This window comes from Labrenzia sp. R5_0, assembly GCF_017743835.1.
In the GTDB taxonomy this organism is placed as follows: Bacteria; Pseudomonadota; Alphaproteobacteria; order Rhizobiales; family Stappiaceae; genus Roseibium; species Roseibium algicola.
Window position 1 is genome coordinate 1 of sequence record NZ_JAGHRK010000010.1, and the last position, 57301, is coordinate 57301.

The window sequence follows — 57301 nt, forward strand, 5'->3', positions numbered from 1 at the left end:
CAGATTTGAACTGTCGGGGGTAATAGTCATTTTCGACCTCTTGCATTTTCGCTCTACAAGATAGTCTCTCTAGTAGCTAGAGCTTCAAGAGGTGTAGACGGACTTTTCTCAATCAGTCAGCTTTGTCGTAGTGCAAGCGTCAAAGTGCCAGCATTTCAACCTTCATTTTCCGTTTTCGCAATTATGGATTTCTTGAGAATTTTTCTGTACACACCTCGGATGCGTAAATGGGTGTTAACCTTCCTAATCGTGATATACGCGGCGCTTCATTCCGTTGCCGTAATTGGTGCTGCCCAGGCTGCCGGGGAGCTAGTGCTTCCAGACCAAAAAGCAATTCAAACCGCCTCGATCGTGTCCGAAACACTAACGTCGCATAACATCAGGTGCTGCAATCACACGAGCAAGCAAGCAAAGTCCCAAAAACCCGCCAAGTGTGGAGCCGATTGCGTGTCAATTGCGGGTCCGTTGGAGGCGAGATTTCTGAAGTTGGAATTGGCATTGGGAGATACTGAGTTGCTTGGCCCTTTTTCCAGAGATCCAAAGCCTGAAAACAGGCCTCCAAGAAGTTACTGACACAAGGCAGCTACTTCGCTGCAAAGCTTCCTGCAATCGTCAGTATCACTCTGGAGAAAAGAGATGATTTCCCGTCGTAATTTACTTATTGGCTCCATCGGAGCAGTTGGAGCCGTTGTCGTACCTGCTTATGCACATGACAAAAAACCGTTCAAGATTGACCCCAAATTCGAACCGCAATCCGTACGATACTTTTCCTATCCTTCTGGGACGATAGTTGTCGATACGAAAAATCATTTCCTCTACCTCGTTCAGAGTTTCGGCAGGGCGAGACGCTATGGAATTGGTGTCGGCAAAGCGGGGTTGTCGCTGAAAGGAGAGGCAATTATTAGACGTAAAGCGGAGTGGCCTAGCTGGCGTCCAACCGCAAACATGATAAGCCGTGATCCCGGTAAATATCGGAGATACGCAAATGGGGTCCCTGGTGGGCCGAACAATCCCCTTGGATCAAGGGCGCTTTATCTTTATCGAAACGGTCGGGACACCATGTACCGGATCCATGGAACCACCGAACCTTCCTCGATCGGGCGATCCGTCTCTAACGGCTGCGTTCGGATGATCAATGCTCATGTTGAAGATCTCTATGAACGCGTTCCTTTAGGCACAAGAGTGGTCGTTTTGTGAGCACCCAATAGCGGCAAACTCCGGTCAGGCACGCGGCTGCATCCGGCGCGTGCCTTCACAAATGAGGGCTGCATTGGCCCAAGAAGACAGAAACCCAAGTGCGAGCTTTGGACGATCATGTGTCGAGCGTTTCATCTGACCGTTTTGATCGGCTTTTACGTATGGATAGAAAAGCCTTATTCGGTTGATCTGAAATGTCTTGGCTATTTCCCAAAAAGGACAAGTAGTATCTGAATGACTTACCTCTCAAGAAGATCCTTTCTTTCAGGATCGGCATGCTTTGCTAGCGTCGTTGTTAGCGGATGTGCCTCTGACAGGGCACAAATAAAACCAGTGCCTTATTCTGATGACCCAGCCTACATATCGATGTATGGCGCTATGCCAACCGAGCGGTTTCCGCTACCGGCAATTAACTTGAAAAAAGTTCCAAAGCGTTTCTACCGCCAGCAAGTTGATTACAACACTCCTGAAAAAGTGGGCACACTTGTTGTCGATACGCAAAACTTTTATCTCTACCTGGTTCAGGAAAACAAAAAGGCAATGCGATATGGAGTGGGGCTAGGTCGGGCCGGATTCGAATGGTCAGGACGGGCTCGGATTGCGCGCAAAACTGAGTGGCCCAAATGGACGCCGCCGGACGAAATGATCGAGCGGGAACCGGAACTCGAGAAATGGAGTTGGCAGAATGGTGGCATGCCTCCCGGGTTGGAAAATCCTCTAGGTGCACGCGCGCTTTATATTTTTCAGGGAAACCGCGACACGCTCTATCGCCTACATGGAACTGCGGAATACTGGACAATTGGCACGGCGGTTTCCAGTGGATGCGTCAGATTGATGAACCAAGACATTATCGATCTTTATGGACGCGTACCGGTTGGCTCACCGATTGTAGTTTTGTCGTGAAATGACAACCGACAAGCAATCCAGGATACCGGGGGCAATTTATGACAAATTGTCAGATTGTCCCTGATTACTTTGGGATCCGTTGTTCAGCCGCATGGCCTTAACACCTCACTAAGCCGCGGTTGCTAAACATCGCGGCGACCCGATTTAATTGCACGATGCGTTCACTGCGGAATGTCACGTTTCTTTAAAAGATTGATCATGCCCAAACAACGGAACATCCACTTCGCACACGCCCTCGCGCTCAAACTCCAGAGTGGTATGAACGATGCCGAAGGAATCTGATAGTTTTTCTTTCAGCTCCAACTTGATTGCCTCCAATTGGTTCCACTCAACTTCTTCGACGACTACATGAGCGTCCAGAGCTGGAGCGTTCTCTTCCATCTGCCATAGGTGTACATGATGTACCTCGCGAACCCCAGATGTTGCGCGCAGTAGATCTACGACATCATGTCCTGCGATGTCCAGGGGACTACCCAACATCAACGTTCTGACCGGTCCGCCAATCTCCGCCACTGCCAGATAGAGGATGTAGCCCGCAATACCGATGGTAACAGCGGGGTCGACCCATCGCATATCGAATAGGATGATCAAGGTCCCGCCGACGATTACCGCGACGGACGCCAGAGCATCCGATAAGTTGTGCAAGAACAGGGCACGAATGTTCTGACTTCCCTTTTGCATCGACCAGGTCAGTGCTGCTGTCAAAGCATCTACGCCGAGAGCAAACCCTGCGATAATCACGACCGTCCAGCCCTGGACGTCTGGTGGTTCAATCAGGCGCATTCCTCCTTCATAAATTAGGTAAAGGCCGACGATAATAAGGGTCGTATAATTGATGAGCGCAGCTACTGTTTCTATGCGTCCGTAGCCGAATGTCATACGCTCATCCGCAGGGCGTCGCGCAATCTTGCGGGCAGCGAAGGCAATAATCAGCGCGGCCATGTCTGAAAAATTGTGCAAGGCGTCTGCAATCAGTGCAAGGCTTCCGGCAAGGAGGCCGCCCACTATTTGTGCGATCGTCAGAAGGCCATTTGCCCAAATTGCCACGCCGACTCTGCGGTCGCCGCTTTGAGGATCGAGGTGCACGTGACTATGCCCGTGGTGGTCATGCGGCATCTGCGATACCTCCGTGATCATGGATTGCAGATCTACTGGGCTTTAATCGTCCTGATCGAATGGCACGGACGCGAGTGTTCATCCAGTGACGTATGATGAACCGGTAAAGCAAGCCTCTCACTCGTCCGAATTTTTGCATGTGCTCTGAATAGAATTGATCCGGCGTTTCAAACACACCAAAGTCCTGCTCGATGCCCGTCTCTTGAATGTAGGTGTCATGCCCCTCCCAGCGAACCGGTGGCGCGTCAAGGCAATCGGTGCCCGCACCGAAGCCACACAGGCTCTTGGTTCCGGAAAAGTTTTGCTGGAGAACGCTCAAGAATTTGTCATCTAGAATGAAGCCTTCGAGATTAATCCATTTCCCGTCGAACTCGACCTCGACCCAGGAGTGAAGGATTTCTTGCGGTGCGATCGGAAAGATCAAATCCGGGACGACACCACGTTGCAGCTCCTTGTGAATCATGAACCCTCGCAGGCGGCAAGTGATACCAACACCGCGCAATAGCGCCATTAGGAGCGTTCCCTTGGTGTTGCACTGGCCGTATCCATCTCGAAGTACTTCAGACGCGGGAATGTTGTCCGCCCGATTGTAGCCGAAGGCGATTTCGTTTCGAACAAAGTCGTAGATCGCGCCTATGCGATCGTACTGAGGCAAACGACGCCAGCTCCGATCTTCAGTCAGACGGACAATGGATGGTGCCCTGTAATCGAGTAACTGCGAGGCGGCAAGAAGGGGGGCAGCATCGGGCATATGATTGTTCCTCGTATCGACTGAGGATGAATGTAATTTCTATAGTCACTATAGGTTCAAGAGGTGATCACAAAAAAATCTAGGCTCTAAGCGACGACTGTTGCTCCCTGTCGACGGACAAAATTCCGACGACGCCCATCACTCTGGCTGTTCCACCGTCTCAGCCAGCTAGGAATCCGCGCGTTGTGATGTCTTCGGAATACAGTTTGCGAACTCACCGCCCCGATATCGGTCTCGACCGACGAAAGCCGTTAGGGTGAGACATTGGACTATCATCAGAGCCAAGTAATCAAAAGGCGGGCAAGTTCGGTGAAATGACCGTCAAAGTAATACCTACGCTCCGATCTCGTCGTGATCAGTTAGGCACTCGGAGTGGTCTCGAAGCACCTCAAGTACCCGGCAGTCAGCTGTGCGGCCACCGCTGCATTCATAGACCATTCGCTTCAATTCTGTGTGAAGTGCCTGTAAACGCGCTATGCGCTGCTCCACCTGCTTAAGCTGCCGACGTGCAATGGCATCTGCCATGTCGCAGGGCCGGTTGGGATGATCGCAGAGGTCCAGGAGCTCCCGGATTGCTTCCAATGAAAAACCAAGCTGCCGCGAATGGCGAATAAATGAAAGTTTGTCGAGTTGCTCATTACTATAGCGTCTCTGTCCCCCTTCAGTACGGTCCGGTTCTGGTAGAAGCCCGATCTGTTCGTAATAGCGAATAGTCTGCACTTTCGTGCCTGTTTTCTTTGCAAGACCGCCGATCGAGAGCATGGGTTAGTTATCCAAATACCAAAGTGTACGGGCCAAAAAGGACTTTCAGCAGCGCCGAACCTAAGCCAATTGCATCCGCGCGACAATCAAGCACGTCCCCAAAAGAGAGCTTGAACCTCTAGTGGCTTTAGGAATTATACGAGTACCGAAAAAGGTAAAATCAGTAGTCAGGTTCGCTTGCCGCATTCGAACTGTTTGACCTCCAAACGTGTCCAAACTCTGAGGTTTTCAGGGCGTGCCGGATGCTGGAGGTCGTGTTTTTTGGCAACCAAAGTCTTGCTGCTCCATCGGAAGCCCACGCAATGATAGACATTCTTGCACCGGTGTTAACCAAGGTACAAACGATCAACACCTCGATCGGTTCTGACCGGAACGCGCCTTTGAAACCGGCAATTGATTTACCGCCATTTGTCAGGGATAGCATTTGGTTCAACGACATGCCCGGCGAAGAGGTCTCCACCAATCTAGAAGAGGGGATCTGACTTTATGGCCCGCTTTTCCGGAGAGATGGCCCTAGTCCTTGCCTGGATCGTTTCACTCGTCGCCACACTCGCAGTATTGTTCATCGGCGAAGTGTTGGGCCAGACGCCTTGCGTGCTCTGTTGGTTTCAGCGTGCCTTTATGTTTCCGCTGGTTGTTGTCCTTGGTTTTGGTCTTTGGTGGCATGACCGCCGAGTTGGACGCTACGGTTTAGTGTTGGCAGTTGGAGGCGGAGCCGTCGCACTCTGGCACCTAGGCCTTTATACAGGCCTAATTCCTGAGCCCATTCAACCATGCTCTGCAACCGGTCCTTCCTGCACTGACTCCGACCAATTGTTCCTCGGCGTTCCCATCCCGTTGATGGCGCTCGTTGCGTTCGCTCTCATCGGCCTGTTGTCCGCCCTGTCACTCAAGGAGACACATAAATGAAACGCCGCGCCTTGATCTTGTCTGTGCTCGCACTTGGCAGTGCCAGCTTCGTCGGTGCCGCCTGGTATGTGAAACGCCAAGCGCCTTTGGAGAGTGCCCAATCTCTCGTCTCAGAGGGCAACGAGGTCCTTGTTCGGCCCTACTCACCAGTCCTTGGGCCAGAAAACGCACCGGTCACAATTGTCGAGTTCTTCGACCCCGCCTGTGAGGCCTGTCGCGCGTTTCATCCAATTGTGAAAGACCTCTTGGCGCAGCATGAACCCGCGGTTCGTGTCGTGATGCGTTACACGCCATTTCACGGTGCGGCATCAGAAGAAGCAATCCGAATCCTCGAAGCCGCACGAATGCAAGGTGTCTTCGAGCCTGTGCTGGAGGCTGTTTTGCGCGAACAGCCCAGGTGGGCTTCGCACGGCTCCCCACAGCCAGGTTTGATACTCGGAATTGCCGTGGCCGCAGGTCTTGATGCAGAGGCCGCGCGTACACAAATGCTTGCACCCGACGTCGTTGGGATCCTCAACCAAGACCGTGCGGACGTCGAAGCTGTTGGGGTGCGGCAGACACCAACATTCTTCGTAAACGGAAAGCCGTTGGATCCATTCGGCGATGTTGAGCTGCGGCGCCTGGTTTCGGCGGAAGTTGCTGCGGTTCAAAACTGAACAGCGATCTACAAAGGAAGAACGGCAATGAGAATGGTACTGTCCCAAACGCTGGCCGCACTCGTAATAATCATAGGGTTCTCTGCCGCCTCCGTGGCAGGCTCAGACAAAGTGCTAATTGAGGATGCATGGTCTCGCGCATCCATCGGTACCAGTCGTCCCGGTGTGGCCTACATGAAAATCCGTAATACCGGCGACCTTGCAGTAACGCTGAGAAGCATTGGTACGGATATTGCGCTGAAACCTGAAATTCACCGGACATCAACGACTAACCAAGGTGTGAGCTCCATGACGCCTGTCGGCGAAATCGAAATTGCTCCGGGAAAAGCAGTGATTCTGGAACCAGGAGGACTTCATGCGATGCTGATGGGGCTGCAACGGAAAATGACCGAGGGTGAAAGTTTCCTTATGACCCTGGCTTTTTCCGATGGTGGTGAAGTAACAGTCGAGATTCCAATCCTTGGCATCGCCGCACGTGGACCCGAGAGCTGATGCGGCAACGGCGTTTGCTTGAGTATGGCGTGCTTGGCGTCGCGGCAATCAGCTTTATTCTTTTCGTCGGCTGGTGGCGTGTCGATGGTCCGGGTGCACCGGAACCTTCCGATCGGCGTCCCCTTGATTTTCCTGCGATGGAGTTTCGGCTCACTGACCACGCAGGAAACGCGGTGGGCCCTGAAGTCCTAACCGGCCGCGCGACGATGGTGTTTTTCGGTTTCACTTTCTGTCCCGACGTTTGCCCCACCACGCTCTCGGACATATCGAGTTGGCTTGAGATGATGGGCGAGGACTCGGACCAACTTAATGTGATTTTCATTACAGTTGACCCCGAACGCGATACCGTCGACGCAATGGCTGAGTATGTGGGTTACTTTGACGCGAACATCCGGGGTTGGACCGGAACGAATGAGCAAATCGCGGTAGCGGCAGATATGTTCCGGGTCACCTATGAAAAGGTACCGACAGACGGTGAAGACTACACCATGAACCATACCGCGAGCGTCTTCTTGTTCAAAGCAGACGGTCAGTTTTCTGGGGCTATCGACTACCACGAGACCCGAGAAACCGCAGTGCCCAAAATTCGCCGCGCAATGACTGAAAAAGAGGAAGTGCCTCAATGAGCAAGAGGTATCTGATGAATGTCGGTGTGGCTTCAACGGTCCACTCGCCAAACTGATCCATACTCAAGGAGCGTCTTAACGGATGCTCCCCGGGCTGCAAGCGAACAGTGCCGGCATCCCCAAACCGCATCACCGCTTCTTGGCTATAAGTGCATTCGATCCATAACGAAAAGGCTCTGCTCCATGAAAAAATGTCTCACTGCTCTCATGTTCACTCTTGCATTGTCGTCATCTACGCAGGCTTTCGCTGACCAAAGTCTAGTCGAGGTCCGCAAGACCAACGGTTGCGGCTGTTGCCTGGCTTGGATGGAGCATCTTGAGGAAAATGGTTTCAATACGACCGGCGAGGACATGTTTGCCGGACCGTTGACGCGGTTCAAGATCGACAATGGCGTGCCCCAGCGAATGGCCTCTTGCCACACGGCACTTGTTGACGGCTATGTAATCGAGGGTCATGTGCCAGCGACCGATATTGGCCGTCTGCTATCAGAACGTACAGACGCGATTGGTCTCGCCGTGCCCGAGATGCCGCTCGGCTCACCGGGCATGGACCAGAGTGACGTGCGAGAAGCCTATGATGTGTTCCTCATTCAGCGGGACGGTTCGACGGAAATCTTCGCGAGTTATGCCAGCAATTGAGTGCACCTAAAGGATAGCAAAGATGAGACCAATTCTGCTGGTCGGGTTGGCAGGCGTTGCAATTGCGTTCTTTGTGGATCAGGTATCGAAGTCGATTATCGTCGCAAACAAAGCTAGTTTGACACCCAGTGTCTCCGTCTTTCCTGGTTTCAATCTTACTTACTTGCAGAACAGCGGCGTGTCATTTGGACTGCTGGGTGAAGCGCCCTGGTTTGTTCTTGTCGGGCTGGCGATTGCCGTTTGCGTCTGGTTGTCGGTGCTTTTGATCCGTGCAGAAAGCAGGTTCGAGGCCCTGGCTTATGGAATGATCATTGGTGGTGCTCTCGGAAATGTCACGGATCGGCTGCGATATCGCGCAGTGACTGACTTCCTTGACTTCTACTTACGCGCAGCACATTGGCCGTCCTTCAATATGGCCGATGTTTTCGTGGTCGGTGGCGTGGGATTGTTACTTCTTTCTCCGTGGTTGGCCGCTCGACATGCTGGTTCCAGCTGAGACAGTGTAGCGTTCTTTCAATAGAATTTACGCGACCCGCATACATAAAATCAGCAGGCATGAGGTCCCGAATAAGATGCGCATTTGATCTGGTCGAGGTTGTTGCGGCTGCAAAGCTCTCAAAAAAGAGCATTCGCATTTCTATCGGGCTACGCATGTCGCACGCCTATTTAGCTTTGACATCATTTGTAAGCGCCAAGTTAGAATTTCACGGTCGGTCTATTCAGGATGTCACACTTCCCGCTTTGTTGAGCGTTGGGAGTTTGGGCATGGATGGGTTTTGATGAGTGAGCGAGATTTGAATCGGGTCGAGATCCTGGCGCAGGTTGATGACGGCCATATCAACGTCACGACTGCGGCCAATCTAATGAACATGTCCAGGCGGCACGTTTATCGTCTGTTGGCCCGGTTCCGCTCCGAAGGTCCTGGCGGGATCCGTCATCGTGCCAGAGGCCGCCGCCCAAACATCGCCATCCATCCCGTCAAGCGTGAGTATGCGATGACATTGGTGCGCGAGCGCGACGAAGACTTTGGCCCGACGCTGGCGGCCGAGATGCTTTTGGAACATCACGGTTTCAAGGTCGGCCGGGAGACGCTGCGCCAGTGGATGATCGAGCATGGTCTGTGGCTGTCCCGCAAGCAGCGCCGGCGGTTCCATCAGCCACGGCTGCGCCGGGAATGCTTTGGCGAGCTGGTGCAGATCGACGGCAGCGAGCACCGCTGGTTCGAGGAGCGTGGCGACCCGTGCACGTTGCTGGTGTTCATCGACGATGCCACCAGCACCTTGATGGAACTGCGGTTTGTCCGCTCGGAAAGCGCCTTCAGCTATTTCGAGGCACTGGAATCCTATCTGACCCATCACGGCCGACCTGTTGCATTCTACTCCGACAAGCATTCCGTTTTCCGGGTCAACAAGGCAGATTCCAAAGGCGGCCAGGGCATGACCCAGTTCGGCCGGGCCTTGTCGGAGCTCAACATTGAGATTCTGTGTGCAAACTCAAGCCAGGCCAAGGGCCGTGTCGAGCGCGCCAACCGTACCCTTCAGGACAGGCTCGTGAAGGCCCTGAGACTGGCTGACATCGGAACGATCGAAGACGCCAACCGATCCTGCCAACATACATCGAACGCTACAACGCGCAGTTTTCCAAGGTTCCTGCCCGGCCTGACAATCTTCATCGGGGGCTCAAGGTGGAGCCGGACCGTCTTCAGGACATCCTGTGCTGGAAGGAGAAGCGGTATGTGACAGCACAGCTGGCTGTTTCCTACGAGCGCAAGCGGCTGATCCTGGAAGAGAACGAGGTGACAACAGCCCTGCCCGGCAAATATGTCGAGACACGTCAGTTTGCCGACGGCCGTCTTGATGTTCTCTGGAACGGGGTTTGCCTGCCGTTCAAGGTGTTCGACACGGGCCAGCGGGTTTCGCATGCGGCAATTACCGAGAATAAGCGTCTCGGTGATGTCCTATCCTGGATGAAGGAACAACAGGAAGCCAACCTGCGACCGCCGAAGGTCAAGTCGTCGAGCGAGAAAGGCGGATACCCGCAAGGTTCTGTCCTGGCGCATCTCCAACACGCTGGAGGCGGACTTTTGCGTTGAAGCGTTGAACGAAGCAATCCACCGGTTCGGCACCCAGATCTCGATGGACGGTAAGGGCCGTTGCCTCGACAACATCTTCATCAAGCGCTTGTGACGGTCCTTGAAGTATGAATGTGTCAATCTGCACGCTTGGGAGACAGGATCGCAGGCCAAAGCCGGCGTGGCAAAATGGATCTCCTTTTACTATCACCAGCGGCCTCACGCCGCCCATGGCGCACAGCCGCCCGCCGTGGTCTACTTCACTCAAACCGAAACCGACCAGCAGGGACAGAGAGTAGCTTAATCTATCCCGGAAACTGTCCAAGGGTTGGGACGTACCTCACTTATGGCCGAGCCCAACCAGTCCCGGAAACTTTTGGCCATCGAACGGTCGCCTTCTCACATTCCAGAATTTTCAGCCATATTTTCCCGGAAAGATGATGTCCTGATCGACCAAGATGTTGAAATTATGCCCCGGCCGGATTTGTAGTGTCGGCTGGACATCCAGGTTCTTGTTTATGGTCCGTTCGACTACCCGGCCGAACACTTCCGCGAAGTTCCGGCGGGCGGCATCGGACGCCGTATCCTGAGTGGCAAGCGTAGAGCTTTCCGGAACTGCCATATCGATCCCGGTCCCTATTACTGCTAGAAGTGCCGCAGATCCGAATGTCCGAAAATAGTGATTATTCACCTTGTCTTTGAAGCCACCATAGCCTTCGCCATCGACGCCCCCCATGGAGCCGATCTGCAAGGTGGCGCCGTTCGGGAAAACAATATCCGTCCAGACGACCAGAACCCGGTTTTGACCAAACGACACATCGGAGTCGTACCGGCCGAACAGCTTGGTTCCTTGAGGGATCAGAAGCATATGGCCTGTTGCGCTGTCATAGACGTTCTGTCTGACCTGGCCAGTGATCCGGCCGGGAAGATCTGAATTGATACCGGTGATCAGCGTTGCCGGAATCACGGATCCACGCTTCAATTCATAGGGCGACTGCTGAGGAACCACGCGGTTCGCTAGATATCCAGCTTCGGAAATGTCCTGGTTGAAAAAGGCTTGTTTGCCGTATTGCCCGTTGGGATCGGCATTGGCAGTCCCGCCTTGAGCCGCCTGCAGGGCAGCTGACAGGAGATCAGGAGACGTTGGACCTCGCGTAAAGGTGCCGTTACCCGTTTGATTGCCCTGGGTGGTTTGAACCCCCTCCCCCTGGCCTTGCAGGTCGCTCAGATTCACGGTGGTGGGGCTGTCATGGGCGGCATCGATTGATTGAAGCCGCTTCATCCGTTGCCGATGCATCTCCTGCAGTTGTTGTTCCTCAAACCGCTGGTCCAGTTGAGCACGCCAATCCGGTTCGGATTGCTGAGGGGGAATGGTCTCGTCGGGGTTGCCTGGTTCCGGTTGAAACGGGTTCCCGAATGGCCTCTGAACTTGAACTGTCTCGGGGACCGCGGCTCTGACCGGGTCTGGTTGAACCGCTGCAATAAGCTGACTGGGAGGATCAATGACGCCGTTGCTGATGCCGGCTTTGAGCTGATCCGCAAAGCCACTCGCCGGCGCGCCGCCTTCGTCTCCGGCGACATTGTCGCCTGAGTTGATGCCACGGTTGGCAAGGCCGATGATGATCACGACGCCGAACACGACGACAAGCCCGACGAACAAGAAAATGGGAAGTTTGTTCAGGCGCCGGATCTTGGGGGCGTCATCGGGCCGGATATCGCCACCCGCCAGATGCACGTTCGAATCCGAATTGTTCATGAGTGCACGCCTCTAGACAGTTCTGGTCAAAACGGAAACCGGGCTCGTCGGTGATGCTCCGCTTGGCGTTGCCTGATAGGTCCGTGCCAATTCGACAGTTGGCGTGGTGAGACGAGCGAAGATCTGCCCTGCATCGGAATCGATCGTGTAGGCCAGGGGAATGATGTTATCGCCTGATGGCTGTTGATCCGCTTCGGCGACCGCGTACCCCCATCCGCGCAAGGAATTTTCCAAGGCCAGGGCGAACTCTGAATTGTCAGCCTTGAGGGCAATGGTTCCCGTTCCTGCCCCGACATGCTCGGAGAGTTTCGCAACCATATCGCCGGCGACGATGCTCGCAGCGGAAGGAGACAGATTGGCGGCATCAATGCTTGTTGTTGGGTTGAACCAACCACTTTCCGACGTCATACAGCCAGCCATCGGCGTTGCCAGAACAGAAATGCCAATGGCCTTTAGAATTGAGCGGCGCGTGTGCGACATGGTCACCCTCCTCTGTTGATACGAATTTTTTGCTGGCTGTAGCCAACACCAGAAACGAGCACCGCCTGGTCGATCATGTAGTCCACGATCATGAGGCTGCCCTTCAGGCGATAATTGACGATCTGGTTCTGTCCGCCGGCGGTGACATAAAGAACCGGGGCATCACCGGACGCCATTCCACTCGGAAATTGGATGTAGGTCTTGAGACCGTCCGAATAGACGCGCGTCGGCCGCCAGCGGGCTTGACCATGAACATGGAATTTGAAGTCCAGGTTTTCGGCCGGGACGCCTGCACCCGGAATGGTGTTGGCTTCGAGCTGTCGATTAGCCGCCTCGAACTTGGCCTGGATATCTTCCGGGTAATCGAAGCCTACCCGGGCCATGTAACGGTGACTGTCGCTTTGAAGTTTGATCTGATAGGTGCGCCTCGACGTCGTCACCACCATCGATGTGACAAGTCCGGGTTCTGTCGGCTTGATGATCAGGTGAACCGAGTTTCCGGTCGGGCCTCCAGATGTTGCAGGATCCACCTTCCAGCGAACCGTATCCCCGACCATGACGTTGCGAACAGCTTCCCCGGGCTGCAATTCGATGTCGCAGACCTGCAGGGGAGCACAGACAACGGTCGGCTGAACCTGACCATAGAGATAGATCACCTTGCCGTCCGGACCTTTGGTGATGACGCCGCGACCATTGCGCCAGTCGCTCGACAGACCAAGGGCCCGCAGTTCCTTAGCTGTGTAGTCTGCAGCCAAGGCTTGAACAGGTAAGGCGGTGATGGCTGTCGCAGCCGCGAGCATACTCATGCCGGCGCGCAGCCAGTTTTTCTGAAACATATTTCTTACTCTTTGAGTGTGCGAATTGCTTACAGCTGGGCGGTCCAGTCGAAGTCCTTGAGATAAAGACCGATCGGGTTGAGCCGGATGATCGCTTCGTCCTGCGGAGGCGAGAGCGTGACATTTGCTACCCCGCGCCAGCGCTTCGTTTGAAGCTCCTTGCCCTTCCGGTCCCGTTCGATTTCTGTCCAGTCGATCTGATAGGATTGATTGGAGAGCGGCACGATGCTCGTCACCTCGACGGAGACAGTGCGGGATTGCGCCCGGTCGAAAGGAGAGTTCGTCCGGTAGAAATTGTTGACCTTCTGGGTGGCCACATCTGTCTGCCGCAGCATCGCATAGACCCGGTCGATGTAGCCCTTCGCAACGACCGTATCTGGCGTGACAGAGCGGAAAGTCGCAATCCAGGCTCCGAGCATGGAGCGGACGACACGCTCATCGGCATATTCGATCTGAGCCGGGAAGCCGCCGATCGCAGGCGTGCCGAGTTTGTCCACCTCGACGATATACGGGACCAGTTTGACCTGAGTGCTCTGGTAGAGCGCAAAGCCGAAGCCGATTGTCGCCATCGCCAAGGAAATAAGACCGACACCCTGCCATACGCGGGCGGTACGGATGTACGATCCGTATCGCTCGTTCCATTCCATCCGCGCGGCAAGATAGGGATTATCAATTGAAGTATGTTTTGCCATCTATTTGCCTATTGCTCAGGAGGATTTGGGCGAAGACCCGCCGCCAGTTGGCTTGTTCGGCAGGGATTGCCGCAGTTTGTGATTGGCGAGACCTAGCGCCGAGGCGTTTCCTGCATGAGGCGCGCCAGAGAGCTTGTCTGCGGCAGCTGATGAAAGGGCTGCAAAGGGAGCCATAGCGGCCTGCGCCGCAGCTTGCCCTCTCGAAGATCCATCGTTCCTGGCGGTTTCGTATGCTGCCTTCGCACCGGCGGCCATTTGAGCGCTGCCGATAGCGGTTCCGGCAGCGAAAGTGCTGGTCTGTGTTCCGTGACGAATGACTTCCATACCATTGCTGACGGAAACGCCTTGGACGACACCCTGAATGATCTGTGGGACGTAGATAGCGATCATGAAAATCACGACCGATATGCCGGCGATTGTTAGAGCTGCAATGAACTCGTCATCTGGAGATACGTTTTGTGCTAATCCGATAAGGGTGTCAGATCCAATTTTTGCGATCATCACGAGAGCCATAAGCTTCATGCCGACCGAGAACGAATAGACCAGGTATCTGATAGCGAAATCTTTGGTATGCGAGGAACCTCCCAAGCCGAGCATGATAATGCCCGCCAGTATTCCAATATACATTTCGGCCATCACTGCGACGAAAATTGCAGCGACAAGGGAAAAGCAGATGACCACCACGACCATTGCTATGACCGAAGCAATCGCGAGGCCGTTATCTGCCAATAGACCGAACTGTACATTGTTGGACATGATGCCGGCGACGGTAATCCCAGCGTTGAAAATGTTAGCAGGTGAAGCAGATCCACCTCCGGCACCGATCTGAAAAAGACTGTCTACAATCGCCTGAGCGAAACTCGGCCCATTGGTGAGCACGAAGGCAAAAAAGCCGACGAACATGACACGGCGAATGAGCTCTGAGACCCAGGTTTCCAAAGAGGCGGCCTGAACGGCCAGCCAGACGGCCGCTATGCCAAATTCAATTCCAGCAAGGATCCAAAATAGCGAACGAGCGGCATCGGCTATCGTCGTTTGCCATCCTTGTGCCGCCGCTTGTATCTGATTTTGGACAGTCGACAATATTGTGCCGTCTTGTGCCAGTGCCATGCTTGATCCGAAAAACAGGCTCAAAATGGCTGTAAACAGAACAATCCGTTTTTTGGTGGTCATCAGTTCCCACCTTTCGAATTGCCGAAATCAGGTTTCATTTCTTGCCCACCCGTCATGGGGTATTTGGTGGGATCAAAGGCGGTTGACCTATTTTCGTATTTCTCCTGCTTGGTTTCAGATTTGCCTTGAAATACAAAGATAAAGGTCGCGATCGCTGTAGCACTCAAAATCAGTAGAGCGACTATGAAGATATAAGATTTGTTCATTTTCAGAACTCTACTTTCATTTCTTGCCCGCCCGTCATGGGTGGAAGTGTGGAATTGAAGAATTTTTCCCTTTTCGTCTGAGCGAGATCGCTCTTCGTCTGCTCGGACTGGTACCAGGTGCCCATCATGGTCATCTGCTGGGAGACAAGACCGCGAAGCTTCTGCATCTGTTCGACTTGCTGGGCTGCAATCTCATGACCCACTTGCAGGGCCTGCTTTTGGCCTTCGGCGGACTGAGAATGCTGCCGGAGCTGGCGCATGGTGTCCTCTTCGGTCGCGAACTGGTCTGAGGTGTATCCGGCCGCTTTCAAGGTCGAGGAGATCGTGTCCCGATTGGTATCGGACCAGCCTTGGTACATGGCCGAAAACGACTGTCCGTCCGGCAGGCCGTTCTTCGCGAAGTCGGCGTAGCTCTGGAACCGCTGCTTCAGCGTGTCGTCGAGGTTGCCCATTGAGAACGCCATGGCCTGACCCTTCTGAACCAGGCTCTGCAGTTGACCGAGGTTCTGTTCAACCTCACCCCAAACCTGCATCGGCAGGGAGAGCGTGTTCTGCAGCATGTTCTCGTAGATGGAGATCTGGTTTTCGATCATCTGGATCTGGTTGCCGATTTGCTGCACCTGATTGGCAATCTGCTCGGCGTTCTGACCGCCGAGGGCAATAAGCTCGCTGTTGTTGAGGATCTGGGTGAACTCGGTCGCACCGGTGACCGCGCCACCAGCCTGGACCGGTCCTGCAATTCCGATCACACAAAGAACGCTGGCGAGCGATCTAGCCAAGAAGCTGTTCGGCATTGGCAATTCCTCTTTGTTTGAGCCACTCAGTGGGCCATTTGTCGCCGTAGTGGAAGTGAAGGTCTTCGATGCGCTTGAGATCGTCCTTGGCGGACGCGCCAACGAAGGACAGCGTGATCGGGCCGAGCGCCATGTCGAAGAGCCGGCGCCCGTCCGGAGACGTGACGTAGTACTCCCGCTTCGGGATCGCGGAGGCGATGATTTCAATTTGTTGGTCGTTGAAGCCGAGCTTTTCGTAAAACGCGCGGGTCCCGGAAATCCTCGCCTCGCCATTGGGCAGGCAAACCTTTGTCGGGCAGCTTTCTTTCAGAACGTCGATGATGCCGGATCTGTCGGCATCCGAGATCGATTGCGTTGCCAGGACCACCGCGCAATTGGCCTTGCGCAGAACCTTCAGCCATTCCCGGATCTTGTCGCGGAACACCGGATGACCGAGCATCAGCCAGGCCTCGTCCAGGATAAGCAGGCTTGGTGTCCCAATCAGGCGCTTCTCAATACGGCGGAACAGATAGAGCAGGACCGGGATCAGGTTCCGGTCACCCATATTCATCAGCTCCTCAATCTCGAAGGTCTGGAACCTGGAGAGCGAGAGGCCGTCTTCTTCGGCGTCGAGGAGCGAGCCCATCGGGCCGTCCACCGTGTAATATTGCAGCGCGTCCTTGATCTCCCGGTTCTGGACGCCCGACACGAAATCGGTGAGCGACCGGCGCTGAGACTTCGACATCAGGTTAATCTGCGTGGTGATGGCGTTCCGGTGCTCCGGCAGGACCTTCACGCCCTGCATTTCGATCAGGGTTTCCAGCCACTCGGCAGCGAACGCCTTGTCGGTGTCGTCCTCGAGTGATGAGAGCGGTGCAAAGGAAAGGGTGTCCGACCTGCCGACGTCATAGTGATCCGCGCCGACGGCAAGCGTCAGCGGATACATCGACTTGCCCTTGTCGAAGACAAACACTTGGGCGTTCTCATAGCGCCGGAACTGAGCTGCGATCAGCGCCAGAAGCGTCGATTTACCCGAACCTGTCGGCCCGAAGATCAGCGTATGCCCCAGATCCCCGACATGGAGATTGAACCGGAACGGCGAGGAGCCGGACGCCACCTGCATGAGGGGCGGCGATCCAACTGGGTAAAAGGGGCATGGCGCTTCCGGCGATCCGGCCCAGACGGAATTGAGCGGAGCCAGATCCGCGAGATTGCGTGTGCTCACCAGCGGCTCGCGAACGTTGGCATAGGAAACGCCCGGCAGACTTCCCAGGAATGCCTCGGTGGTGTTCAGGGTTTCTATGCGGCCGCCAAAGCCTTCGTTCTGCACGAGCCGGCGCACCGCCTCGCACTTCTCCTGAAGCCGCGCCTGGTTCGTGTCGAAGAGCACAATGACAGGCGTGTAGTGGCCGAAGGCGACGAGTTGCGAGTTCGCCTCGGCAATCGCGTCCTCGGTTTCCCCGACCATCACCATGGCGTCTTGATCGAGCGATCCGGAATTGGTCTTGAAGAGCTGGTCCATCAGCGGCCGCACCTTCTGCAGCCACTTCTTGCGTGTCTTTTCCAACACCGAGCGCGCCTCGATCGGATCGAGAAATATGAACCGGCTCGACCAGCGATAGGTGATCGGCATCAGATCGAGCGCGTTGAGGATCCCCGGCCAGCTTTCGGCCGGGAACCCGTCGATCGCCACGACACCGACATAGGTGCCGTCGATGATGGGGTTGAGACCGTGATGGAATTCCGCCGTCACCAGATAGTCGAGATACATCGCAATGTCAGGCAAGCGGATCGGATGGTTTTCTCCGATCAGCGCGAAGCGTGCGAACTGCAGGAGATCATCGTAACGGCCACGCCTCTCCCCTGCCCTCCCCGCTTCTATTTCCGGCACTTCATGGGTTTCCATGCGCCGGATCGAGACGACATTCGCCATATACTGCTCAAATTCCCGGATCGTCGTCTTGAAGTGCTCAAGCGTCCGGGAGGCAATAGACGTGTTGCGGCTGGCGTCGTCCGAATAGATGTACTTCACCAGCTTGGACTTGTTTTTCTCCGGCGGCCGGTAGGTCAGGATGATGGCGTGCTGGCTCTCAAAATGCCCCTCCCCGGCTTCGAACCGCTGGCGGCGCTCGTCATCGATCAAAGCCGTGACGGGGTCCGGAAAATGCGAGCTTTCCCTGTCCGGATATCCGGTTGAGGGAATGCGAACCGCTTCCATCTGGATCATCCAGCCGTTGCCGAGGCGGGCGAGAACCGAGTTGATCTGTCTGGAAACTTCGTTCCGCTCAGACGCGGTCGAACTCTCGCTGTCCGGCCCGGCAAAATACCAGCCGGCCATCAGGCCCCCGTCCTTCAGGAGCACAATGCCGTTGTCGACCAGCGCCGCGTAAGGGAGCAGGTCGGAAAAGGACGGCGCAACGTGCCGGAATTTTTTGAGGGCAACCATGTTCAGTATTTCCGCCAGGGCGTGGATGTCGGCCGGTAATAGGCGCGGTATTTGACGTGCCGCAGATAGACAGCGCGCATCAGAGGGTCCGCCTTGGCCATCATCCGCAGCACGCCAACCACCACGATCCAGATCGCGATGCCGAGCACGGCGGCATAGGGCTTCAGGATCACGAAAATCAGAATGACCGAGGCAAGACCGGTCACGAGCACCAGCTCGCGGTCTGCCCCGAACAGCAATGTCGGGCGAGAAAGAGCGCGGTGGATCCGCGCTCTGTTGAGGCCCGGCGCGTCAGTCACGAGCCGGGTCCACGGTTGCCGCGTTCCCTTCCGGAGCAATGCCGATGGAGGCACCGGAGGAACCAAACAGGCCGACGATAGTGGACGCGCCGAGCAGGACCCCGAGAACCAGAACCACGTAGGCCAGGCGGCGGGCAAAGTCGTTGAGTTCACCGCCGAAGATCAGCATCGCGCCGGCGATCGCCACCGCGATCAGGCCAACGGCGCCAGCGACAGGACCGTTGATGGAGGCCTGGATTTGCTGAAGCGGGCCTTCCCAGGGAAGCGAGCCGCCGCCGGAGGCGAAGGCTGGTTCAATTAGGTACAGTCCTGCACCGGCGAGAAAGAGAAGAAATACAAAATTACGCGACATGAAGAGTCCCTTGTCTGTCGTTGGAATTTTTGTTGAGGAACTGAGATGCAACTGCTGAGCGGATGTCATAGGTGCCGTCCCGAAAGCCGGACACAGTCACGATGTCCCGAACGATGCGCCCGTGTTCGGGGGAGCGCTCGATCGAGACGATGAGGTCAACCGCTTCCGCTATGACTTGGGGCATCGGCTGCTGAGACACTTCGGCGATCAACTGTTCAAGGCGCGTCAGTGCGGTGAAGGCATTGTCGGAGTGAACCGTGGCGATGCCGCCCGGGTGGCCCGTGTTCCATGCCTTGAGCAGTGTCAGAGCCGCACCGTCGCGCACTTCGCCGACAATGATCCGGTCTGGTCGCAAGCGCATGGTCGATTTCAGGAGCCGTTGCATGTCCACGGTGTCGGACGTGTGCAGGATCACGGCGTTCCTGGCCGCACACTGGATTTCCGCTGTGTCTTCCAGAATGACAAGGCGGTGATCCGGAGCAACGGACACCATTTCGCCAATGATCGCGTTCGTCAGGGTCGTTTTGCCGGTGCCAGTGCCGCCCGAAACCAGAATGTTTTTCCGGCCGGCAACCGCATCACGGATCACGGTGGCTTGGCCGTCCGTCATCACGCCATCCTCGACGTACCTGGAAAGCGGGATGAGCAGCGATGCCTTCTTGCGGATCGTGAAGGACGGCTTGGAAACGACCGGTGGCAGAAGACCCTCAAAACGATGACCGCCTATCGGCAGCTCGCCGGAAATGATCGGCTTGTCAGAGGTGATTTCCGTGCCGAGCGCATGGGCGACCTTGCCCATGATGATCTGGGCGTCATGGGGCGTCATCTCGCCGGAGGGCTCCATTCCCTTCCCGACGCGTTCGATGAACAACTGTCCGTCCGGGTTGAGCATGATCTCAACGACAGTGTCGTCCGACAGCGCCGACAGGATCGTAGACCCCAGCGAGTCTCCCAGCCCGGCGATAAGCCTGCGACGGCTTTCACCGTTCCTCAATGTCCCCTCCCCTACCGGTGAAAGCTGAGATGTTCAGGGGATCGTGCGGCCTCGCCGAGACAGCATTTATCGGACCGGGCATGAGGGTATGCCCAGGCTCTCCGGAGGTCATTCGGAGTGTCCTTTTATATTTGAGATCAATAAGATACGACTACAGCAATCAGTGGTTGATTACCTTGCGAGAGGGCGCAACCCAACACGGAACGAAGTGTCATCGCAAGGTTGAGAAAAAGTTTTCCACACCTAAGGAGAGTTATTTGAATTGGGAAATATAACACTCAAATTGGGCTACGTTGCCGTCCGTTCATCTAGGTCTTAGCTAAAGAGATATTCGACGTTACGAAGCTTCGTGATCACAGATCCTTATGGCCGGGGCCAAACGTGGACCTATCAGCCGTGTCAAAAAAACAGGCGCATCTCTGCGCCTGTAGAAAGGTTCAATGCACGGGCTTGAACGACCACGAAGTGCCGCCTCCTGAAAAACTCTGCAATTGTGCGAATGGATTTTTTTATTGAACGCGGATAAAAGGGAAAAGTGACCCAGCGTCACGTGCGCACCTTTCCAGGCGCGTCCAAGTGTCTTCCTCCCAAGGCTCAACACGTGCGCGCTATTTTTTTGAAGCAGCTGCTCTTTGGTTTTTCGTTGGCGTTCCACACCAAGGACAAGGCGGTTCGGAAGGTTCTCCGAGATTGTGTTCCTTGTTTACCCCACAAAATAATTTCTGTGGGATAGAAAATCTGCTAGTCTTACCCCACGAGAAAAAATATGTGGGGTACATATGACCATCGACTATCACAGTGCAATCGGCACAGCCGCCTGGACGGACTTGCGGCGGTCCCTGCGTGACAGCGAGGTGTCGGAGCTGCGCGGCGCGCCACGGTCGAAGGTGGTCGCCTCCAAGACCTATTGGTACGATCACTTTCGCGTCGGGCAGAAAACCATCGACCGGTATATCGGCGAAGACACGCCAGAACTGCGGAACCGCCTGGAGCGGCAATCGGAGATCGCCAGGGCGGCGAAACTTGCCGAACGGGAACGGGCGAGACTGATGCGGGTGCTGCGGGCCGAAGGCTATCTGTTCGCCGATGTCGGTTCCGGCCAGGTGGTTTCGGCCATGGCCAAAGCCGGCGTCTTTCGGCTCGGTGGAACGATCGTCGGTACGCAGGCCTTCCGCTGTTATGAAGGCGAACTCGGCATCCGGATCGGGTTCGACCAGTCGGCCACGACAGATGACATCGACATTGCAAGTTTCGAGCGGTTGTCACTGGCTCTCGCGGACACGGTCGACCCTCCCCTTGCAGAGGTTTTTTCCGAGCTTCAGTTCGATCCCGTGCCTGCGATCGAAGACGGCAAGACCTGGCGCTGGCGGCAAACACATCGCCAGACCCTGGTCGAGTTTCTGACGCCGTCCTTCGAAGAGGATGAGGCCATCCGCGATCTTGCCGCCCTTGGCGTCAGTGCGCAAAGTCTGCATTTTCTCAATTACCTGATTGCCGATCCGATCAGTGTCCCCTTTTTGTATCGCTCGGGCGTGCTGGTGCAGATCCCGCGCCCGGAACGCTATGCGGTGCACAAGCTCATCGTCGCGGACCGGAGGCAAGGAGGGGCAGATGCACTCAAGGCGCACAAGGATCGGGCCCAGGCGGCATTTCTGTTCGAGGCGTTGACCGAGACCAGGCCGGGCGACCTTGCCGAAGCCTACCAGAGCGCATTGGAAACCGGTCCGGAATGGCGCAAGCGCATTGCGGCAAGCCTGAAACGCATGCCGGCAACTTCGGCCTTGCTCGATCAGCTTTCTTGACAGGCGGACTTGCCGGCAGGGAACCGGTCGCTGCAGGCACCTGCTTCAGAGTGATCGAATTGTGCCCCGCGCGCCGGAACTTCAGCTCCGGCGGGGTCTTGTCCAGGCGGGAAGAAGACTAGCTCTTGTTCGCCAGTTTGCTTCTGCGACCCTGTTTCTGACCCAGTCCCATTTTCCTGGCGAGATCCGACCGCGCCGCGGCGTAGTTCGGGGCAACCATCGGATAATCCGCAGGCAGGTTCCACTTGGCCCGGTAGTCTTCCGGCGTCATATCGAAATGCGTTCGCAGGTGACGCTTCAGCGATTTGAATCTTTTGCCGTCCTCGAGACAGATGATGTAGTCGCCCAAGACGGACTTCTTGACCGGTACAGCCGGGACAAGTTCTTCAGCGGCTGGTTCCTGTGCCGTTTGTGCGGCCGAAACGAGAGCCGAATGAACCGTCGCTATCAAGGCTGCCAGATCACCCGAAGCAATCGTGTTGTTGCTCACATATGCGGAGACGATGTCGGCAGTCAGATCAACATATACGGGCTCAATAGTTGTGTTGTTTTCGGGTGTCTCAGACATTGGGTTCCTTGCCGGGCGATACTGGGATCTGGGTGCGCGCTGGTTCTAAACTTGTTCCCCTGTGAAGTAAAATCATCGCTTCGGACAGCCAGTGGTCGCTTTACGTTCACCATTGCTCTTGAGCACACCGCGATCGAGCTTTTCGGCCATCCGAACCTGATGTTCACTTCTTTAGGTTGGAGGCCCCTGCCCTCGTAATGAATATCTCTTACGGTCGGCATCTTCCGGCTGGTCACTTCCTACCTTAGTGCTCGACGGTTGCCATTTAGCATCAGTTGTCTGGGCGGTTCAAAATCGCCGTCGCAATCATTCGCTAGCGTTTACGGTCCTGTTGTATTTTTTGATGGGATTGCCCTGTGGGACCTCAATACTTCTTTGGTAGGAAAAGGGAGACGATGTTTTCACCGCGGGATTCAATTGTTCTCGTGGCCGCAAATCGGGGGAGGGGAGTTCAAGAATTGTTCGCATTCGATTGGAAGGAATGACGTCTCGGAAAAAAAACATCGAAAAAACAATTTCTTGACCCGGTGTCATCTGACACCCCACTCGGAACTAGGTGTTCAGAAACGTATCAAGTCAACAGGTTTGCGGATTCCACTACATCGCAGACGGAACTTCATCTGCGGTGTTTGAGTTGATTGCGTTCTGTGTTGCCGATAATGCAGAGTCTGGTCTCGTAGACGGAACCGAGCTCTTGGTCGCCAAGCTGCGTCCAAATGCCGATTTGGCGTGGGTTGGAAATCAATTTCTGGTCATCCAACATAGGAACTTCAAATCGTTGATCCGGGGCTGGAGGTTGGATATTGCCCAGCGGAGAGGAGGGGGCTTGGAAATCCAATTGGTCGAATTGTCTCACAACAATTTGGCACGACGCAGTGCTGGTAAATTCATACGATGAACGATGTCAGTACGAACCTTTTGGAAAGAAGGGTTGTTAAAATCTCGTGGCGCCACCTTCTGGAATTGCTTTGCCCGGCCTGTCCTAAAAGAAATGCATTTCGACCTAACACAATTGTTTGACGAATGGGTCTACAGGTAGCCGTGAGCGCGGCTCATGTCTGAATAGAACTTGTCATTCAGGGTTGTCGTCGATGTTGGTCTTCTTCGTTCACGCCGCAATTCGTAGGCAACAAGCTTTAAGATGGCGAAAGCTTTTCTGAGGTCTCCTAGCGCAATAACATTGCACCGAGAGACCTCACTCGAGAACTTGAGTGTCAGTTCGGCAAGAAGACATTTTAGAATTAGACCCCGAATGCGGCGATCCAATAAAAGACCTCTACTTTTTATGGAGTTTCAAAGTGGACATTTGTCATGAAAACGGTGGTGGATACACTGGGCGTCAATCTGACTGCCGTGCGTGAGTGGGCGAAAGGGAATACGAAACCGAGTCATAGCTATCAAAAAACACAGGAAGCAACGCGGTCTCCGCGCATCAAAACTTAGACGCCGAACGCCTGATCTCAGGATACATTCGGGTCTTCGCTGATCTGAATCGAATATTATGAGGCGTACATCATTGTTTAGCTCGCTCTGCACTTCTGAACAAATGCACCATGAGCAGAGTCTGCCTGCAAGTACTAGTGTGGTCCATTTTCTCTAGGCACACGATATCGTGTCGACGGTGGAAAAGTTAACGGGCGTTAACTAAAAAGCCATTGACAGGAATCACTAATTCGCTCTTAGTTCGCTCTGACGCTTATTTCCGTGTTTTTCAAATTTTTGCGTCGGAGTGGATAATGACAGAAGAAGCCGCAATTTCTGACAAGGAATTGGACCCCAACTCAACAAGGGGAAAAATTGCGCGTTTTTCGTCACTATTGAGCCAGCAAATCAAAAACAACTGGCAACAGAATTATCCTCCGGAGTCGCGTAAGCACTTGCGATCGTTTTCCTCATCTGAAGTTTCGGACCTGATTGGCATCGCGCCCGCAACCTTGCGGCAAATGTCGCTCGACAATGAAGGTCCGCAACCGGCGCGGTCTGATGGGAACCGGCGCATGTACACACTCGATCAGATCAATGAACTTCGATCGTTCCTGGCCGAAAAACGTCCCGGACAGTCCCTACAGTTTGATCCGCGTCGTCGTAAAGATGACGGAATGCAAATTGTCGCGATCGCCAATTTCAAAGGTGGCTGCGCGAAAACGACGACTGCTTTGCACTTGGCTCAGTTTCTCGCGTTGCAAGGCCTCCGCGTTCTCGCAATCGACCTTGATACACAAGCAAGTCTGACGGAGATGCTGGGTGTTCAGCCGGTCTTGGAAGTAGGCGACAACGAAACGGTGTTTGGCGTTCTGCGTTACGATGATGAACGTCGGCCACTTCCGGAGGTAATTCGACCGACCTACTTTGCGGGCCTGGATCTTGTTCCAGGCCAGAGCGAGCTGCAGTATTTCGATTACGAAACGCCAGCCGCCATCATCAGCAACAAATACGTGGGAGACGAATACTTTATTCGCCGGTTGGCGACTGCACTGAGAAGCGTGGAGGATCGTTACGATGTAGTCGTAATCGATGCGCCACCGCAATTGTCGTATCTGACATTAAACGCTGTATTTGCCGCTACCGGGCTAATTATCCCTGTACAGTCCGCGATGATCGACGTCGCAAGTATGAACCAGTTTTTGTACATGATGGACGAAATGCTGGAACAAATGGCTCACTTTGGTGCGCCTGTCGATCATGAGTTCATGCGGTTTCTTTTGACCAGACATATTCCCCACGATGTTCCACAGGTGAATATTGCAGCGATGCTTCGGTCTCTCTTTGGAGAAAGCGTCTTGACTGCTGCAGTTGTAGAGACCACTGCGATCACAAATGCCGGTCTGGAAAACAAAACGTTGTACGAACTCGAAAAAGGGTCTGTCGGACGCGACACGTACAATCGCGCCATAGAATCCGTAAATGCTGCCAACACTGAGATCTTCCAAGAGATCCTGAAAGTCTGGGGACGCTCATGAACAAAGCATCCAACCGGGCGAAACGCCTTGCCGGCATGTTTGGTGCCGTAGACCCGAACGAACTTGCCAAACAAGCTGAAGCCGAGAAATCGGACAAGACTACGAGTCGGCCCATGACGACTGCTCCGACGAAAGCACTGCAGGCGAGTTTTGCAAGCATCGAAGAAGAAAACCTGCGGCTGAAAGCCGAGCTTGAAAAATCCCAAACCGTTGAACTCGACCCCATCACCGTGCGGGCTTCCATCATTCAAGACCGTCTTGAATGGACCGACGATGACCCGGATTTTCGAAGCCTGGTGACTTCCATTAAGGAAGAAGGCCAACGACTCCCCATCCTTGTCCGTCCACATCCGGCAGAAAATGGTCAGTACCAACTGGCGTATGGAGCGCGGCGCAATCGTGCTTGCATGGTTCTTGGGCAAAAGGTGAAAGCTTACGTTCAAGAACTTTCTGACGAAGAGCTTGTCATTGCTCAAGGTCTTGAAAATAATGAACGAAAGAACCTGTCCTTCATTGAGCAGGCGGTATACGCAGTCGCCCTTTTGGAAGCCGGTTTCACGCGTAAGCTTGTAGCCAAGTCTGTTGGAGTTGCCTCTGACACAACGATTTCGAAAATGTCTGCAATCGTCGCTTTGGTGCCAGCTGATATCTTTCGTTTGATTGGACCTGCCCCCAAGATCGGCCGAAATCGTTGGGAGGCTTTTGCGAGCCTCGCTGATCGAGGTGCAAAGAAGTCTTCGATTCTCGAAGCGGTGCGTGCTCTACCCGAAAGCGCAGTGTGGAAAGGGGCTGACTCCAACAAGCGTTTCGAACTGGCTTATCGGACAGCTGAAAAAGCAGACAAGTTCAGGACGACGAAATCCAGAGCTGAAAAGTCTCGATTGGAGAACGAAGGTCGCTCGTTCGGAACGATGGAGCAGTCCAGCAACGCTGTCAAAATCTTCCTAGATGCGAAGAAAGAGCCGGCTTTTGCTCAGTTTGTCGCAGACAAGATGACGGCGTTGATTGAAGAGTTCAAAAAAGGCGAAGGGAAACAAGCGAGCAAATAAAAGCATGAAACAAAGAACCCGCCACGTGGGCGGGTCCTCGTTGAGATAAGCACGAGTGCCTATGATCTCGGTCTAGCAGCTCTGATTCTAGAATCACTCGCAGCGCAACGCAAGTTCTGTCTCGCAGCAGAGCACGATTTCTTGCGTCTTCCAGCTTGTCTCGCATCTGAAAATTCAGTGCTCGGTCGCGTTTATGCGCTTCCGGCAAAGGAGGACTTATGTCTTCGACCCAGCAGATTGCGAGTTTTCGCAAGGTGTCTGCCGGGATTCTTGCGAGCGCGCATCTGGCGTCCCAGGAAGACCGGCCGAAGGTCACCAAAAAGGAAATCTCCCTGGTTCTGAAACGCGTTGCGCCGGCGCTTGGTATCGATGGCACGGCTTATCATGTCCTGGATATTCTCCTGGGTCTTGTGCAGCCCGACGATTTCCAGGCCGGAAAGCGGCCGGTAGTGGCGATCTCAAATCAGCGTCTTGCCGAATACACTCGGCGCACCACGCGCACTGTCACGCGCTGCCTGAAGAAACTCGTCGAAGCCGGAGTGCTTGCCTATCGGGACAGTCCGACCGGGCGACGCTATGTCTATCGCGGTTCAGAAGGGGCTCTGGAGCAGGCCTACGGTCTGGACTTTAGCCCTGCGTGCTTCAATCTGGAGGCCTTCAAGGTTCAGGCGGATGCATTCCAGCGCCGTATCAAGGCCGAGCAGGAAGCCAGGCGGGCTGTTACACGGTTTTCACGGGCGATCGCCGACATGGCCGAACTGGAGCCTGCAGAATTTCACGGGTTTGCTGCCCGAGCCCAGGCGATTGTGATCCGGGACGAATTGAATGTGGTGGAGAAGGCGGCACTTCTGGAATCGCTCTATGCGCAGGTCCTGGCTCTCCATGAAGCACATTCGTTGAAAAATAAGGATAAAATGTCATGCGCGGGTGACATTGATGTCAGCCCTTTATTTATTACAACCCCAACCGACTCCCTTGAAAGTAATCCTCAACGGACTTGCTCTAACGAGCAAGACATTGAATTTACTTCTGACAACGGCTTCGCCGTTGAAATGGCTCTTGAAAAAGAGCCTTGCGGCGGGCGCACGGAAACACAACAGCCGAAATCACAAGTGGGAAGGGGAGGCGCAGGCAAGTTTCCCGAAACCAACCTGGATGGTGTTTCCATAGGGCTCATTCAGTCGGCATGTTCATCGGTACAGGCAGAATTGGGGGTCGGTCTGAGCAGTTGGCCGGCTCTTTGTGGAGCTGCCGAGCAGTTGCGCATGCTGATCGGCCTCAGTCCGTCCGGATATCAGCTCGCTGTCGAGCGGCAAGGCAGATATCTGGCCGCGGCCTGCCTTGCGGTTGTCGCCGAAAAGGCGCTGCGGGATCCGGAGCACATTGCCTCGCCCGGCGGATATTTCCGCGCCATGATCGACAGGGCTGGGGAGGGCAAACTCCACCTCCACAAATCCCTGCATGGGCTGGTGTGAGACCATGGTGAGGTCTGAACGGAGATCAGTGCCGGCGCCAGTTTTCCGACCGGTTGAAATCAAACGCACGGAGACTTCGTCCGCAGGGTCTGGGCGGGCAATTTGCGCCGGAGTTCCGATCTGGGACTCAAACTGCTTCGAGCAAACCAGTCCGCTTTGCCCGGTCGATGAGGTTCTTGACGGAAGAAGGCGACCATTTTGTCCCACCGCGGGGTGTACGCTCGTGCAGGCGTTCGAGCTGACCGGCGATTTCGCGCAATGTCAGCTCCGGATTGGACGAATGAATGCCGGCGACCAGCGTCATCAGCCGGTCTTCCGGCGGGCGCGGAGGCGACTTGCTGAGCAGGGCCTTGTCCGCCATTCCCTCTGTGACCATCCACTTCACCGCGCGCCGAAGCCGTTCGGGCGTCCAGTCAAATCCACGGTTTTTGAGAAACCGTGAGATATCGTCCCAGGTGTGATAGGGACGCATGCGCCGGACAATTGGAAGCCACTGACTTGCACTTGCCTGGATGCGTGCACCATAGGCCGCCTTTTGAGCGGCCGTCATCTTGGCAAGCGCTTCAGGTCTGCGCTCTCGAATTCCTGGATTGCCGGGTAACTTCCCCTTCGCCTTTGCGGCCTTGATGCCGGCCTTGGTGCGCTCGGAGATCAAGGCGCGCTCGAGCTGCGCGACAGCACCCAGAACCTGCAGCGAGAACATGCCCTGAGGTGTCGTCGTGTCGATCGGGTCGCTCAGTGAGCGAAAATGCGCTCCCTTTGCATTCAGATCGTCGATCACTTCTAAAAGATGGTTCACTGAGCGGGCGAGACGGTCAAGCCGGACGACGACCAGCGTCTCGCCGGCATCGATCTCCCGAACGAGCCTGGCGAGGGCAGGACGAGCGCGTGAGGCGCCGGAACCGTATTCCTCCACGATTATCTCGCAGCCCGCCGAACGCAATTCCAGTTCCTGCGCCTCTGTCGCCTGTTCCTCCGTGGAGACGCGCGCGTAGCCAATAAGCCGTCCCTCAGGTCGATGAGAAGACTGTTTGAGCGCTGATTTGGCCATTTGGGACGCCTGAGAGCCGATAAGAGAGGAAGTTTCCAATTAAAGAAGATACGGATAACCGATCATTTGTAAACGTCTCTTGACGGCCTTTCTGACAGCCGAAAGCGCCAAAAACCCCGGAAAAATGGGCTCTCTCGTCGATCTGAGCACCGATTGCCGGGTCTCTGTTCAATCCCGGAGACCGCAGCGCTCATCATATATAGAGGGGCTTGAGAATTACCGGTGTGACGGAAGCGAGAAGCGTGTTAGCTTCTGTATTAGAATCGAAGCGTCGTTTTATCAATGGTTTATGAAATCGGAAAATTGAACCACGAGACCCTTCTGGGGCCGATCGCGGCCGCGGAGGATGCGCTTGCGCGGCTCGATGAGCGCGTCGCCCGATCAGAGGTCGGGTCAGGCTTTGCCGCGCGGGCCGATTTCTTCGAGTCCGTCTCCAGTATGTGGGTCGCCGGCGAACTCGTCCATCTCGAGGATCTGGTTCTCCACGACGCACAGATGGACATACGCGCGCCCAGCCATGAGCTCGTCATTGCGCACCGCATTGTGCGGGCGCGGCGCCGGGTGTCGCGCAACAATCCAGGATGGGCGGTTTCGCGGTCGGGGATTATGGCGCTGGCTGGCGTCGCGGAAGAGATCTCTGTCGAAGCAGAACCCGTCGACAGGGGAGGGGAGGGGGTCGAACTCGAATTGGTTGGTGACGCAGCCCTGTCTCCGGAGCTGGCCGAGATCGATGAGGTGCTCGCTCGCACCCAATGGCTGGTCGATGGCGATGCGGCTGTCGAACAAAGGAAACGAGAACCCGAGATCAATGTCGGCGAGCTGCTCATTCGCGATCCGGATTGGGATGAAGGTGAGCGGATCGGCGAGTGGCTTGAGCTGGCCAAGCAGCTCGAACGGCTTCCGGCCACGCTGGCCGCATCGGTTCTCTGGGATGCATGGGAACATCTCGAACCCCTCCAGCGTCAACACTGGCTTGGCCAGGTGCTCGTTTCGGATTTCCTGCGAGCTCGCGGAAAGGTTCGATCTCATTTGCTGGCATATGCAGTCGGCCTGCGGGAGATACCACGGGAGCGGAGGCGCGCGCGCGATCGGACCACAAGGCTTGTCGCATATCTCGATGCGATGAGCGCGGCGGCCGGCATGGGGATCAAGGACATTGACCGGCTGACGCTCGCGAAGCGGCAGCTTGAGCGGAAGGCGTCAGGCCGGCGTACGACGAGCAGCCTTCCTGTCGCCGTTGATCTGCTGATGTCTCGGCCGATCGTGTCGGCTCATATGGTTGCAAAAGCCGCGAAGATCTCGCCACGCGGAGCCTTGAACCTGGTCAGTGATCTCGGCGTTCGCGAGTTGACGGGCAGGGGACGTTATAGAGCATGGGGGGTTCTATGACAGCGTTCCACCCACTTTTTGCTCTTTCTTGCGCTCGGCTCAATGTCCAGACAACTGCCGGTCCGAACAAAGAAGATGGGATCCCTCTTGGGCGCCTTCTTCACTTTGTGGAAAAAGGCTTCGATGATTGCCAGGAGGAGATACTTCCCCACCCGCTCGCCGACGCTCTCAGATAGCTCTGGATACACCAGTCATTCCAAGCCCCACTTTCTCGCTCCAGCTCTGGTTTGTTGATTGCATTTCTCGGCAAGCACCCGAGAATAGTCCTTCGGTGAAACAATGGCACAGGTGAACTCACCTGGCCCGTCCCGTTCAAAAAGAACAATTGCCGGTCGCGGCACGTCACGCAGTGGCCGTAATCTGACGCGATGCGTATTGTTCTCGAAATGGGTGAGATGGACGCGAAAATCCTCCGCTGCAAAATGAAAGAGGACTTCTTTAGTTTGTGCAGGGCCGACACCAAAATAGGCCGACAGCGTCGCCACCGGTAACTGGATTTGATACCCCATTACGCTCGCATCTGGCGCGCCGGTTTCCCCGGCCAATATCTGAAGGTAAAGCCTCCGGGGCGGCTTGCTAAGCGGGTCAAGCTTACGCAAAACCGAATCCCTCTTTCGGGCATTTTCAATGTCGAGAACCTTTGCGAATAGCGGCTTCGAGGCGACCTTTGCCCCGACTGAGAATGATGGCTTCGCTGGCTCACCAGATTCCGATTTTGCGCCGCCGTCTGCGTCGGCTTCCTCATCCAGTCGGCTTTGTGCCTTCATCGCGCGAACGAACGAAATATCGACGTCGACAGCAGTTCCTTTCACATAGTTCCAAGCCCCCTCAAGGTCGTTTGCGATTCTGGAGGCACGAGGCACCTCGATTCGTGTGCCGAGTTCTATGTTTCGGCTTAATCCCGCGCCGGTCAGGTTAGCCGATCCGACGATAGCCTTGAGATAGTCGTCGCCTTCAAACAGCATAAGTTTGGGGTGAAATACGGCGTTTCGATACTTGTCTTCAAAAGCCCCGCAGTACACTTTCCCCGGAAAGAGTTCTTTGAGATACAGCCCATATAGAAAGCTGTCAGGGGACGTGACATCGTTATCGAAGCCGTATGCAGTCTCCAAAATGCCGCCGGCCCGCAGAAACTCTTCGAGATTTTCGGAGATGAGGCCCAGTCCGTCCCACCGCGCATAAGCAACTGCGAAGCGTACTTTTTTCAGTCCGCCTGTCGCTAGGATTTCGTTGATTTGCGAATAGAACCGGGCCTTTCCTTCATAGGTCTGGCTTACAACCCGGAGTTTTCCGCCCTTCTTTTCCATCGAGTCTCACGCAACCATATCGGTTTCGGTGCTGCCGGCCGCAAGCGCGCTCAAATATGCAAGGCATAGATCGCAGGAGCGGTACTGACCGCCGTACATTTCCCTTTCCTGCCGCTCAACAATCGGAAAGGTAGAATAGACATAACGAACATCATCCCGATCCGTGATGCCGTAAAGGTGAAAGAAGATGGCATCTAGCTTCGCGCGCAATCTAAGTCGCCGTTCTTCGTCCCATCCGAATGGCGGAAAAACATTTCCAGCATCGTCGGTGTAGCCCATGTCCCGCGCGAACGGTGTCATGTCCTGAGAGGTGTATGTAAGCTCCAGGACAATATCGCGCAGGACGTCCGTGGCTGAACTCGATCCAAACTTCGTATCGTAGAAGCGCTCAGGCACAATCACCGGAAGCTGCTCGACGATGAATAGATTCAACGTCTGACCCTGCACCTTTTGCCGGGTAACATAATCGAAGGGTATCGAGTTCAAGTTCGCGGCCAGCAGCCACTCGTCACTGGTCTCGCCTTCGCGCAAAAGCAACGGCACCTTGTTACCAAAGGCGACGGTCGGCAACAGAGCTGCGATGAACGTTCGCACATTGGTAGGCGCAGTTATTTCCTTGAAGCCGAGAACCCAGCCCGGCCCCGCGGACCATTTGCATTTCTCTTCCAGTACCCAAAACTGCGGCGCTGGAAGCCATGACGGATCGCAATGTTGCTCGAATGTTGCGGGTTCCGGTTGCGCGGGGCGGTGTTGGTTCTCCGGATTGACGACTACGCTTGCCGCACGGTGGTCAAAGGCCTGAATCATCTTGCCCTCATAAAGGGGAACCCAATCCCCCTTCAGGCTGCCATAGCGATTTCCCCCTTTGTGCCAGCCTCCTTCCTGTTCTTCCAATTCCCGTCGAGTCCGGAAAAGTCCGGAGTCATTGGTCATGTGAAACATGGTGGAATATTTCAGCGGCCACGCTTTGATCTCTTCGCCACCTGACCGGTCAGACAGAATCCTCCCACTGGAATAGATTGCTGTTGTAAGCTCAGCGTCGCGGCGCGAGCGGAATATCGGCGCAGTACCGGTATTTGGATTCACCCGCGAGAAATCTTCAGCCGTGAGCGCGAAGCGCTGTTCAGGATCGTTAAGTTCGCTGACACTTTGCAGGAAGAAGGCGCACATGGCCGCTTCGGCAGTCGGGGTTGGGCTTGCCACAAAGACGCAGAATTTGAAGCGGCTATCGACATCGGGGAAGAACGGGGCGGCATTGTAGCGCGTGCGCCGGTTCTCGAAATCATAGAGCGCCTTCAGCCGACCTTGTGTCGAAACGCCCTTGAAGAAAGTCGACGACGTTTTGTCCGATGCGATGCCGGACGGCGTGAGCAGGCCCACCATGCCGTCCCGCTTCACGAGCGCCATGGCGCGCTCGACGAAAAGCGAATAGATATTTACGTCGCCGCCTGAGAGCAGCGGATAATCGCCGCCTGACCGGGCCATTCGCGTCGCCGCTTCGGCCCGCTCGTTCGCCTTCTTGAAGTCGCCGGAAAGCGGATCATCATTCCGTTCCAGCTCGTCGATCATCCGCTTGCGATCGGCCGCTTTCTGCGCCAGCGCAATCTCCCGTTTGCGTGCAGCAAACCACTCGACTTGCTGGAGTTTCATGCGGTCCCACGGCGGATTGCCGATGATGGCATCGAAACCGCCGGACAGGCCTTCGTTCTCCCAGTCCGTCCAGACGCCTGGAAACGCAACCTGCCAGTTCAGGAAGCGCTCTTCGGCCACTAACTCCCGTGCGACGTTCAGGATTTCGAGGAAACGGCGGCCGTGGTCGTCGCGCACCTGCGGCTCGCGCTTGCCGAGTGCAATCTCGAAAGGATCTCCGAACGCACCGTCGAAGTAGCCCTGAATGGCCTTGGCGTTGTCTTTCCCTTTCAGGTCTTGCCATTCGATCGCGTGCAGCAGCGAGAGGAACGCATTGAGCGGCGCGGTCATAACCTGCACGCCTTCGAAGATTTCCTGCGAGCGGTGCGCTTCCGCGATTTCCGCATCCGGCAGGCCTTCGATGGTCTGCATCGAGGCGGCCGAACCGAGCGCGGTCTTTACCGGCTCGTGCAGAAGAAGCGGACTGCCATAGGCCGTCGCCTTCTCGATACCTGTCTTCACCCAGGAGCCGAACAGGCTGTCGCCGCAGCGCAGATGGTGGTCGAGGAACGAGAGCGGCGCGCCGACCGTGAAGCTATGAAGCCAGAGAGCGACCTTGGCCAGTTCGACCGCCATCTGGTTCTTGTCGACGCCGTAGACGCAGCGCTTCAAGACCATGCGGCGGATAATGTGGCGGTCATCGAGCTGCTCGGGATCGACTGTCCAGCTTCGTTCTTCGGCATTGCCGAGAATGGTGTTGCGGATGCCTTCAATGCGATCGGCAAGCGGCGAGATGTAGTCCGCCCACTCGACCATGGTTTCGGTTTCCGCCATGGCGGTTATCACCTGGTCGGCCATGTAATCGACAAGGCTGACAAGGAAGTGTCCCGAACCCATGGCCGGATCGCAGATTTTGAGATCGAGCAGCCTTTCGGCCGGATCGAGACGCCTCAGAATCCCGAGCTTGCGCCCTTCGTCCTGATCGGAAGAAGCGAGTTCTTCGGCCTTGTTCCTGAACGCGGCCAGACGCGCTTCGATCAGCGGTTCAAGCGTTTCGCGGATGATTAGATTTACGATGTCGTCGGGGGTGTAATAGCTGCCTGAACCCTTGCGCGCGAAGATGTTCGGGCGAATGTCGACAACCGCGCCTTCCCTGACGACTTCGTGTTCGAGAAGCCTTTCGTAGATCGAGCCGAGCTGCTGCACACTCAGGTCGCGGTAATTGATGTATTTGCGCGTATCGTCGGCGCGCTCGAACGAGAGCTTGTCGATCACTTCCGCCATGACGGCGTCGGAAAGGCGCACTTGCCGCAGAAGCGGTGTCCGTTCAGGGTCGAACAGCCCACCATTGTATGGCGGCAAGCCGATCGAGGTGTCGCCTTCGTCGATGGCGCGGCACAAATCGTCAAGGACGGACCAGTACCGCGCAGCGGTGGTCGAGAATGTATCGCCCTTGTCCTTGCGGTCGCCGACATCGAGCCGGACGCGGTCACGCAGGCCGTAATCGTCGTAGCGGCGGTCATTGACAGGAAGGAGATCGCGGTCTTCGGCGTAGAGGATGAAGAGCAGCCGGTAGAGAAGGATCAGTGCGGCTTCACGCACATCCTGGAGCGCTGCTTCCGGCGCCTTATCCGCAATCGAGCGCGCAAGCAGAGCGTAGAGCTTGTCAAACACGAGGTCCGACAGATCGGAGGCAACACGTTCTTCATAGAACTTGCCTTCTTCAAGGGCGCGGACATGGAAGGTGCGCGGGTCGGTCGTAGAAGGGAGAAACGCTTCCCTGCGAAACACCAGAGCGAAGACGCGCAAGGCATGGCGCCGCTGATCGTCATTGAGTTTGAACAGGCCATCGCCATGTCCGGCGATTCCGAGAACGGCCGCGAGGTCGAGTTCGAAGAACTGTTCGGACACAGAGCGCGCGCCCGAATAATAAAGCCGCCATCTGCCGCCATTCGTGAGGATGCCCCAACGCAAATTGCCGGTGGTCAGGTCATCGACCCGCCGCAGATAGCGGAGCATCTGCGTTGACGGCGCCAGCTCCTCGCCGCGCTTGCCGGATTGCCGATCAAGCGGCCGGCGCCAGCGTTTGGACTCCACAATGGCGAGGCCGAACTGGTAGCGCTTGTATTCTTCAGGAAAGCGGTCGGCCTGCGTCTTGGTATCGGCATCGGCGAACAGCAGGCCGTCCGGCACGTCGTCCCGTCCCTTCACGGTCAGGTTTTGCTGGCGCATCGCCTGGTCCCAACCTAGCCGCCGCAAAACAGGCCAGATCAGGTCGTCTTCGGTACGGGTTTCATTGGGCGACTGGCCGACCGGGAAGGCAGCGAACACAGCGGCCAAATCGGCTGCCAGCGCGTCGATGTCATCGTCGCTGATGCTTTTCCAGTCAGCGTTACTGACAATCGACTGTGTCAGAAAATCACTGGTAAAAAGACTGCCCTGAAATACGTTCTCTATCATACGCTTATTCTACCCAAGCGAATCTGCTGCCCAAATGTTAATAGCGCCGCCGCAGAACTTATACCCACCGAAATCCCCCCGCTTACGAGGCCGCCCGCGCCGTGCGCGGCAAGCTAAGGCAGGAGGCGGCGTTCGATGCGCCGATCAGCCCGACGACTTTTTCAATATGCTCGGGCGGAACCCGCATACGTGCGCCTTGCAAGGCAGCAATGATCGCTTCGATCTGTCTTTGGCGTCCGAGCGCCGCTTCAGTGAAGCCGTCGGTCAGCAGCTCTGCCGTGGAAACGACCGGCAAAGACCCGAAGCGCGAGGCGCAGATTTTCCGCGCCTTCCGCTCGTCGATCATCGCTATTCCGTTCATCTGGACGGCACAGGCGATCGTCGCCGCCTCTCCGTCATCAAGCGTCATCGCCGCGGAGCCGCTGATCAGGGTCTCGTAAATCGCAAGCCCCGCCGCGTCGAGGGCAGCGCCGCCAACCGCTCCGGCATCTACAAGCGCCTTCAACCGTTCTTCGTCATTGTGGCCGTTTCGCGAGCCGAACCGCAGTTCGGCTCGAACATTGTCCGTGACGGCAAAAGGGGACGGAACGGCGCCCAGTATCTCGGCGGCACAATCCGTCGCGTTGAGATTTATGACAACGCTTGCATCAATCACGATCGTTCGCGGGGCCTTAGTAAGGAAGCTTGACAAGCTCATTGGCCTCGCTTTCCTCGTTTTCGGCTCCGTCCAGCAGCTCCCGCACCTCATGGCGATCAAGCTTGAGAAGGCGCGCTAGCTGCCCTTCGCTATAGAAGCCGCGCTTCCACGCCTCGCGCGCGAGCAGTGCGAGGCGCGGCGGCACCGCTCCTTGTGCTTCGAGGAGACTGCTGCCACGGACAGGCAGTTCACCCAGCACCTGACGCGCCTGCTCGTCGGTGATCCCGCCATTGGCCTGAAACCAGTCCCACGTGCCGCGCTTGGTAAGCCCCAGCTCTTCGAGCCTGCGAACAATAGCCTCGCGGGCGACCCCGAAGGCGCTTGCCAGCAGAATTATGTGCCGGCGCGTGAGATGGCTTTGTCCCGCAGTGATTTCGGCAAAGCGCTGTCTCACCGCCCGTGCGGGAGTGACGAAGCAGCGTCCGAAATGGTCGGCATAGCGCTCTTCGCGGGAGTGCGGGACTTCGCCTTCCGTGAGGACTTCCGGTTGCCGTCTTGCCGAGTTGAAATGACCGAGTTCGTGAGCGCCGGTCTGTATGATGCGGCCGACCGGATGAGCGGCATTGAGCAGCATGCATGCGCCCACCGCTTCGTCATAGGCGAACAGCCCCGAAATCTTCCCGTCCAGAGGCCGGACATAGACCCTTATGCCGAGCTGTAGATCGAGCAGCGATACAATATCGAGAACCGGCCCCGCCCCGAGCCCCATCCAGTCGCGAAGGTCCTGGGCGTCCTGCTCCGCCTGCTGCCGGACATCGCCCGGCAAGATCGGCCGTTCGGGAGGGTAGTTTCGCGTACGCTGGATACCGAGCGCGTTTTCCAGTTCGACTTCGGCGCTTACCAGATCGTTGAGAAGGCAGGCGGCCTGCTCGGCAGCGTCGTCCGCGCTTTGGGCAAGCTTGCGGAACCTTGGCACCATGTCCAGATGGACGGCTTCCTGCCGGAGGATCGCGTTCGCGGAAGTTCCGTAAAGCGAACAGAGCCCTTGCAGCTCGTTCGTCTTGATGCGGCGCTGTCCCCGTTCAATGGCAACGATCGTCGTGCGCGCAACATCGATTTTTTCGGCAGCGGCAGCCTGCGTTAGCCCGGCGGCCTCCCGCGCGATGCGCAGCCGCTCGCCGATTTCACTGACCGGCAGGCTTTCAATGATTGCGCTCATAGGCCTGCCCGTACCCACTGCCTGATAAAAGAATTACTTCCCATCGAACGAACGAACTCCTTCCATTCACCGGCATGTTCCGACAGCATCCGCGTCAGAGATTCTTCAGTTTGCTCTTTGCCCAGCCCGAGTGCCGGCCCGAGCAAGGCGGCATGGCGGCGAACGACGGGGAGGCCGTCTTTGGACGCCAGGTCGGCCAGATGATCCATGTGCAGGACACCCGCAATCGCATACTGACGGTAGGCGGGAGTCATCCTCGTGAAGTCGGGGTCGACGGCCTCCTCCAGACTGACAGCCGTCAAATCAGTGCAGACATAGGCGTCATCTGCTTCGGTGAGACCGGCCGCGTGGACGCTTAGCCGCCGCAGCATACAGGCCGCGCAAACCCCGCATTGACGCCTCTTGCCGTTGACCGAACTCCAGCGGTTGCTTCTCCAGCACGACCGCGTCGCATGCCAGTCGCTTCCCTCGGGAAGGGCCGCGAACGACCGCAAGGTTTCCCCTTTCGTGTTCCAAAGCCGCGGGAACACGTAGCGTATTTCCTTCCCGAAAAGCGCCTTGAGCAGCCGCTCCATCCTTTGCGTAAACCGCGGATGGTTCCGGTAGTCCGGATAGGCATGAACGACGGGAGCGATGGCAGGGCCGATGGCGCCCTGCCCGCTTTCGGGGATGACGATTTCGCCCGCGCCGGACAGATACGCCGCGATGCCGCTTATCAGAGCAAACTTGAACCCGCGGCTTCTCGCGCTGGCTTCCCTGTTCGGCATATTGCAGGGAACGTCATAGGGAACCATGGTGAAGGGCTCGCGCCGGTTCTTCTTGTCCGGCCGTCCGATTTTGTTGCTGCCCACGCGGACGCGCACGAGCTTTGGCCCCAGCCCCGAACCGATCAGCCCCGCTACGGCGCGCGAATCCATGCCGTCGCTAAATGCCAGAACCGCCTCGGTCGGCACGGGCAGATTCAGGTAGTCACTGTGCGGGGACGGCGCCGCCTTGGCGCGCGCGACGAACTCGACCGACCAGTAATCGCCCGTCAGGAAGCCCGCAGCATCAAGCAAGGCCGCCGAAAGCTCGCTGTCATTCCACCGATCGGGGTCATGGACAGGAATACGCAGCGCAATCCGGCGCGCCCATCCGCGCGGGGGCCGCTTCAATATCCTGTCGCCATACTCGATCGCGGCCGCGACGACCATGGCGTCATAGATAACGGGCTCCCAGCTTGCGAAAGCATAGGTCTCAAGGGCTTCGGTAGAAAACTCGAAATCACGCCCGAGATCGAAGGGAACCCAGCCGCGGGGCGTCGCGCCACCGTTTTCGACGACTTCGATAGACCTTTCAGGAATCCTGATTTGAGCGGTACCGGAACTCATAGGGGCGGCCCCTCGTCAATTCCGGTATGCCGGGGCAGCCGCGAGGCGGATTTGCGCCCTGCACCGGGCGAGGCCAGATCGCCCGCGAGCGCACTGAAAGTGAACCCGCTCCGGGTCGCATCAAGGCGGTCACGAACAAAGCGCGCGCTTCGCGCGCTGGCTTCGCGCAGGTAGTGTTCTTCCACGCCGCGGAAGTGATCGCGGGTATGCTGCTCAAGCGCGTTCGCCAATGCCGTCCGGCAGGCTGCATCACCGAATAGTCCGTCGCCAGCGGCCTCGATCGCGCAGTCGATAAAGGCGTTCCCCAAAGCGGAACCGCGGCAGCCCGATCTGAGCGCTTCGATTTCCGCCAGCCGGTCTTCGGCGAAAAGATAGCCCTGACTTCCAGCGCCCAGCACCTCGCGAACTGCTTCTACCGGAAGTCCTCTTGCGTCCTTGCGCAAAGCATGGGTGACGGCCTCGCATACGTCGTCGGCCGAAAAAACCGACTTAGCGGCCCTTTCGGCAACGTCCCTCCAGCGCCGCAGCATCGGCAGGCTTCTATGCGGTCCATCACTCATGGCGAATCTCCATGTCAGAATACTATCGCAAAAGTGCTGACAATGTCAAATTTGAGTCGTGGGCCGCAGATTTCCAAGCGTTACGGCCGTGCCTGCCCTTGCGGGACATCCATCGTTGATTCCCGCGCAGGATCGGCTATTATTAGCTTCATATTATATTATATCGAGTGCGGGTTCCGCCCATTTTGCCGGGCCGGCCCCGCAGCGTGAAAAGCGCGGCAAGGCGGCCCGAAGGCCGCCGTTTTGCGCCGCACCAACACACCATATTCGAGAGCGAGAATTAGAAATGGCCGAAGCGGCAGAGCAGGCACAGGAGGAGGTCGAGGAAACGAGCAGCGAGGCTGAAGCCCTCGCCGATATTCTCGCGTGGTCGGCGGAATGCCCGGAATGGCAGCGTGACGCCCTACGCCGCCTTTGCACCAAGAACGCGCTGGAAGAGGCCGATTTCAAGGAATTGACGACACTCTGCAAAAGCGCGGGTGAGGGCGCCGTTCCGCTGGCGGCCGCGCACATTCCCGATCCGCAGGCAGCGAGCGCGGCTGTCACATTGCGCGACGTTCACGATGTCGAGAATGTCAACGCCCTGAAAGCCGGGGAACGGTTGAGCTTCGACAAGGCCGGTCTCACCGTGGTCTATGGCGACAACGGCGCAGGCAAGTCCGGTTATGCCCGCATCTTGAAGAAAGTGTGCCGCGCGCGCACGCCGCCGAAGGGCGACCGCATCCTGCCGAACATCTACGCGGCCAGGCCTGGCACGCCGAAGGCCGTCATCGACTTCGTCGCCAACGGCCAGAACAAGAGCGAGAACTGGTCTGGCGACAATCCGGCAGACCCTCTGCTTTCTTCGGTGAGCGTCTTTGATAGCCGCACCGCGAATGTGCATGTCGATGAAGTCAACGATGTCGCCTACACGCCCTTTCCGATGCGCGTGCTAGAACGGCTTGCCGAGGCCTGTCAGGAAGTCAAGAAGCGGATTGGTGCCGACATCACAGCGCTGGAACAGCAAACGCCGGAAGCGGTCAAGCAGCCCAAGACCCATGAGGGAACGGCCACGGCGAAACTGATTGCAGGGCTGAACGGGAACACCAAAGAGCAGGACGTTCGCGATCTCGCGACGCTGAACGACAAGGAAAAAGCACGGCTTGAAACTCTGAAGGCCGACCTTGGCAACGACCCGCTGAAGGCAGCGCGCAGGATCGAGGGGCAACGCGACAAGCTCGCCGAAACCGGAAAGGCGTTTGCGACACTTCAAAGCGCCGGCACCGATGATGAGGCCGCACGCCTGTCCGGCCTCTACAGAGAGTATCAGGCGGCACGCCGCGCGGCGATCGCCGCGGCGGGCGACCTCTTCGCAGCCGAGCCGCTACCGGACGTAGGTTCCGAAGTGTGGCGCGCCCTTTGGGAGGCCGCTCGCGATTACTCGACACAGAAGGCCTATCCAGAACTCGCCTTTCCGGTCGTTTCGGACGCGGCGCGTTGCGTCCTTTGCCAGCAGGAACTGGACGCCGAGGCTGCGGACCGCATGACGCGGTTCGAAAAGTTCGTGAAGGACGAGACCAGACGCAAGGAAGAGCTGGCGAAGGACGCCTACGAGGAGTGCCTGAGCGCCGTCTTCGGCGCAGACATCGCGGCCCGCGAAATCACCGCCGCCGCCGCCTTCATCCGGGACGAGCTGAACGATGCCGGTCTGGCCGCTGCCGTCAGGCGCGCGCTTGTCAGCGCCAAATGGAGGCTGCGCGCGATCCTGCGTCATCACGCGGAAGACGAGGCCGCGCCGCTTCCTGCCCAGGAGGCATGGCCGGGCGAGTCGGTCGCCGCCCATGACATTGCGCTCTCCGAACGGATCTCCGCCCTGCGGGCAGAAGACGAATCCGGCGAGCGCGCCAAACTGACGGCCGAGCTTCAAGCGCTGTCCGACCGGGAATGGCTGGCCGCGGTGCAGGAAGACGTGATCGCAGAGATCGGGCGCCGGAAGAAGATCGCCACGCTTAAGGCCCGCGCAAAGGACACTGCGACCAACAAGATCACGACCAAGAGCGGCGAGATTGCCGAACAGCTCGTGACCAACACGCTGCGGGCCGAGTTCGCCCGCGAGATCGACAAGCTCGGCGTTGCCGGCCTTGCCATCGAACTTCGCAAGGAGAAATCGAGCTATGGCGTTCCGCATTTCCGCGTCAGCCTGATCCGCAAACCCGAAGCCAAAGTCGGCGAAGTCCTCAGTGAGGGCGAACACCGCTGCGTGGCGCTCGCCGCTTTTATGGCGGAGCTGGCGACGACCGAGAGCCGTTCGGCCATCGTTTTCGATGATCCCGTTTCCTCGCTCGACCATATGCACCGGGAGGCCGTAGCTAAACGGCTTGCGGCCGAAGGCGAACACCGGCAGATCATCGTGCTGACGCACGACATCGCGTTCCTGTTCCTTCTGGATCAGGAGTGCCGCGAGAAAGGCACGCATATCGCGTTCCGTTCCGTCACGCGCACGGACGACCATGCGGGATTTATCCAGCCCGATCCGCCTGCCCGCGCCCAGCCGATCGAGAAGGTCATCGAGGGTATGCAGAAGCAGCTCGATAACCAGAAAGTCCTGTATGAAAGGGGCGACCATGAAGGCTGGGAAAGGGCGGTCGATGCGCTTCAAAAGCGGCTTCGATCGACCTGGGAGCGCGCGGTAGAAGAAGCAGTCGGGCCTGTCCTCAAACGTCTTTCCAACAAGGTCGAAACCAAGGGGCTGGCCAAGCTGACCGCGCTTACCATCGAAGACTGCGCATCGATGAGAAAGGCCTATGGCCGGTGTTCGGTACTGCTGCACAGCTCGGCGGACGCCCTAAATTCCCCGTTGCCGAAGCCCGACGCCGTCCAGCAGGAGATCACCGCGCTCAAGGATTGGGTTGCGGACATCAAGGCGCGTCAGGCCAAGATCGAGTACCTGCAATGAACGCGATCGCATGGCTTGAGAAAAAGGCACCGGGCTTTGCCAATCTTTCGGGCGAAGAGCGCGAGGCGATCATGCAGTTCTCCCTGCTCTGGAGCCTGTTCGAGTCCGGCGCTCTCAAAACCAACGGAAACGCGAAGGCCATTGTCGATCTCACGGCACACTGGGGCAATCAGGGCGGGCTTGCCAATGACAGCTTTGCGCAGGCGCTCGCATATTTTCAGAACCGTTATGTCGAGAACGGCGGGTTCACCTATCATTTCGGCCATCTGCATTTCCGCAACGGCGACAGGCAGGAACTTGTGGAGCGCGTGCTTAGGGGCGAAACCGATGCCCCTGCCGACATCGCTGCCGCCGTGCTGATTATCGTCTTCCGCTACCGCAACAATTATCTGCACGGTATGAAATGGGCTTACGAGCTGAAGGGCCAGCTTGGCAATTTCACAACAGCCAACGCTGCCTTGATGAAGGCGCTGGAATTCTATGACGCCCACGGCTCCGCCCCGTGAGCCGCACACGGATTTCTTGACATTATTAGGTTGATCTTATATTATTAGGTTAGTATTATAATTTGATGGGCTGGAATGTCGAATATACCGACGAGTTCGGAGAATGGTGGAACGGGCTGAACGAAGGCCAGCAGGACGACACGGCCGCCGTGGTCGGATTGCTGGAGGCGCGCGGCCCCTCGCTTCCCTTCCCGCACTCTTCGGGGATCGAGGGCTCAAGGCACGACCATATGCGCGAGCTGCGCATCCAGAGCGGCGGGAAACCGCTGCGCGTGTTCTACGCTTTCGACCCGCGCCGGTCGGCGATCCTGCTGATCGGCGGCGACAAGACCGGAGACGACCGCTTCTATGAGACATTCGTCCCGCTCGCCGACAGACTGTACGACACCCATCTCGAAGAGCTGAGAAAGGAGGGCCTGATAAAATGACAGGACACAGGCCATTCAAGGAACTGACCAAAGGCTGGAGCGCCGAAAGGCGCCTCAAGGCCGAAGATCGCACCACCGCCATGCTGGCCGAAATCCAGGAGGCGGAGATTGCCGAGCTGCGCAAGGCGCTTCGAGTATCACAGCAGGAGCTGGCGGCGCTGCTCGGCAAGTCGCAGGGCGCGGTGGCACAGCTTGAGCAGCGTTCGGACATGAAGATCAGCACGCTGCGCGAGACGATCGAAGCGCTCGGCGGCCACCTGCAACTCATCGCCGAGTTTCCGGCAGGACAAGTGCGTCTTTCCAATCTCGGGCAGGCCGCCGATGAAAAGGCCGAAAGCCCTGCCGTCTGAGAAATGGACGCCCCTAACCATCCCCCGCTTTGTCGCCCGTCCGGCCCGTTTATTCTCGGCGGCCAAGGTCAGGCCGTGCAGTATAGCCGAGCCGGACAATTTCTTGCCTGAGCGATCCGACCGGACATTGATCGCCTTGCCGATATTTTTAAAGTTCTTCGCCAAAAGGGGGGATCATGGAACAAGAAAGCGTATTGCTGGCGCTACCGACGCCGACCCACTCCCGCTACACCAACCTACTCAGTGACATCGAAACGGGCGAAATCAAGATTCCCCAGTTCCAGAGGGACTTCGTCTGGACGATCCAGAAATCGGCCGCGCTGATCGACAGTATCATCAAGGCGTACCCGATCGGCACGTTCATATTCTGGGAAACACAGGAACGATTGCGGAGCATCCGCAATCTCGGGAACATCAAACTCCCCGACCCGAAAGACGGCAAGGCGGTTTCGTTCGTCCTCGACGGCCAGCAGCGCCTGACCAGCCTGTTCGCAACCCTCAAGGGGCTGAAGGTCGAACGGCTCAACGGCAAGACGGAAGATTTCTCGGAAGTCTATGTCGATCTCGACGCCAAACCGGACGGCCAGATCGTCACAACGGATCTAACCGGAAAAGACCCGGCCAAATGCATCAAGCTCTCAGATTTGCTCTATGGCGGGCTCAAGAAGCTGACCGCCTATCCCGAGGAATATCACGCCAAACTCGACGAATATAAGCAGCGCATACAGTCGTATGATTATTCGATCATCAAGGTGCGTGACGTGCCGATCGACGTGGCGACCGAGATATTCACGAGGATCAATGTCGGCGGGAAACCGCTGACGCTATTCGAGATCATGGTCGCCAAGACCTATGACGAAAAGCAGAAGTTCGACCTTTCGGAAAAGTTCGACACGCTCATATCGACGCTGGAGCCGCTGAACTACGAAACCATTTCAGACGCCACCATCCTTCAGCTCATTTCGCTCATCCTGGCGAGCGACTGCAAAAAGCAGACGATCCTCAAACTCGGCAAGGCCGACTTCATCAAGACGTGGGACAAGGCAATCGACGGGTTCGAGCGCGCCGTCGAGTATATCCGCGGCACATACCGCATACCGGTCTCGCACCTGCTCCCCTACAACACCATACTCGTGCCGTTCGGCTATTTCTTCTACCATCATCCGGACAAGCCGGACGCGGTGCAGAAGCCGCTGCTCGAAGATTTCTTCTGGCGCTGTTCGCTCGGTGGCCGGTACTCGTCTTCGGTCGAAAGCAAGCTCGCCCAGGACATGAAGCGGATCGACCTCATCCTTGAGGGCAAGTCGCCGGACTATGACTGGGCCGTCAACGTCTCGCCCGAGTTCCTGTCCGACAACGGCTGGTTCAACGCAGGCCGCAGTTTCGTCAAGGCCATATTGTGCCTCTACGCCTATCAGGGGCCGAAATCCTTCAACGACAATGCTCTGGTGAACATTCAGAACAACTGGCTCAAGCAGTCGAACAGCAAGAACTACCACCACTTTTTTCCGCGCGCCTATCTCGGGAAAAAGGGCGTCGAAGAAGCCCGCATCAACAATGTCCTGAACATCACAATCGTCGACGACTATCTCAACAAGCGCAAGATCAGGGCGCGCGCACCTTCCGACTACATGGCCGAGTTCAAGGCAGAGAACGGCTCGCTTGCCGGCGCCGCCGCCAGCCACCTGATTTCCGATCTCGATACCTTCGGGGTATGGAACGACGACTATGATTCCTTCCTGCGCAAGCGGGCCGAGGCAGTCAGCGCCGAGCTGCGCAGCCGCGTGATCGAGCGCGAGGTCGATACTATGGGGCAGGTCCCTCGTGACGATGACTTCGAGGAAGAAATGGCCGCCTTCGAGTAGATATTCGGGACAATGCCCATATTCGATACGCAGTGAATAACGCGGGTTCTCACCAACCGCAGCTCGATCCGGGGCCCCAGCCGCCTTTCAGATTCGGCCACAACCGGACAGGCGGCCTGCGGCCCCGGCAGACGGGAAGCGGTCAAGCAATTAGGCGATCTCATGAATTTTCGTTTGTGGCACGGCCTGTGCGGCAATCTCGCACAAGTGCCTATGGTGCGTCAGATAGATCACCTGACCGACCTGAGCCATCTGCCCGAACAGCCGAAAGACTTCCTCCGATCGCGGTTCGTCGAACGTTTCCATAATATCATCAGCGACGAACGGTACAGAAGGCCTTGCTGCCGCGAATTCCTCGTATCCGGCCAATCGAAGCGCCAGATACAGCTGAAACTGTGTGCCCTTTGACATTTCGACCGCGAGTTTGGAACCTCCTTGCCGCGACAGTCCGATCAACGCCTCACGATCCTTGTCCGGCCGTGTGGCAAGTCCGGAGTATTCATCACGCGTAATCAACCGGAAGGCTTCGGATGCCCGGTTCATCATCGCACTACGGTGCTTCTCCCGATATGCGCGGATACCGTATTCAGCAACCAGGCTTCCAGTCTTCAGGCGTAGATATCGCAACGCCAGATCCTCGATTTCCAGAAGTAATGTGCGGCGGCTCGCTTCGAGGCGGGCGACAGCGTCATCGCCCCCGATCGCGTCCAATGCGTCAGTTGCGCGAGCCCTGTCAGCGAAGAGATCCTTTGCGCGTCCGTCGAGGTCGGCAAGGCGCGCATCGAGTTCAGCTTGTTCTGCCTGCAGTTCGCCGAGATTGATATCGCGGAGGTCGGATACCGCCTCTTCGATGAATTGCCTCTGCGTCTCCCCGAGAATCTGCCGAGAGAGTTTGCCGAGTTCCGTGATCAACTCGTCCCTTTTCTTGCAGCGCTCCAACGCCTGTCGGACATCGGCGAGCTCGTTGACCTGGAAGAATTCACACATCTCCCCCTTGCGGGAGTCATGCACCGCGATCTCTCCATCCAGATGCTCATGCTCGAGTTCGAGATCGACAAGGGCCTGGTTTCGTTCCTGTCGTTTCGCGTCTGTCTGCCTGGCTTCTTCGTGCCGTCGGATTAATTCCTTGGCTGCGGCGAGCGGATTGTTGCCATCGTACGCTTCTCCGAGCGCCGTATGCAGCCGCTCGACTGTATCAGCGAAGGCTGCCTGATCGGATTCCATCGACGCGATGCGATGACTCAGGCCTTCCTGCTCGCGCAACGCCTCGGGGAGACCGGTCATCGCGTCAAGGAGTTCTCGTATCGCGCCGACACTGCCTTGACGATCGGAAAACCAGGTGTTGGAGAGGATGCTCCCCCAAGCACGCTGCCAGTCTTCGAATGCGGCTACGGCTTCGTCCAATGCCGCTTTTCGCCGAGACGCTGCGGCTTGAAGCTCCGCGAGGCGTTTGTCTGCTTCGACGCGTCTGGTTCGGGTGGTAGCGTGTTCCGTGAGAATGTTGTCAGCTGCCTGCATCAATGCAGCCAAATCCAGTCCCTCGACATCGATCCCAAGCGTGATCAAGGATTCAGAGAGAAGACCCTTTTCCGTTTCTATCACTGACTTCGCTTCGTCAATGTCGCTCAGAGATCGACGGAGGTCATCATGTGCAACCAGTGCCGAGGTGCGGGCCTCGGCCCAGCTGCTGACTGTTTTTAGCCAGGCATGCGTGGGTTTGTCCGCAGGCAGTTCGATCTCGGTTGGCGTCTCGGACCGGATTTCGCGGCGCAAGGCTTCCAGTCCACTGTCGGTCTCTTGCAGCAATTGATCTTGCTGCTCGAGGTGTGCCTTTGCGACCGACAACGCCGCCGACAGGGACCGCAACTCCTCGAGCTCTTTGAGACCGTTTAGTCGTATATCGAGGATCGCATCGGCCGATCGCATTTCCCTTTCGAAACGATCGGCCGTTTCTCGATCCAAGCTGGACAAGTGGTGTGCCCACGCTTCGTCACGTTGAACCAGGGCAGCTTTCGCCTCCTCGTCATCCTTGATTGCCGATGCTTCGCGCAGGGAAGAGATCCTGGCGGTGTCCTCATTGCACTTAGTTGAGAGCTCCCGCTTCCGCTCGCCGATCTGTGCGCGTCTCTTCTCGATCCCGTCAAAAATCAGTTTCCAGGCGGCCAGTTGATCGGGTTCGGGCGGCGAGATCTTGCGTAGTTCCGTCCCCTCACCAGTCCAGGGATGGAGGCTGTGGATAGCATCTTCAAGGGCGCGTCTCTTCTCGGGAAGGGCTCGCTCCGCAAGGCGAAGTTCGGCAGACAGATTTCCGTCGCGCAGGCGTTTCAGTACGGATTGAAGCTGCGCGATCTTGCCCGCGTCGACCGCGACGCCTTGTCCGTCAAGCGCCTGGCGAGCGCGCTGCTCATCTTCCAGAGCCTGCCGGGCGGACGCTTCTTCCTTTTCGGCTGATTGGTGCGCGACATCGATGCCGGTTTTTTGGGTGATCAGATCACGAAGCGCTCCGATCGTGGAGGCTGGAACAAGAAGTGTCTTGGGGTCGTCGACATTGGATTGTCCCAAGGTCACGAGAATAAGATCGATCTTGCGGGTGCATTCAGCCAGCGCGTCGTTCCTTTTCGGCAGATCGTCTGCAGCCGTCGTGTAGCGTGCGGCGGCGTCTCCAAGCCGATCGAGATCATCTGCCACCGCGAGCAGACGGTCCTCGACGATCAACCCCGCGAGTTCGTCACGAAGCTTCTGCTCACGCTGTTTGAGGCCGATAGTCTGTGTTTGAAGCCGCGTCTCCTCGACGATGAGCTCGGGAAGAGCGGTCGCCCATTCCTCCGGAGGGTTTGGCATGTCCTTGTATTCCGACAGCTTCTCCTGCCCCTGAAGGTATTCGGTCGCCAAAGGGTAGGCGCGCAGAGTACGGATTATCTCCTCATGACGCACCTTGGCCGCCGCGATCTCCTTCATGGCGGCGTCATAGGCAGTCTGGGCTTGCTCAAGCGCTGCCGTCAGCGCCTTGTAAGAGGAGGCCTGCACATCGATTTCGTCGCGCTTTGATTTCAGCTCCGCAATCTGCCGCTTCAGACCTGCAATTGCGGTCGAACTCGCGCGCTTCCGAAAAATGCCGTCGGCCTCGGCCGCGGCGGTTTCGAGAATGGAATTGACGCCAGCCAGGCCTGCACTTGCCGAGAATAGCAGTTCGCCCAGATCGCCCTTGCTCTCAAGGATCGCGTTGCCTCCATCCTCGAGTGTCTGGTCGTCGAGCGAAAACATCATGCGATAGGCGTCACGTGTCAGACCGGCGAGCGGGACACTCAGAACCGCCTCGTTGACCGGCTGCCCGTTCGTATCCAGGAGGGAATTGCTGCGCTGCTTGACGCGCCTGAACTCGTGGGCCGATCCTTCGAACTCCAGACAGGCGCCGATCTCCATGGCTTTACCTTGATGAAGAAAGCTGTAGCGCGTGCGTTCCTCGACGCCGAACAGGAGATCGAGATAGGCGGAAAGCGCCGTCGATTTGCCGGCTTCGTTCAGGCCGTAGACGATATGCAAATCCGGTGTATCGCTTTCATGCTCCCCGAAGTCGATCGAATAATCCGTGAACTTGCCGTAGCGGGTAAGATCGAGCCGGCGCAGGCGCATCAGTCGACCTCCAGAGCGTTGGCTTTGAGCCGAGCCAGTATGTCCTCGCTTCCTTCGGACAGCAGTTGGTCGACGAGCGCCTCGAACTCGTCTTCGTTGTTGCCGCTGAACCCGCGCGCATCCGGCGGCAGGTCATCGCGCAGTTCCTTGACGAGGTCGTGCACGATTTGTCGAACGCCATGCTGTTGAATGATGTCGCCTCGCATCAACTCGCCGAGTTCAAGGACTGGATCGGCGGTCGCGCTTCCAATCGGTTTGCTGACCGGCGCCGTTGTCGCCAGATCGATCTTCTCGACCCAGACGTTGCCCAAGTTCTCCGCGCGCTGCTCGGTTTCAGCCAGCAGCAAATCGCGATCGCGTCGTAGCCGCCACGACAACGGGGTCGCGCCTGTTAATCGAAGACGGGCCACAAGGTGCTGAGATCGTGTTTGTTCGCGTGCTCCAGTAATCTCTGCCTCAATCAGATCGGCTGCCTCTCGCCAGGTCTCCGCCGAGGACATGTCGACCGGGACGCGTTCGAACTGGGCGGTGCTTGTCGTGCGTTCTTCGATCCTGAGGCTGTGATCGTCATTGACCGTAACGAGGGTGACTGTCTTTTCCCCGGCTTCATTGATGTCCCGTCCCTGAGGCATTCCTGGCATGACCACTACGCGATCGCCGGCGTATTCGGTCCGGACATGGACGTGTCCAAGTGCCCAATAATCGAATCCCCAGCCCTGGAGGTCGGATAGCTTGCAGGGCGCGTAAAGATCGTGCCCAGGAGCGCCCGCCAGGCTCGTATGCATGATCCCGATATTGACAGCATCCGGGGTAGGGCGGTGATACTTCTCAAGAAGGCTTTCCGGAGCCTGAGGCTTGGCGAAACTCAGGCCGTGAATGGAAAGTGCGAGCCCGTCCTTGGTGATGTCGACGCAATGAGCCCGCCCGCCGAAAACGGTGACCGATGGCGGCAGGATCAGCTCCTGCGTAATGCGCGAAAGGGCGTCGTGATTTCCTCGGATGATGAAGGTCGCTATGCCGGCTTCGTTGAGCCGCTGCAACTGGCTGGCCAGAAACCGGGCAGTCTTCATCGATGTCTGGTCGCCGTCATAGAGATCGCCGGCGATAATCAGCGCATCGACCTGTTCATCGATACACAAGTCGACGATCGTCACCAAAGCCTGCCGTGTGGCGTCACCGATTAGCTCGGCGAGGTCACCATTGCGGAGTGCAAGCGAACGTAGCGGGGAATCGAGATGAAGGTCAGCGGTATGGATGAATCGGAATGCCATAGGTGCATTGTCCATTACCTGAGCGATGAAAGTAAAACGCAATTATGCAATTCACGGCGAATCGGTCAGTGCTTAGCGGTCGAGGAGAGTCCGAAAAATGTGACATTCTTCGGACTCTCTTGTTGATGTCCGAAAAATGTAGCATATTTCGGACATGATGGATCCAACTCAAGATACAGATCTGCGCTCCAAACTGCTTGCTCGGGTTGCGTCTCAGCCCGACGAGGTCTGGACGCCTGCCGATTTCGCCGATCTCGGCGGGCGTGCCGCCGTAGACAAAACCCTGCAGCGGCTCGCCGCCGCCGGCGAGCTCCGCCGCATTGATCGCGGTCTCTATGATCGGCCGCGTAAAAACTCTCTGACGGGACGGCCCACCGTTCCGGACTATCGGGCCGTAATCCGTGCTGTCACCCGTCGCGACCAGGCGCGGGTCGTTGTCGACGGCATGACAGCCGCAAACGATCTGGGACTTACCACGGCCGTCCCGGCGCGCATCGAAGTGCTGGTTGATGCACGGCTGAAGCCGATCAAACTCGGCAAGCAGGAGATTTATTTCAAGTTCGCCGCACCGAGCCGGCTCTACTGGGCCGACCGACCGGCCATGCGTGTCGTCCAGGCCCTGTACTGGATGCAGGACATGCTGGCCCAAGACGATGAGCGAGACCGGGTAGGGGATGTGCTGCGTCGCTTGTTCGCCGATCCGAAACACGGAAAGGCGATCCGTGACGACCTTCGCGCCGGCCTTTCAGCCCTGCCGATCTGGATGCAAGAATTCCTGCGCGACCTTGTCACTCCCGTCGATACCAACGAGGCCGAGCAATGAGCACGACCGCCTACAAGCAGGTCGTCGAGACCCCCGAACGGGACCGGCTCGATCTATTCCTGGCAACCGCTAACCGTCTCGGAGCGCCAGTGGGTAATATCGAGAAGGACTTCTGGGTGTGCTGGACCCTGAACGCGCTCTATCATGAGCGAACTGCCGGAGCGCCGCGCCTCCTCTTCAAAGGCGGCACATCGTTATCGAAAGCTTACGGCCTTATTCAACGGTTCTCCGAGGATATCGACATCACCGTTTTCCGCGATGATCTCCACGAACCGGCGTCGGTCGAAGAACTCGAAGCCCTCTCGAACAAGAAACGCCGTGCCAGACTGGATGCGATCCGGGACGCGTGCCGCGCGTATATCACCGGCCCGCTTCGAGAACTTCTTGCCGAGCAACTAGCCGACCTAACCGGCGGTTTAGGGCGCATCGAGATCGACGAGGCCGATCCCGACGGACAGACACTTCTCGTCTGGTATCCAGAGGTTGAGCCGCGCGACGGCGCATATGTGCGCCCAGCCGTTCGAATCGAATCCGGCGCAAAGTCAGCCCTTGATCCTAATCGGCCCGTCACGATCCGCCCTTACATCGCCGACGAGGCGTCATCATTGGATTTGGCAGTAGCTGACGTAACCACTGTCGAGGCAACACGGACCTTCTGGGACAAGGTTGTCATCGCGCATGGCTTGCGCCGCTGGTATGAGCGGCGTGGCGTCCTTCGCCAAGAAGGTCAACGCGTGTCGCGGCACTATTACGATCTTCATTGCCTCCTAAACTCAGACGTGGGCCTGGCTGCCCTCGGAGATCTTGATCTCGGTGCAGATTGCGTCCGACATGCGCGGATGTTCTTCAACCGACCTGACATGGACCTCGCCTCGGCCATGCCGGGTACATTCGCCATTGAGCCTGTCGACGGCATGGTGGCGGCGCTCAAAGAAGACTACGCCAACACGACCGCAATGATCTTCGGAACGGCGCCTGAATTTGAGGACGTGCTTGCATCCGCAGCAGCGATCGAACATCAATTGAACAAGGCCGCAACCTGATGCGAGAACAAGGACGTAAAGCGCCAGAATACAGAGGTGAGAGCTGCGTTGATATTCTGGTGATACGTCCATTGGGAGCAGGACAGGCGGAACCATCGGGCGTTGGCAACCCGGAGCGCTAGAATTAGTCCCGTGTCCTGCGTTCTGAGACAAGCTGAGGCAGATGATGGATCAGCTCACCCTCTCCTACGTCTGGAAGCAGAAGCAAATACCTGTTGTGCTGCGCCGTACGGGGCGAGGCGAGCGCATTCGCGTGCGACTACCATTCGCCGACGACAATCGGCACTGGCTTCAGAACGGGCGGCGAACTGCTCCCGAATGGATCGGCGGCACAGAAGCATACTGGGAGTTGCCGAAATCCTGGTTCAATGACCTCGTCGATCGAGCGCTGGTCAGATATGGCAAGATCTACATCATTCAGCCCTACCGCGAGCAGGAGATCTGCGCGAGAGCATGCCAGGAAGCGCTCGGTCATGAGTGCCAATGTTCATGCATGGGCGCTAACCACGGTGCCGGCAACGACGGAAGCTGGTTCGAAGTCTCCGATACCTTTTCGACACGTTGGGGTGACCGGGAACTGGCCTGCCGTTTGTTGACGGCACGATAGGCAGCTACTGACCAAAGATTAAATACAATCTTTGGTCAGTAGCCAGAACACACGGGCTATTAACAGGCCTGACCCCACTGAGCGCTGGCGATTGCTACGCGCTTTTGAGGCCCTGATAATTCGCAGTTATCGTTACCCAAGAGGTCGAGTGTCGCGGTGAGTGGAGTTTGCAGCGTTCTCGCGCACCTGATTTGTAAGCTTCGCCGTGTTGCTGCCGTGACGCATATCGAGGCAAACCGCTGCGGCGGGCATCCTGTCGCGAATTTATTATTTTACTGAAGTACAAGCGCATAGTATGTGCTGAGACTTCGCCCCTCTGAGGCCATCACGTGCAAATCGTTGCCAGGTTGATTTTGATTGCCGGTATGATGTTGTCCGCTGTGTTCAGCACGCACGCAGGGCATTATGGTAATATGGCAATGGCGGCGGCCGCGGTTGCGCAAACACATGTGCACAGTCCGTCTGATTCGCACGTACATGACGCAATCAGCGATCAATCCGCGCACTGCCTGAACGACGATCATATCATGGCTGACTCCGAAAACGCGTCGGACTGCTGCGTTACGTCCTGCGTCGCATTTGATGTTTCATCATTCACTTCCGTCGAGAGCATAAGTCTGCGGCTGGCAAACGCTAAGCTGTGGTCAGCGAGCGAATCCGATGGCATCCAGCCTGAGTTGATCCACAGACCGCCCGAAGCCTGATTCCGATTTTCCGACACTGCGGGTTTGCGCCCGCTCACGTATCAATCGGTCTTCCGGAATTATTCCCATGTTCAGATATATGTTGCCGGTGGTGCTGCCGCTGGCATTGGCCGCGTGCCAGAACACGCAGCCAACTCCGTTGCCGGACACCTCGGCACTGACGGCTCCAGCGAGTCCTGTTGTTGCGATCCGTCATCCGCGCGCAGTCCCCATCGTTACCGACTACATGCACCGCGTGCCCGTCGATCCGAAGCCGTGGCAGCTCTTGAATCAAAGCCAAGCACCCAATTCAGGTGCGGGATCATGAGTGCCGTCCGTATGAAGGTTCTGGCGACGCTCGCTCCGTTGTTGCTTGCGGGATGCGTATCGACTGGGGAGCTTGCCAAGCAGACCGCACCCTATGAGGATGCGTCTGCCGGGTTCCAGAATGTCTCCGCAAAAACAGCGTACGCGACCGGCAAACGCACCGCCTGGGCGCACACCCAGGAACAGACCCGCCAGCTTGCCTCAGAAGTCCATGCCATGGTGCACAAGCGCACGATCAGCGCCGACACCGCCGTGCAGGTCGCATTGTTGAACAACAAGGGCCTGCAGGCCTCTTACGCGGCGATCGGCATTGATGCGGCCGATGTCTGGCAGCGGATGCTGCCGGAAAACCCGAGAGTGTCGATCGGCATATTTGGCATCGGCGCGCCTGAAGTGATCCTGTTCCGGGCGCTCGAAAGCATGGTCACCACCAATCTGCTGGAGGCGATGACGCGCGAAAAACGCGTCGATATCGCCAGGACTCGCTTCGAGCAGACACAGTTGAAAGCGGTTGACGATACGCTGCGGCTCGCCGCCGATACGCGCAAGGCTTGGATACGCGCGGTCTCCGCATTCGAGACGGTCACTTACCTGCAGAAGGGCCAGATCGCTGCCGATGCGGCCTCCGAACTCGCCCAGAGGCTCGGGGAGACCGGCGCGCTACCGAAAGCAGGCCAGTCGCGCGAGCATGCCTTCTACGCCGAGCTTACCGGCCAGTTGGCCGAAGCGCGCCTCAATGCACAGCTCGCCAAGGAAGAGCTGACACGGCTTATGGGTCTCTGGGGCTCAGAGGTTGATTACTATGTGCCTGACGCGCTGCCGCAACTACCCGGCAAGCTGAAAGGGGCCAGAACAAGATTTGCAATAAATCCTGCGCTTAGCTGGAACGAACACCGAACTTTCGATTCGACCAGTCTGATAATCGCGACCTGCCACAACAACAGTCTTCATTTAAGGAGAAATTCGCACAGGCATATTTGAGCACTGCGTTTGGCAGGTGTAAACAGCCGGAACGGCCCCCAGGGCGAGCAACTTGCCGGGACAGTCAATCACCCAATAGTTACTACGCTTCAAAGAGCGTCTGGATAATCGGACAGTTCGGGACATCTCCCTTCGCGCATTCAGACGCCATATTAGTAAGAGCCTTTTCAAGCTTCTTCAGGTGCTGAATCTTTTCCCTTACAGAGCTCAGGTGTTCCATTGTCATGGCATGCACCTCACCGCAACTGATGCCTTTCTGGTCGACCATTTTCAGCATCGCGCGGATCTCGTCGATGCTGAACCCAAGTTCCCGGCTCCGCTTGATAAATGACAATCGTTGAAGGTGGTCGTGGGTGTATTGCCGGTTGCCTCCGGCAGTCCGGTCAGGCTTCGGCATCAGTTCGATGCGTTCATAGTAACGGATCGTCTCGATATTCACGCCGGTTTCGCTGGACATTGCCCCAATCAGATAGCCTCGCGCGTTCGTGATCCCGGACATAGGAAAACTCCTTGCATCTGTAGTGGCTACAGACAGTACGCCTTCACCTTAGATGGATCAATTGAGGGTGTCAGAATGACGTCAGAAATACATCCCGGGACCAAAGGGGAGAGAGATCTGGGTGCGAGAGCCGCCACCGCTGGCGGCATACTTGGCGCTCTTGCAATGACCTCCTGCTGCATTCTGCCGCTGGTGCTTTTCAGCCTCGGGGCCACAGGCGCATGGATTGGTCAGCTCGGAGCGCTCTACCAGTACAAATGGGTCTTCTTCGCGTTTGCCGGAGGCACACTCTGTTACGGGTTCTGGAAAGTGTACAGGCCGACGCCGCAGGCCTGTAATGATGGAAGCTGCGAACGGCCTCTGCAAAAGCGGTTCATGAAAAGAGCACTGTGGGGTGCAACTTTCATTGTCGTGCTCTCCTTGGCTTTCCCATACTTCGCTCCGCCACTACTCGGTTACTGAGAAAGGATTCTCCATGAAACAGACATTTATGACACTTGCCGTTTTGCTCCTGGCGACTGGGGCAACCCATGCAGAAGAGCGAAAAGCGCGGATTGAGGTCACAGGCCTTTGGTGCCCGTCCTGTTCTTACATCGTTGGCGAGGCGTTGCAAAAATCCGAGAGCGTCGAGATCCTGAATTTCCAAGAGCACGAGGATGGCCGCTCCGGTGTCTACACGATCACTTTCGACGACGCTGTGACGGATATGGAGGAGATCGTCGCACAACCCGCCACATATGGGTACACGGCGGTTTTGCTGGACGATGGTTCGAACTCCTGAAGCTAACCCATGAGTGACAAGTCCTTGGGTATGATACTGGCAACGGCGGTTGCCGCTCCCGTAGTGATTATCTGCTGTGGTGGCGGCCTGGCGTTTGTTGGTTCCGCAGCAACCGGATTGATCGCCCAGCTATTCGGTTCGGGTGTTGTGTTGTCCGTGCTGATTGCCGCGGTCGCGGGTCTTTTCGCTTATTTCCTGCGCCACAGGTTGCGACTCTCGGTCGGGTCTGGCTGCCGGGAAGACAATAGGGAAAATCTGAAATGAACAATAAGCTCTTGGCGACAGGGGTGATCGGTACAGTGATCGCAGCGCTGTGCTGTTTCACACCGGTTATCGTCGTATTGTTCGGCGCGGTCGGGCTATCGGCCTTCGTTGGCGTTCTCGACTATGTCCTGTTGCCAGCTCTTCTCGCCTTTGTACTCCTCACGGTTTATGCGCTTGTTCGCAACGCACGACGTCAACGCAATGAAGGAAACCCAAATGTCTGATTGTTGTTCGAACAAGAACGGATCTTACGATCTGGCTGTGGTTGGCGCAGGGTCAGCGGGATTTTCTGCCGCAATCACAGCGGCCGAGGAAGGTGCTCGGGTCGCGCTTCTTGGATACGGTGTCATCGGTGGGACTTGCGTCAATGTCGGTTGTGTACCGTCCAAGGCGATGATCCGGGCTATGGAGGTCATGCACTCCCCAAAAGCCGCCGAGAGATTTGACGGGATAGAGGCGACGGCGCAGATCACGGATTGGGCCGCCATTATCCGCCAAAAACAGGCGCTGGTCGATGACCTGCGAGCTGCAAAATATATCGACGTCCTGCCCCAACACAACAACATCGTCTATTTGGAAGGTGAGGCTCGTTTCATTGCTGGCGGTCAGCTGACTTTGGATGGAGAGGTTATCTCTGCGGACAAGATCATCCTCGCCACGGGATCCCGGCCCCAGGTGCCTGACATTCCCGGGCTGA

55 protein-coding genes and 2 pseudogenes (1 of these 57 cut by a window edge) are annotated in these 57301 nt (G+C 57.0%); 32 read left to right on the plus strand and 25 right to left on the minus strand.

What is annotated here, in order from left to right; all coding sequences use genetic code 11:
* Positions 1-636: 636 nt before the first annotated feature.
* Together J7447_RS29395 and J7447_RS29400 are read left to right on the plus strand one after the other, a co-directional pair.
* On the plus strand, positions 637-1197 hold the full coding sequence (locus J7447_RS29395; RefSeq protein ID WP_197923324.1) for a L,D-transpeptidase: 561 nt from the start codon (positions 637-639) through the stop codon (positions 1195-1197).
* Between the two features lie 234 nt (positions 1198-1431).
* Positions 1432-2100 (plus strand): L,D-transpeptidase, encoded by a 669-nt coding sequence (locus J7447_RS29400; protein ID WP_209171670.1) that lies wholly within the window; start codon positions 1432-1434, stop codon positions 2098-2100.
* Positions 2101-2277: 177 nt separating this feature from the next.
* Here the strand turns inward: J7447_RS29400 and J7447_RS29405 are convergent, their stop codons facing one another.
* The 3 genes from J7447_RS29405 to J7447_RS29415 form a co-directional block, all read right to left on the minus strand.
* Positions 2278-3219 carry a cation diffusion facilitator family transporter gene (locus J7447_RS29405; protein ID WP_168693790.1) on the minus strand — a complete coding sequence of 314 codons (942 nt, stop codon included), beginning with the start codon at positions 3217-3219 and terminating at the stop codon, positions 2278-2280.
* A complete protein-coding gene (locus tag J7447_RS29410; RefSeq protein ID WP_168693791.1) occupies positions 3209-3970 on the minus strand; it encodes a transglutaminase family protein in 762 nt (253 codons plus the stop codon). The genes J7447_RS29405 and J7447_RS29410 overlap by 11 nt, the downstream gene beginning before the upstream one ends.
* A 333-nt stretch (positions 3971-4303) precedes the next feature.
* Positions 4304-4732: a helix-turn-helix domain-containing protein gene (locus tag J7447_RS29415; RefSeq protein ID WP_168693792.1), complete on the minus strand. Its 429-nt coding sequence runs from the start codon at positions 4730-4732 to the stop codon at positions 4304-4306.
* A gap of 242 nt (positions 4733-4974) precedes the next feature.
* On the opposite strand from J7447_RS29415, the gene J7447_RS29420 reads away from it, so the two are divergent.
* The 9 genes and pseudogenes from J7447_RS29420 to J7447_RS31440 form a co-directional block, all read left to right on the plus strand.
* Positions 4975-5214, plus strand: a complete 240-nt coding sequence (locus tag J7447_RS29420; RefSeq protein WP_168693793.1) for a hypothetical protein — start codon at positions 4975-4977, stop codon at positions 5212-5214.
* 4 nt (positions 5215-5218) lie between these two features.
* Entirely contained in the window at positions 5219-5641 is a 423-nt protein-coding gene (locus J7447_RS29425) for a disulfide bond formation protein B (RefSeq protein ID WP_168693794.1), read from the plus strand.
* Positions 5638-6297 carry a thioredoxin domain-containing protein gene (locus tag J7447_RS29430; RefSeq protein ID WP_168693795.1) on the plus strand — a complete coding sequence of 220 codons (660 nt, stop codon included), beginning with the start codon at positions 5638-5640 and terminating at the stop codon, positions 6295-6297. Before J7447_RS29425 ends, J7447_RS29430 begins: the two co-directional genes overlap by 4 nt.
* Before the next feature lie 27 nt (positions 6298-6324).
* Positions 6325-6789: a copper chaperone PCu(A)C gene (locus tag J7447_RS29435; RefSeq protein ID WP_168693796.1), complete on the plus strand. Its 465-nt coding sequence runs from the start codon at positions 6325-6327 to the stop codon at positions 6787-6789.
* Positions 6789-7415 (plus strand): SCO family protein, encoded by a 627-nt coding sequence (locus J7447_RS29440; protein ID WP_168693797.1) that lies wholly within the window; start codon positions 6789-6791, stop codon positions 7413-7415. The genes J7447_RS29435 and J7447_RS29440 overlap by 1 nt, the downstream gene beginning before the upstream one ends.
* Positions 7416-7598: 183 nt before the next feature.
* On the plus strand, positions 7599-8054 hold the full coding sequence (locus J7447_RS29445; RefSeq protein WP_168693798.1) for a DUF411 domain-containing protein: 456 nt from the start codon (positions 7599-7601) through the stop codon (positions 8052-8054).
* 22 nt (positions 8055-8076) lie between these two features.
* Positions 8077-8550 (plus strand): signal peptidase II, encoded by a 474-nt coding sequence (gene lspA, locus J7447_RS29450; RefSeq protein ID WP_168693799.1) that lies wholly within the window; start codon positions 8077-8079, stop codon positions 8548-8550.
* 283 nt (positions 8551-8833) lie between these two features.
* Positions 8834-10098, plus strand: a pseudogene (locus J7447_RS29455) (ISNCY family transposase); the annotation flags it as partial.
* Positions 10088-10429, plus strand: a pseudogene (locus J7447_RS31440) (integrase core domain-containing protein); the annotation flags it as partial. The pseudogenes J7447_RS29455 and J7447_RS31440, both read left to right, overlap by 11 nt.
* Positions 10430-10540: 111 nt before the next feature.
* Here J7447_RS31440 and trbI read toward each other — a convergent pair.
* The 11 genes from trbI to trbB all read right to left on the minus strand — a co-directional run bounded on the left by trbI (position 10541) and on the right by trbB (position 20132).
* Positions 10541-11881 (minus strand): IncP-type conjugal transfer protein TrbI, encoded by a 1341-nt coding sequence (gene trbI, locus J7447_RS29475; RefSeq protein ID WP_209171673.1) that lies wholly within the window; start codon positions 11879-11881, stop codon positions 10541-10543.
* 12 nt (positions 11882-11893) lie between these two features.
* The gene (gene trbH, locus J7447_RS29480; RefSeq protein WP_209171674.1) at positions 11894-12361 is read right to left on the minus strand and encodes a conjugal transfer protein TrbH; all 468 of its coding nucleotides are present in this window, start codon (positions 12359-12361) and stop codon (positions 11894-11896) included.
* Positions 12362-12363: 2 nt separating this feature from the next.
* The gene (trbG, locus tag J7447_RS29485; RefSeq protein ID WP_269586481.1) at positions 12364-13161 is read right to left on the minus strand and encodes a P-type conjugative transfer protein TrbG; all 798 of its coding nucleotides are present in this window, start codon (positions 13159-13161) and stop codon (positions 12364-12366) included.
* A 65-nt stretch (positions 13162-13226) separates the two neighbouring features.
* Positions 13227-13889, minus strand: coding sequence for a conjugal transfer protein TrbF (gene trbF / locus J7447_RS29490; RefSeq protein WP_209171676.1), 663 nt, complete (start codon positions 13887-13889; stop codon positions 13227-13229).
* 15 nt (positions 13890-13904) lie between these two features.
* Positions 13905-15062 carry a P-type conjugative transfer protein TrbL gene (gene trbL / locus J7447_RS29495; RefSeq protein WP_209171677.1) on the minus strand — a complete coding sequence of 386 codons (1158 nt, stop codon included), beginning with the start codon at positions 15060-15062 and terminating at the stop codon, positions 13905-13907.
* Positions 15062-15268, minus strand: coding sequence for a DUF2749 domain-containing protein (locus J7447_RS29500; RefSeq protein WP_075284014.1), 207 nt, complete (start codon positions 15266-15268; stop codon positions 15062-15064). Before J7447_RS29500 ends, trbL begins: the two co-directional genes overlap by 1 nt.
* Before the next feature lie 2 nt (positions 15269-15270).
* Positions 15271-16062: a P-type conjugative transfer protein TrbJ gene (gene trbJ, locus J7447_RS29505; protein ID WP_075284015.1), complete on the minus strand. Its 792-nt coding sequence runs from the start codon at positions 16060-16062 to the stop codon at positions 15271-15273.
* Positions 16040-18487: a conjugal transfer protein TrbE gene (locus J7447_RS29510; RefSeq protein WP_075284016.1), complete on the minus strand. Its 2448-nt coding sequence runs from the start codon at positions 18485-18487 to the stop codon at positions 16040-16042. Before J7447_RS29510 ends, trbJ begins: the two co-directional genes overlap by 23 nt.
* Before the next feature lie 2 nt (positions 18488-18489).
* Positions 18490-18786 carry a conjugal transfer protein TrbD gene (locus tag J7447_RS29515; protein ID WP_075284017.1) on the minus strand — a complete coding sequence of 99 codons (297 nt, stop codon included), beginning with the start codon at positions 18784-18786 and terminating at the stop codon, positions 18490-18492.
* A complete protein-coding gene (locus J7447_RS29520) occupies positions 18779-19138 on the minus strand; it encodes a TrbC/VirB2 family protein (RefSeq protein WP_075284018.1) in 360 nt (119 codons plus the stop codon). The genes J7447_RS29515 and J7447_RS29520 overlap by 8 nt, the downstream gene beginning before the upstream one ends.
* Positions 19128-20132 carry a P-type conjugative transfer ATPase TrbB gene (gene trbB, locus J7447_RS29525; RefSeq protein ID WP_075284019.1) on the minus strand — a complete coding sequence of 335 codons (1005 nt, stop codon included), beginning with the start codon at positions 20130-20132 and terminating at the stop codon, positions 19128-19130. The genes J7447_RS29520 and trbB overlap by 11 nt, the downstream gene beginning before the upstream one ends.
* Positions 20133-20911: 779 nt before the next feature.
* Here trbB and J7447_RS29530 point away from each other — a divergent pair.
* Positions 20912-21934 (plus strand): GSU2403 family nucleotidyltransferase fold protein, encoded by a 1023-nt coding sequence (locus J7447_RS29530; RefSeq protein WP_075284020.1) that lies wholly within the window; start codon positions 20912-20914, stop codon positions 21932-21934.
* 118 nt (positions 21935-22052) lie between these two features.
* Here the strand turns inward: J7447_RS29530 and J7447_RS29535 are convergent, their stop codons facing one another.
* A complete protein-coding gene (locus J7447_RS29535; protein WP_075284021.1) occupies positions 22053-22502 on the minus strand; it encodes a MucR family transcriptional regulator in 450 nt (149 codons plus the stop codon).
* A gap of 1736 nt (positions 22503-24238) precedes the next feature.
* Here J7447_RS29535 and repA point away from each other — a divergent pair.
* From repA to repC, 3 genes are all read left to right on the plus strand, one after another.
* Entirely contained in the window at positions 24239-25462 is a 1224-nt protein-coding gene (gene repA, locus J7447_RS29540) for a plasmid partitioning protein RepA (protein WP_075284022.1), read from the plus strand.
* On the plus strand, positions 25459-26511 hold the full coding sequence (repB, locus tag J7447_RS29545) for a plasmid partitioning protein RepB (RefSeq protein WP_083660788.1): 1053 nt from the start codon (positions 25459-25461) through the stop codon (positions 26509-26511). The genes repA and repB overlap by 4 nt, the downstream gene beginning before the upstream one ends.
* A gap of 218 nt (positions 26512-26729) precedes the next feature.
* The gene (gene repC, locus J7447_RS29550) at positions 26730-27986 is read left to right on the plus strand and encodes a plasmid replication protein RepC (RefSeq protein ID WP_075284023.1); all 1257 of its coding nucleotides are present in this window, start codon (positions 26730-26732) and stop codon (positions 27984-27986) included.
* Positions 27987-28113: 127 nt separating this feature from the next.
* Here repC and J7447_RS29555 read toward each other — a convergent pair whose 3' ends face one another.
* Positions 28114-29037, minus strand: coding sequence for a recombinase family protein (locus J7447_RS29555; protein ID WP_075284024.1), 924 nt, complete (start codon positions 29035-29037; stop codon positions 28114-28116).
* A gap of 282 nt (positions 29038-29319) precedes the next feature.
* Between J7447_RS29555 and J7447_RS29560 the strand changes: the two genes are divergently transcribed.
* Complete coding sequence (locus tag J7447_RS29560; RefSeq protein WP_209171678.1) at positions 29320-30426, plus strand: RHE_PE00001 family protein; 1107 nt, start codon at positions 29320-29322, stop codon at positions 30424-30426.
* A gap of 191 nt (positions 30427-30617) precedes the next feature.
* Here the strand turns inward: J7447_RS29560 and J7447_RS29565 are convergent, their stop codons facing one another.
* The 6 genes from J7447_RS29565 to J7447_RS29590 all read right to left on the minus strand — a co-directional run bounded on the left by J7447_RS29565 (position 30618) and on the right by J7447_RS29590 (position 39608).
* Positions 30618-31733, minus strand: coding sequence for a phospholipase D family protein (locus J7447_RS29565; RefSeq protein ID WP_209171679.1), 1116 nt, complete (start codon positions 31731-31733; stop codon positions 30618-30620).
* A 6-nt stretch (positions 31734-31739) separates the two neighbouring features.
* Positions 31740-35822 carry an Eco57I restriction-modification methylase domain-containing protein gene (locus tag J7447_RS29570; RefSeq protein WP_209171680.1) on the minus strand — a complete coding sequence of 1361 codons (4083 nt, stop codon included), beginning with the start codon at positions 35820-35822 and terminating at the stop codon, positions 31740-31742.
* Positions 35823-35904: 82 nt separating this feature from the next.
* The gene (locus J7447_RS29575) at positions 35905-36519 is read right to left on the minus strand and encodes a hypothetical protein (RefSeq protein WP_209171681.1); all 615 of its coding nucleotides are present in this window, start codon (positions 36517-36519) and stop codon (positions 35905-35907) included.
* Positions 36494-37678, minus strand: a complete 1185-nt coding sequence (locus J7447_RS29580) for a helix-turn-helix domain-containing protein (RefSeq protein WP_209171682.1) — start codon at positions 37676-37678, stop codon at positions 36494-36496. Before J7447_RS29580 ends, J7447_RS29575 begins: the two co-directional genes overlap by 26 nt.
* Entirely contained in the window at positions 37675-39048 is a 1374-nt protein-coding gene (locus tag J7447_RS29585; RefSeq protein ID WP_209171683.1) for a 7-cyano-7-deazaguanine synthase, read from the minus strand. Before J7447_RS29585 ends, J7447_RS29580 begins: the two co-directional genes overlap by 4 nt.
* Complete coding sequence (locus tag J7447_RS29590) at positions 39045-39608, minus strand: hypothetical protein (protein ID WP_209171684.1); 564 nt, start codon at positions 39606-39608, stop codon at positions 39045-39047. The genes J7447_RS29585 and J7447_RS29590 overlap by 4 nt, the downstream gene beginning before the upstream one ends.
* A gap of 286 nt (positions 39609-39894) precedes the next feature.
* Here J7447_RS29590 and J7447_RS29595 point away from each other — a divergent pair, with 286 nt between their 5' ends.
* The 5 genes from J7447_RS29595 (at position 39895) to J7447_RS29615 (ending at position 45692) form a co-directional block, all read left to right on the plus strand.
* A complete protein-coding gene (locus tag J7447_RS29595) occupies positions 39895-42543 on the plus strand; it encodes an AAA family ATPase (protein ID WP_209171685.1) in 2649 nt (882 codons plus the stop codon).
* Positions 42540-43049 carry a hypothetical protein gene (locus J7447_RS29600; RefSeq protein ID WP_209171703.1) on the plus strand — a complete coding sequence of 170 codons (510 nt, stop codon included), beginning with the start codon at positions 42540-42542 and terminating at the stop codon, positions 43047-43049. Before J7447_RS29595 ends, J7447_RS29600 begins: the two co-directional genes overlap by 4 nt.
* A gap of 65 nt (positions 43050-43114) precedes the next feature.
* Positions 43115-43477: a type II toxin-antitoxin system RelE/ParE family toxin gene (locus tag J7447_RS29605; RefSeq protein WP_119396899.1), complete on the plus strand. Its 363-nt coding sequence runs from the start codon at positions 43115-43117 to the stop codon at positions 43475-43477.
* Entirely contained in the window at positions 43474-43827 is a 354-nt protein-coding gene (locus J7447_RS29610) for an XRE family transcriptional regulator (RefSeq protein WP_119396898.1), read from the plus strand. The genes J7447_RS29605 and J7447_RS29610 overlap by 4 nt, the downstream gene beginning before the upstream one ends.
* 176 nt (positions 43828-44003) lie before the next feature.
* Complete coding sequence (locus tag J7447_RS29615; protein WP_286189700.1) at positions 44004-45692, plus strand: DUF262 domain-containing protein; 1689 nt, start codon at positions 44004-44006, stop codon at positions 45690-45692.
* Between the two features lie 150 nt (positions 45693-45842).
* Here the strand turns inward: J7447_RS29615 and J7447_RS29620 are convergent, their stop codons facing one another.
* Positions 45843-49325 (minus strand): AAA family ATPase, encoded by a 3483-nt coding sequence (locus tag J7447_RS29620; protein ID WP_209171686.1) that lies wholly within the window; start codon positions 49323-49325, stop codon positions 45843-45845.
* Entirely contained in the window at positions 49325-50596 is a 1272-nt protein-coding gene (locus tag J7447_RS29625) for a DNA repair exonuclease (protein ID WP_209171701.1), read from the minus strand. The genes J7447_RS29620 and J7447_RS29625 overlap by 1 nt, the downstream gene beginning before the upstream one ends.
* A 154-nt stretch (positions 50597-50750) precedes the next feature.
* Here J7447_RS29625 and J7447_RS29630 point away from each other — a divergent pair, with 154 nt between their 5' ends.
* From J7447_RS29630 to J7447_RS29655, 6 genes are all read left to right on the plus strand, one after another.
* Positions 50751-51419, plus strand: coding sequence for a DUF6088 family protein (locus J7447_RS29630; RefSeq protein WP_209171687.1), 669 nt, complete (start codon positions 50751-50753; stop codon positions 51417-51419).
* Positions 51416-52462, plus strand: coding sequence for a nucleotidyl transferase AbiEii/AbiGii toxin family protein (locus tag J7447_RS29635; protein WP_209171688.1), 1047 nt, complete (start codon positions 51416-51418; stop codon positions 52460-52462). The genes J7447_RS29630 and J7447_RS29635 overlap by 4 nt, the downstream gene beginning before the upstream one ends.
* Positions 52463-52625: 163 nt before the next feature.
* Positions 52626-53069 (plus strand): hypothetical protein, encoded by a 444-nt coding sequence (locus J7447_RS29640; RefSeq protein WP_286189701.1) that lies wholly within the window; start codon positions 52626-52628, stop codon positions 53067-53069.
* 329 nt (positions 53070-53398) lie between these two features.
* Positions 53399-53773, plus strand: a complete 375-nt coding sequence (locus J7447_RS29645) for a hypothetical protein (RefSeq protein ID WP_209171689.1) — start codon at positions 53399-53401, stop codon at positions 53771-53773.
* A gap of 67 nt (positions 53774-53840) precedes the next feature.
* A complete protein-coding gene (locus tag J7447_RS29650) occupies positions 53841-54080 on the plus strand; it encodes a hypothetical protein (protein WP_209171690.1) in 240 nt (79 codons plus the stop codon).
* Entirely contained in the window at positions 54077-55060 is a 984-nt protein-coding gene (locus J7447_RS29655) for a TolC family protein (RefSeq protein ID WP_209171691.1), read from the plus strand. Before J7447_RS29650 ends, J7447_RS29655 begins: the two co-directional genes overlap by 4 nt.
* Before the next feature lie 82 nt (positions 55061-55142).
* Here the strand turns inward: J7447_RS29655 and J7447_RS29660 are convergent, their stop codons facing one another.
* On the minus strand, positions 55143-55559 hold the full coding sequence (locus tag J7447_RS29660) for a helix-turn-helix domain-containing protein (protein WP_075284029.1): 417 nt from the start codon (positions 55557-55559) through the stop codon (positions 55143-55145).
* Positions 55560-55634: 75 nt separating this feature from the next.
* Between J7447_RS29660 and J7447_RS29665 the strand changes: the two genes are divergently transcribed.
* The 5 genes in view from J7447_RS29665 to merA are tightly spaced (at most 13 nt apart) and all read left to right on the plus strand, a layout consistent with a single transcriptional unit that may run on beyond the window.
* A complete protein-coding gene (locus tag J7447_RS29665) occupies positions 55635-56021 on the plus strand; it encodes a mercuric transporter MerT family protein (protein WP_075284030.1) in 387 nt (128 codons plus the stop codon).
* Positions 56022-56034: 13 nt separating this feature from the next.
* On the plus strand, positions 56035-56340 hold the full coding sequence (locus J7447_RS29670) for a hypothetical protein (protein ID WP_075284031.1): 306 nt from the start codon (positions 56035-56037) through the stop codon (positions 56338-56340).
* 9 nt (positions 56341-56349) lie between these two features.
* The gene (locus J7447_RS29675) at positions 56350-56604 is read left to right on the plus strand and encodes a hypothetical protein (RefSeq protein WP_075284032.1); all 255 of its coding nucleotides are present in this window, start codon (positions 56350-56352) and stop codon (positions 56602-56604) included.
* A complete protein-coding gene (gene merF, locus J7447_RS29680) occupies positions 56601-56828 on the plus strand; it encodes a mercury resistance system transport protein MerF (protein WP_075284033.1) in 228 nt (75 codons plus the stop codon). The genes J7447_RS29675 and merF overlap by 4 nt, the downstream gene beginning before the upstream one ends.
* Positions 56806-57301: the 5' end (the start) of a mercury(II) reductase gene (merA, locus tag J7447_RS29685; protein ID WP_228873469.1), read on the plus strand. It continues 944 nt past the right edge of the window; only the first 496 of its 1440 coding nucleotides appear in the window; it begins with the start codon at positions 56806-56808; the stop codon falls past the right edge of the window. Before merF ends, merA begins: the two co-directional genes overlap by 23 nt.

Coding starts and splice junctions, on each gene's coding strand:
- J7447_RS29395 (WP_197923324.1), top strand. CDS start 637: ATGATTTCCCGTCGTAATTTACTTATTGGCTCCATCGGAGCAGTTGGA.
- J7447_RS29400 (WP_209171670.1), top strand. CDS start 1,432: ATGACTTACCTCTCAAGAAGATCCTTTCTTTCAGGATCGGCATGCTTT.
- J7447_RS29405 (WP_168693790.1), bottom strand. CDS start 3,219: ATGCCGCATGACCACCACGGGCATAGTCACGTGCACCTCGATCCTCAA.
- J7447_RS29410 (WP_168693791.1), bottom strand. CDS start 3,970: ATGCCCGATGCTGCCCCCCTTCTTGCCGCCTCGCAGTTACTCGATTAC.
- J7447_RS29415 (WP_168693792.1), bottom strand. CDS start 4,732: ATGCTCTCGATCGGCGGTCTTGCAAAGAAAACAGGCACGAAAGTGCAG.
- J7447_RS29420 (WP_168693793.1), top strand. CDS start 4,975: ATGCTGGAGGTCGTGTTTTTTGGCAACCAAAGTCTTGCTGCTCCATCG.
- J7447_RS29425 (WP_168693794.1), top strand. CDS start 5,219: ATGGCCCGCTTTTCCGGAGAGATGGCCCTAGTCCTTGCCTGGATCGTT.
- J7447_RS29430 (WP_168693795.1), top strand. CDS start 5,638: ATGAAACGCCGCGCCTTGATCTTGTCTGTGCTCGCACTTGGCAGTGCC.
- J7447_RS29435 (WP_168693796.1), top strand. CDS start 6,325: ATGAGAATGGTACTGTCCCAAACGCTGGCCGCACTCGTAATAATCATA.
- J7447_RS29440 (WP_168693797.1), top strand. CDS start 6,789: ATGCGGCAACGGCGTTTGCTTGAGTATGGCGTGCTTGGCGTCGCGGCA.
- J7447_RS29445 (WP_168693798.1), top strand. CDS start 7,599: ATGAAAAAATGTCTCACTGCTCTCATGTTCACTCTTGCATTGTCGTCA.
- lspA (WP_168693799.1), top strand. CDS start 8,077: ATGAGACCAATTCTGCTGGTCGGGTTGGCAGGCGTTGCAATTGCGTTC.
- trbI (WP_209171673.1), bottom strand. CDS start 11,881: ATGAACAATTCGGATTCGAACGTGCATCTGGCGGGTGGCGATATCCGG.
- trbH (WP_209171674.1), bottom strand. CDS start 12,361: ATGTCGCACACGCGCCGCTCAATTCTAAAGGCCATTGGCATTTCTGTT.
- trbG (WP_269586481.1), bottom strand. CDS start 13,161: ATGCTCGCGGCTGCGACAGCCATCACCGCCTTACCTGTTCAAGCCTTG.
- trbF (WP_209171676.1), bottom strand. CDS start 13,889: ATGGCAAAACATACTTCAATTGATAATCCCTATCTTGCCGCGCGGATG.
- trbL (WP_209171677.1), bottom strand. CDS start 15,062: ATGACCACCAAAAAACGGATTGTTCTGTTTACAGCCATTTTGAGCCTG.
- J7447_RS29500 (WP_075284014.1), bottom strand. CDS start 15,268: ATGAACAAATCTTATATCTTCATAGTCGCTCTACTGATTTTGAGTGCT.
- trbJ (WP_075284015.1), bottom strand. CDS start 16,062: ATGCCGAACAGCTTCTTGGCTAGATCGCTCGCCAGCGTTCTTTGTGTG.
- J7447_RS29510 (WP_075284016.1), bottom strand. CDS start 18,487: ATGGTTGCCCTCAAAAAATTCCGGCACGTTGCGCCGTCCTTTTCCGAC.
- J7447_RS29520 (WP_075284018.1), bottom strand. CDS start 19,138: ATGTCGCGTAATTTTGTATTTCTTCTCTTTCTCGCCGGTGCAGGACTG.
- J7447_RS29530 (WP_075284020.1), top strand. CDS start 20,912: ATGACCATCGACTATCACAGTGCAATCGGCACAGCCGCCTGGACGGAC.
- J7447_RS29535 (WP_075284021.1), bottom strand. CDS start 22,502: ATGTCTGAGACACCCGAAAACAACACAACTATTGAGCCCGTATATGTT.
- repA (WP_075284022.1), top strand. CDS start 24,239: ATGACAGAAGAAGCCGCAATTTCTGACAAGGAATTGGACCCCAACTCA.
- repB (WP_083660788.1), top strand. CDS start 25,459: ATGAACAAAGCATCCAACCGGGCGAAACGCCTTGCCGGCATGTTTGGT.
- repC (WP_075284023.1), top strand. CDS start 26,730: ATGTCTTCGACCCAGCAGATTGCGAGTTTTCGCAAGGTGTCTGCCGGG.
- J7447_RS29555 (WP_075284024.1), bottom strand. CDS start 29,037: ATGGCCAAATCAGCGCTCAAACAGTCTTCTCATCGACCTGAGGGACGG.
- J7447_RS29560 (WP_209171678.1), top strand. CDS start 29,320: ATGGTTTATGAAATCGGAAAATTGAACCACGAGACCCTTCTGGGGCCG.
- J7447_RS29565 (WP_209171679.1), bottom strand. CDS start 31,733: ATGGAAAAGAAGGGCGGAAAACTCCGGGTTGTAAGCCAGACCTATGAA.
- J7447_RS29570 (WP_209171680.1), bottom strand. CDS start 35,822: ATGATAGAGAACGTATTTCAGGGCAGTCTTTTTACCAGTGATTTTCTG.
- J7447_RS29575 (WP_209171681.1), bottom strand. CDS start 36,519: ATGAGCTTGTCAAGCTTCCTTACTAAGGCCCCGCGAACGATCGTGATT.
- J7447_RS29580 (WP_209171682.1), bottom strand. CDS start 37,678: ATGAGCGCAATCATTGAAAGCCTGCCGGTCAGTGAAATCGGCGAGCGG.
- J7447_RS29585 (WP_209171683.1), bottom strand. CDS start 39,048: ATGAGTTCCGGTACCGCTCAAATCAGGATTCCTGAAAGGTCTATCGAA.
- J7447_RS29590 (WP_209171684.1), bottom strand. CDS start 39,608: ATGAGTGATGGACCGCATAGAAGCCTGCCGATGCTGCGGCGCTGGAGG.
- J7447_RS29595 (WP_209171685.1), top strand. CDS start 39,895: ATGGCCGAAGCGGCAGAGCAGGCACAGGAGGAGGTCGAGGAAACGAGC.
- J7447_RS29600 (WP_209171703.1), top strand. CDS start 42,540: ATGAACGCGATCGCATGGCTTGAGAAAAAGGCACCGGGCTTTGCCAAT.
- J7447_RS29605 (WP_119396899.1), top strand. CDS start 43,115: ATGGGCTGGAATGTCGAATATACCGACGAGTTCGGAGAATGGTGGAAC.
- J7447_RS29610 (WP_119396898.1), top strand. CDS start 43,474: ATGACAGGACACAGGCCATTCAAGGAACTGACCAAAGGCTGGAGCGCC.
- J7447_RS29615 (WP_286189700.1), top strand. CDS start 44,004: ATGGAACAAGAAAGCGTATTGCTGGCGCTACCGACGCCGACCCACTCC.
- J7447_RS29620 (WP_209171686.1), bottom strand. CDS start 49,325: ATGCGCCTGCGCCGGCTCGATCTTACCCGCTACGGCAAGTTCACGGAT.
- J7447_RS29625 (WP_209171701.1), bottom strand. CDS start 50,596: ATGGCATTCCGATTCATCCATACCGCTGACCTTCATCTCGATTCCCCG.
- J7447_RS29630 (WP_209171687.1), top strand. CDS start 50,751: ATGATGGATCCAACTCAAGATACAGATCTGCGCTCCAAACTGCTTGCT.
- J7447_RS29635 (WP_209171688.1), top strand. CDS start 51,416: ATGAGCACGACCGCCTACAAGCAGGTCGTCGAGACCCCCGAACGGGAC.
- J7447_RS29640 (WP_286189701.1), top strand. CDS start 52,626: ATGATGGATCAGCTCACCCTCTCCTACGTCTGGAAGCAGAAGCAAATA.
- J7447_RS29650 (WP_209171690.1), top strand. CDS start 53,841: ATGTTCAGATATATGTTGCCGGTGGTGCTGCCGCTGGCATTGGCCGCG.
- J7447_RS29655 (WP_209171691.1), top strand. CDS start 54,077: ATGAGTGCCGTCCGTATGAAGGTTCTGGCGACGCTCGCTCCGTTGTTG.
- J7447_RS29660 (WP_075284029.1), bottom strand. CDS start 55,559: ATGTCCGGGATCACGAACGCGCGAGGCTATCTGATTGGGGCAATGTCC.
- J7447_RS29665 (WP_075284030.1), top strand. CDS start 55,635: ATGACGTCAGAAATACATCCCGGGACCAAAGGGGAGAGAGATCTGGGT.
- J7447_RS29670 (WP_075284031.1), top strand. CDS start 56,035: ATGAAACAGACATTTATGACACTTGCCGTTTTGCTCCTGGCGACTGGG.
- J7447_RS29675 (WP_075284032.1), top strand. CDS start 56,350: ATGAGTGACAAGTCCTTGGGTATGATACTGGCAACGGCGGTTGCCGCT.
- merF (WP_075284033.1), top strand. CDS start 56,601: ATGAACAATAAGCTCTTGGCGACAGGGGTGATCGGTACAGTGATCGCA.